This is a genomic window from Spiroplasma endosymbiont of Melieria omissa (assembly GCF_964031175.1).
Lineage (GTDB): Bacteria > Bacillota_I > Bacilli_A > Mycoplasmatales > VBWQ01 > Spiroplasma_E > Spiroplasma_E ixodetis_A.
In genome coordinates, this window is sequence record NZ_OZ035012.1 from 173,015 (window position 1) to 230,685 (window position 57,671).

Consider the following 57,671-nt stretch of genomic DNA (forward strand, 5'->3'; position numbering starts at 1 on the left):
CATCTTTAAAATCAAGTGATGCTTGTGATTGATAAATTTTTAAATTATTTGAAGGTAAAGTTAAGGCAATACGTTGTACTTTTATATTTAAAGTATTATTAATTTTATTAATAATTTGCCTTAATAACTTACCTGTAGCAATTGAATTAATAATTACACCATTTTCAGAAAACTGTTCAGTATCAACAGTTTCTTTATATAAAACCTGAATTTGATTATTAACATAATTATTAACCATAACTTTTAAACTAAAGTCTTCAATTTGACATACAACATATAATTCTTGAAAATTCATATTGTTCACCTCCAAACATTTTTATGAATCAATATAAGTAATAACTCTTAACTTTGCACTTCGTGCTCTTGGATTTTTATTTATTTCATCAGGCTTTGGTGTAATTGGTTTTTTAATTATTAATTGATATTTTGTTTTTCAATTATTGTGAACTGGTAATTTAGCATATAATTGTGCTTGTGGATCAATTAAAACTTCATTAAAAGTTTGTTTAACAATACGATCTTCTAAAGAATGAAAACTAATAACAACAATTCTACCATTAGAATTTAATAATTTCAAAGATTGTTTTAAAGAAGATTTTAATGTTTCTAACTCGTTATTAACAGCAATTCTTAATGCTCGAAAAGTCTTTTTGGCAGGATGATGATGCTTATTTAATACTCTTACTGGTAATGATTTTTTAATAATCGTAACCAATTGTAAAGTGGTATCAATTGGTTGAAAAGTTCTTGTTTTAATAATATTTTTAGCAATACTACTAGCAAATACTTCTTCACCATAATTTTTAATAATTGTTTTTAATTGCTCATAATTATAATTATTAACAATATCTCACGCATTTAATTTTTGACTTTGATCCATACGCATATCTAACTTAGCATCTTTCATATAACTAAATCCTCTAATATCTTCATCAACTTGTGGTGATGATATACCTAAATCATATAATATACCATCAACTTTAGTAATATTTCTTTTTAAAAGCTCAGATTGAATATTAGCAAAATTACTTTTAATTATTTCATATTTATCTTTAAAATCTTTTAAAATAATTTTACTATTATCAATGGCCATTTGATCTTGATCAAAAGCATATAGTTTGCCAGACGTAAGTTTTGATAGTATAACTTTACTATGACCTGCTCGTCCTAATGTACAATCGACATAAATACCATCAGGTTTAATATTTAAGAAATCAATTGCTTCTGTTAACATTACAGAAATGTGTCTTGCATTGATATTATTCATAATTTTTATATCTCATCTAGAGCTGCTGCCGCTGACTCAAATTTATCCTTGGTATCTTGATTAAAACTATTTCAATTAGTTTCTGATCAAATCTCAATTTTATTGGATAGTCCAATCATAATTACTTTTTGTTTAATATCAACTAGTGTCAATAATGAATGTGGAATATTAATGCGACCTTTGCTATCAATAGTTAATTCTTCTGAATTAGCAAATACTTGTCTTGCTAAAATTCTGGCTTCTTTCTGACCTTCGGATTGTGATAAGATTTTATCTTGTCATTTAATAAATTCAATTTCGTTACGAATAACTAAGCAGCCTTCAAAGCCTTTAGAAACAATAACAATCTCATTGTTATGAAAATAACTTCTAAACTTAGAAGGAATTATCATTCGTTTCTTTTCATCTAATGTTGACAATGATTGTCCTAGTAGCATAATATCACCCACACTTTCCCACTATTACCCATATTATATAACCTTTGGCATATAATTGCAATTGATTAGGTAATGTTTAGTAATCTGTGTAACTTACAAAAATAACTATGTTTAATTAATTCTAGTAAATATAATTAAATGTGGAATGGCAACACTTTTTAGGACTATTAAAAGTAATTTTCATAAATATATCTTTATTTTGAAATTCAATTGGTTTTCAAGAGGTTGTTTTACCACTAAGAACCTGTTTAGGATCTTTTTTGATTAATTTTAATAAAATTTATATTATAATGGTTATTTTATAATAAAAAATAGATTTTTAGTCGATAAGTTTTCAAATGATAAAATCTTTTTAACAAAAAAATGAAAAAGAAAATAAATTATTGGTTAAGTACCTATTTATAAATGATTATTTCTTGTTTTAGTTAAATTCTATTAAAAAGATCCTAAACAGGTTCTAAGAGTTTTAACAGTAGGATTTGTTTTAATAAATCCTAATTTTTGATAAAAATCAATACGTTTATTAATAACATTATTTTCTTTAATATCCTTTAATTCTTGATCACTAAGATTAGAATAAAAATCAAAAATAGCTTTTGTTAAATTTGGATATTTAATTAATCCTTTTTCTAAATTTTGTTTAAATAAAATTGCTTCTTTGATTTCACTAACAGTATATTGGATATTATTTTCAAAATTAATTTTAATAATGTCACTATTTATTTTGGTTAATGAGTAAGGCAAACCACCTAATAAAAATAGACTACAGAAAATAACAAAAATTAAAAAAACTGTTTGTGATGGAGTAAAAGTTAACATTGGTACTACACCAACAGTAACTAAAACAGCAAATAAAGAGCAAAAGCCAAAAAACTTTAGGATAGTTAATACGTAAAAAGTTAAATAAGAAACTTTTATAATAATTCCGCAAATCCCGCCAAATATTAATAAAGCAATAATATTTATGAAAATAAAAGTTAAACTCATAAAAAATAAAGCAGCGTATTGAGTTAAAATAATAACATTTCTTGTATAAGGTTTAGTAAGTAATAATAAGAAAGAACTATCTTCAAATTGAGTACCAAAAATTTTTATAGCATTTAATAAAATAAAAATAAATAAAAATATACTATAAAAAATCATAATATAATATTGTAAATCAATAATAAAATCTTCTATTGATAAATTTAAAAAAAAACAAAACACTAATGCTCAATACCGAAATTACTATTGAAAATAAAAATAAAAATGCCGTAATAAAACTGTAACTAATTTTAATTATAATTAATCTAAATAACTTAAATCAACTTGCCTTTTTAGTTTTAGTTTTTTCTATAGTTTTCGTTGTGGTTTCTAGTAATCTGTCCATTTTTTTCTCCTTTACATATTATCAATTATAATCAATTTTTTTGTTTATAAAATATAATTTAATGAAAGAGAAAAATTATTTTTTATTAAACTGTATAAAAAAAAGAAATATTATTTAAACATTTTAATTATAAGTAATAAAATTTAACAAATTTTGATATAAAAGATAATCTAATAATTATGATTACAATGCTTATTTTTTGATTATTAAATTAAACTTGATTTTTTATAAACTTATTCGTTTACTGAAATATTAAACTTAATATATTCACAACATTTTAATTATAAATATTATACAATATACTAAAACTTTAATAAAAGATATTAAAAGAAATTTTAGGAGGGTACTAGAGTGAAGGGAATATTAAATTATTAGCAATTTTTGGATTAACAGCACCATTAGCAGTAAATGTAGTGGCATGTGGAAATGGTAATAGTTCTGATACCGATGATGAAGTATCGGAAAATGCTGATGTACAAGAATTATTAAAAAAAGCTAAAGAGCAAATTAGTTTAGGACTTGCAAATTTAATTAGTGAATATAAGAATTTAACTTTTGAAGATCAATTTGGTGAATCTGGAAAAGATATTACTAATAATTTAAATAGTTTATCTAAAGATAGTGACACTCTGGTTGATAGTAAAATAAAAGATATATTTTTAACTAGGCTTCAAAAAGATATTACAAATCTTATTATTGAGGATTATTTATTACAACCATCTGATTTAAAACCATTATTTAATAATATAACTACTAGTGAAATTTTAAAAATTGATTTTAATGAAACAATAATGACAAATAAACAATTCAATTGAACTAAGGAAAATGCTGATTTTGGTATTGAAAATTATGATCCAGCAACGTATGACATAACAATGTGATATAAACTTGCTGCAGATTTAAAATTAAAATTATCTTATAAAGATGAAAGTAACAAAAAGACAGAAATTGAAGTATCTAATATTTTTGATTTTAATTACGCTAATACTGGCGCTAATTTAAAGGCTTTAATTGAAGCTTCAACTGGTAATGTAACAAAAGTATTAAAAGATTTTATGATACAAATAGAAAACATCGCTACTGATAGTGAAAGTTTATTACAAAAAGCAAAAGAATTAATTACTAAAAAACTTAATAACAATAAAGTTAATATTACTAAAGTTGATATTAATGCTCAATCAGAAGTTCTTCAAAAAAATGATGTTTATGCTAGTGGTGATCATATGTATGAAGCGCTTACTAAATCTACAATTGATGAAGCAATTGATTCTTTGAAAAATTATTTATCACCAACAGCAACAGCTTTTTCAGATGAGATTACTAAGTGACTTGTTGGAAAACAAGGAGTGCCTGAAGAAAGTAAAAATAAAATTAATGCTTTTGGAAAAATCACTATTAGTGATTGAAGCATTTCAGGATTAAGATTAACGCCAATGACTTTAGATTTTATTAATATTAGCCCTAATCAAACGCAAGGTGAATGAGCAGAGCAAACAGCAACATCATTAGGTAAAATATTTTATACAAAAAGTGCATTTGCTAAAGGGCGTATTGATATCACTACTGATAATAATTTAACAATATATATGAATCCCGGAGATTTTGATAATTTTGTTCAAAATAATAAAACAATAAGTGATATTAGTGACTATATTAGTTCAAAAATAAGTTCTAAAGCTACAACCGAAGATCTTATTAAAGGTAATATTTCAGTTACTTTAAATGGTCTTTGAAAAGGAGCAAAAAATCCAACTTTAAGTGATAGAACCAGTGTGGAAAAAGTAGATGATAATACATTTAAAGTTAAAAGAAATGCGGGTGGTATGCATGGTTATAATTATTTAACTATTCGTTATGCAAACACTAATTTTTTAACTGGAATGATTAAGAATCATAAAAATAATCATATTTTATTTGATAATTGAATTATTAAAAAAGCAGATACTGATGTTTGATAATTTATATTATTTTTCAAAATTTTTTGTTATGATAAAAAGTTTCTAATATAATTTAAATTTTTAATTTTAATAAATTTAAAAATTTGTATAGTATTTTAATTATTATTTTTATATTTTCATTTCTATAAATTTATCTTTACATTTAATTAAAAATAGTGTATTATATTTAAGTTGTTGATTAATTCGCAATTTTCTTTTAAGATATGATTGATAAAAAAATATCAAAAAAGTTGTTAATGATGTCAAAGAAATAAATAATATCATGAAATTATTTGACAACTTTTAATTTTAGAAAAATTAGATGAATTAATACTTTAAAATGTAAGTAAGTATATTATATATAAATAATAAATAAAACTAATCCTTTTTTAAAATAATCCTCTTTTAGAGGTTATTTTTCAGGTTATAATTATCATTTTTTCTAAATTTATTCAAAATTTATTTTTAAGGAGAAATATATGAGTTTTACAGAACTAAATTTAAAACAAGAATTAACTGCTGCTATTGCTAAATGAGGTTATACTACCCCAACACCAATTCAAAAGAAGACAATTCCAGTTTCTTTACAAAAAAAAGATATTATTGGAAAAAGTCATACCGGAACCGGAAAAACTGCTGCCTTTGTCTTACCTATATTACATAATTTAGATATAAAATTATATCGTAATCAAGCCATTATTGTTTGTCCAACTAGAGAATTAGCAATCCAAGTTGCTAAACAAGTAAAAAAATATGCTTATTTTTTAAATGGCGTTAATGTTGCTTTATTATGCGGTGGTGTTAATATTAGAAATCAATTATATGATTTAAGAACTAGTAACATAGTTGTTGGAACACCAGGAAGAATTACTGATCATATTAATCGTGGTAGTTTAAGATTAAATTCAATTAAAACATTAGTTTTAGATGAAGCAGATGAAATGTTAAAAATGGGATTTAAAAAAGATATTGATTTCTTATTTGAAAATTCACCTCAAAATATTCAAACTGTTCTTTTTTCAGCGACAATGTCAAAACCAGTTTTAAAAATTGCTGATGATTATCAAAATAATCCAGTTAGTATTAGTGTTGAAGATGAAAGTCAAAAATTACAACAAGCAAATATTAAACAATATTATTTTGATTGTCGTAATATAACAAAAGAAACTGCATTAGTTGCTTTATATCAAAAATTACAACCACAATTAAGTATTGTTTTTTCAAATACAAAAGCTTTTACTAACAAAATCGCACAATTATTAGAACAAAATAATATTAAATGTGCTGTTATTAACGGTGATAAAAGTCAAAGAGAACGTATGGAAGCAATGAGACAATTTAAAAATGGTAAGGTTAAAGTACTAATTGCTACTGATGTTGTTGCTAGAGGAATTGACATTAATGGTATTGATTATGTTTTTAATTATGATATTCCACGCGAATATGAATACTATACTCATCGTATTGGTAGAACAGCTCGTGCTGGAGCACAAGGCACTGCTATTACTTTAGTAAGTAATAGAGTTCAATATAATGAAATTCAAGAAATTCAATATTATCAAAATCACGAAATTACTTTACTAGATACTACAGGTTGAGATTTACCTAAAAATGTTGTTAAAGTACCGACTAAATTAAATTTTTCATCTCATAACAATAGAAATGATTTTAAACGTAATGTTGATAATAATTCAAAATGAAAAAGAAAACCAAAATATTAAAATTATTCATTTTTATAAAAAAATCACTTAATTATTAAGTGATTTTTTCTTAAATATGGTAATGTTTAGTAATCTGTGTAACTTACAAAAATAACTATGTTTAATTAATTCTAGTAAATATAATTAAATGACTAGAAAGAGTGAGTTACAGATGGCTAAAAAACAAAGTATTAATAATAATGATCCAATATCAAAAGCAGTAGATTTATTACTAGAAAATACTGAAGATTTAATAACAGTATTTAAAGAAGGAGGATTATATAAAGAATTAACAAAAAGATTAGTAGAAAAGATGTTAAATTCTGAAATGCAAAATTATTTAGGGTATGAAAAAAATCAACATAGTAATAGTGAAAATGCTCGTAATGGTATAAGTTCAAAAAAATTAATAACTCAACAAGGTAAAATTGAAATTAATGTACCAAGAGATCGTAATAGTTATTTTACTCCTGTAATAGTTGCAAAAAGACAGAGAAGATTTGATGGCTTTGATCAACAAGTTCTTTCACTATATGCCAAAGGAATGACTTTATCAGATATTAGAATGCAGTTGCAAGAGTTATATCATGGTGCAGATATTAGTGAAAGTGTTATTAGTCAAATTACTGATGATGTGATAGATGATGTCAAGGCGTGGCAAAATCGACCATTAGAAAGTATTTATTCTATTGTTTATTTTGATTGTATAGTAGTTAAAGTACGGCAAGATAAACGCATTATTAACAAATCAGTTTATATAGCATTAGGAGTGGATTTAGAAGGCAAAAAAGATGTTTTAGGTTTATGAATTAGTGAAAATGAAGGTTCTAAATTTTGACTAGCTAATTTTACAGAAATGAAAAATCGAGGCTTAAATGATATTTTGATTGCTTGTAGTGATAATTTAACAGGCATGTCAGAAGCAATACAAGCAGTTTATCCTAAAACTGAACATCAATTATGCATAGTTCATCAAATTAGAAATAGTTTAAAATATGTTTCATACAAACATCGAAAAACCTTAGTTGCAGATTTAAAACCAATTTATAGTGCATGTAGTGAAGAACAAGCAATGCAAGCTTTAGAATCATTTGAAAGTAAATGAAATAAACAATATCCGCAAATTACTAAATCTTGATATAAAAATTGAGATAATTTAATGGTTTTTATTAGTTATCCACCAGAAATTAAAAGAGTGATTTATACTACAAATGCTATTGAATCTGTTAATAGTCAATTACGAAAAGTTATCAGAAATAAAAAAGTTTTTCCTAATGATATGGCAGTTTTCAAAATATTTTACTTAGCAATTGAAAATATAACAAAAAAATGAACAATGCCCATTCAAAATTGAAATACAGCAATTGCTCATTTTATGATGAAGCTATTATTAGTGCTTTTAAAGAAAATAAATGTGTTTATGGAACAAGAAAATTAAAAGTAATATTAGAAAACCAAGAAATTTATTTATCAAGACGAAAAATTAAAGAAATTATGAATAAGCATAATTTAATATCAAAATACACTAAATTATCATTCAAAAATCATAATAACAAAGTAAATGATGAAAAAATCACTAATCTTGTGAATAGAAACTTTAATAATAGGCTTAAAAATGAAGTTATTGTCAGTGATTTAACTTATGTTCAAGTTAATGGTAAATGAAACTATATTTGCTTATTAATTGACCTATTTAACCGCGAAATTATTGGACATAGTGTAGGTACTAGAAAAGATGCCTTATTAGTACATCAAGCATTTATGCAATCAAATCGCTGTTTAAAAGATATTCAAATATTTCATAGTGATTGTGGTAATGAATTTAATAATAAAATTATTGATAAACTTTTACTAGCATTCAATATTACTCGCTCTTTAAGCAAAAAAGGTTGTCCTTATGACAATGCTGTTGCTGAAGCAACTTTTAAAACTTTCAAAACTGAATTTATTAATGATAAAAATTTTAGATCATTAATCCAATTAAAATTAGAATTATTTGATTACATCAATTGATACAACAACATAAGAATCCACAGCACTTTAAACTACTTAACTCCAGTTAATTATCAAAAACAAATGTCTACCAAAAAATAGTCCTAAAAAGTGTTGCCATTCCAGTTTTAACCAAAATTGATTATTTGAGTTTTGAAAGTTGTTAGTTTTCAGTTATAAATTTTGATTTGCTCATCAACAAATTTTTTCATGCTTTCATTTGGAACTAGAAATAAAACTTCGTATCCGTTTTTACAGTAATGTCTTACTCCATCAAACTTTTGTCTCATTCGTTGTTTAGTTTTTCTAGTTCTTTCAAATTCAATAATCATGATTTTATTTTCATAGTGAACTAACAAGTCGGGATATCCTTTTTCTCGATAACTTTCTGCTTTTAGTTCTTTTTCTGTTTGATATGAAATTATATCTGTTTGTTGTGATAATCATTTGATGAGTAAATCTTGGTGTTGGTGGTTTCTTTTCATTAGTTGGTTGATTTTTTACTAATCATCATCTTTTTGATATTATTGGATGGATAATTTCTATTCCTATAATTATCATTTTAGCGATTATTATTGGATTTTTATTTTATATTGTTTGTTGAATATTAACTGATTTATTTAAATGAACTATCAAAAAAATCAAAAATAAAAGAATAAATATAGATATTTAAAGGATTTAAATTATGACAGAAAAAGAACTAAAAAATATTATTAATAATTTTGTAAAGTTAAATCCTAAGAGAGATATTTATCCAAAATTAAGTAAATATGATAGTAAAGTTTTTTTTGATGTTCAAAATTTATTTAAAAATAATTTAAAGTTAATAAATCAAGATAATTATAATGATATTTTTAGTAGTAAAGATGGTAGAATGTTATCAGGTAAAAAATGAATATCAATATTAGGTACAAGTAAAAATATTAATGATTATCATACAAATCTTAGACGTGACTTTGAAAAATGTAATCAAAAAAAATTAGATTTCTTTTGGATGAAGAAGATTGAAGCAACTATTTTTTTAATTTACAAATCATAATGCATAAAGAAATTATTAATTTTTCAGATTTTCAATCTAAAAAATTAAAATATGATTTATATATTAAAAATTTAAGAAAATAAAATCATTATTGATGATATTAATTTATATCGTAATAGTTTAATTAAAATAACTGCTGGAGGTTCTAAAATTAGTCAAGATAATAAAAATAAATGAAATATAATGAATAATAACGAAAGAGAAATCATTGGATTAGATTTTTATTTCAAATTAATATTTTTAGTTAATGTTTTTAAACGTTTAAAAAATAAAAATTGGTTTGATTAGATAAGGAGAAAATTATTATGAAAATACTAAGAAAACTATTGTCAGTCGTTATGATTTTAGGATTTACTATAGTAACAGTAGCTAATCTTGTTGCATGTAATGATTATCAAGGTGTTAAATTTAATTATGAAAATATATTATCAACTAAAAATTTACAAACACAAACACAGGATAATAATGGCAATTTATATTATGCAACTTTTGATAATACTGATATTGGTATACCTGGAGAGAAGATTTGAAAATGTAATATCAGTACAAAAAAGAATGAAATTTACTGAGAAGATAAAAATTTTAAAGTTGGTTCTTTTAATATGGCAGTTGACAGTAAGGGAAATATTTATTTAGGTTCAGCAGGTGGGGTACAAATTCTTTATAATAAAAATAAATCAAAAACTATGCCCTTAGTTTCTAATATGACAACTAATATTACTTATTTTAAAAATAATATATATGTAACAACTTTTGATGGATTTTATAAATATAATATTGACACTAAAAATACTGAAAAAATAAATTTACCAAATGATTCAATAGTTAATTCTATATTTATTGATAAAAATGAAAATATTTATCTTGGAGTTTATAATTCTATTAATTATGGTGCATTAATTATAAAAAAAGATGAGTTTGAAGCCAAACCAATCATTGGAGATGATTTTTTTAATGCTAATGGTGTAGGTTTAATTGCAGAAATAGATAATAATATATATTTTTATAGTTTGAATTTACAAAGTAAAAAAGCTAAATTATATTATAGTAATTTATATAATATTAAATTAGAATATTTGTTAGATTTGTCAGTTAATGTTGAAAAAATATTTAATGTAAATAATAAAATTGGTTTGATAATACAAGAAAATAAAAATTGCACAATTCAATTTTTAAATATAACTGACAACATTAGTTTAGAAAAAAAATTTGAAATAAAAAATAATTTTTATAATCAAATAATCCAAAATTTTAAAATTTTATATCTTTATGATAAAACCAAAATTGATTGTTTAAGTTGATAAAACTTAAAAAAGTAATATAATAAAAAACAAAACTTAAAAATAAAAAAAATGCAACAGGCGTATTTACTAGATACCCTATTGCTGACAGGTTATGCATGTAGACGTGAAACCTGCATTTAAATTATATATTTTTTCATAATTTTTTGCAAACGACATTCTAGATGTAACCTAAAATGTCGTTTGGAATGGCAACACTTTTTAGGACTATTTTTTGGTAGACATTTGTTTTTGATAATTAACTGGAGTTAAGTAGTTTAAAGTGCTGTGGATTCTTATGTTGTTGTATCAATTGATGTAATCAAATAATTCTAATTTTAATTGGATTAATGATCTAAAATTTTTATCATTAATAAATTCAGTTTTGAAAGTTTTAAAAGTTGCTTCAGCAACAGCATTGTCATAAGGACAACCTTTTTTGCTTAAAGAGCGAGTAATATTGAATGCTAGTAAAAGTTTATCAATAATTTTATTATTAAATTCATTACCACAATCACTATGAAATATTTGAATATCTTTTAAACAGCGATTTGATTGCATAAATGCTTGATGTACTAATAAGGCATCTTTTCTAGTACCTACACTATGTCCAATAATTTCGCGGTTAAATAGGTCAATTAATAAGCAAATATAGTTTCATTTACCATTAACTTGAACATAAGTTAAATCACTGACAATAACTTCATTTTTAAGCCTATTATTAAAGTTTCTATTCACAAGATTAGTGATTTTTTCATCATTTACTTTGTTATTATGATTTTTGAATGATAATTTAGTGTATTTTGATATTAAATTATGCTTATTCATAATTTCTTTAATTTTTCGTCTTGATAAATAAATTTCTTGGTTTTCTAATATTACTTTTAATTTTCTTGTTCCATAAACACATTTATTTTCTTTAAAAGCACTAATAATAGCTTCATCATAAATATTATTTTGAATTTTATTTTCTTTTTTCTTTAAATTAAAATAATATGTTGATTTAGAAATTTTTAAAAAATGACACATTGTGCGAATTTTATATTTAAACTTATTGTTTGTAATAATTTCTATTTTCTGCCTATTATTAGTGCTGCTTGCTTTAAAATATCATTTTCCATTCGTAATTGTTTTAATTCTTTTCTTAATTTAATTAATTCATTTTCTTCAACAGAACGATTATCTTTAGCTTTAAAACTACCTGAATTAGTAAATTGCTTAATTCAATTATAAGTAGCTGCTCTTGTAACATTATATTCTTTAGCAAGGTAAGATACTGATTTGCCGCTTTGATATAAAGCTACTATTTGTTTTTTAAATTCATCGGTATATGAATTAATATTGGCCATAATTATAGTTCCTTTCTTTCAACTAATTTGTTCACTTGTCTACGTAATTAGTGTCCAATAAAGTGTAACCCATCCACGTTTTTCTTTTTAAAGTTTATGAAAAAAGAAAGGAAGTAAAAAATTATGTTTTTATTTAATTTATTATCAAGTATTGATCCACAAACTCAACAGTTATTAAACAATTTAATGGATGTATTATTACCAATTTTGTATACCATTGCAGGATTTGCTTTAGCATTTTCTATTATTAAGTATTCTTGAAAAATTCATAATGATCCTGAAAATAAAGGTGATTATTTAAGACATATGGTTACAAGTGTTATTGCTTGTGGTGGAGTTTTAATTGCTTCTGGAATAGCTCATATTATTTTTGCAAGAATGTTAGGGATATTATAGTCATGAAATTCATGTTTTTAGATACTTTTGGCATTGGTCATGCCATATGAAAATTACTTTATGATATTTTTGTTCGAGGACCCTTATTTATAGTGAATGGTCTTGGTGATGCAATAACTTATTTGTCAGGACAAAAAATTGTTGATAAAATTTTTGGAACTAATGGTCATTTTTTAAATATGCCTCCACAATTTTTGATTTTTTTAGCAATAGCGATTATGTTAATTGTATTGTTTGCTGGCGGAGTTATATTGCATGCTATGGTTCATCAAAAAATTGGTAGTGCAGTGTCAGAATTAGTTAATCGTATTATAATCATAGTTTTATTATGAGTTTTAGTGCCACTATTTTTTTGAGTAATTAATTTTACTGTTGTATCAATTATTCATATTTTATTACCGAAAATGATTGATGGTAAAAACTTAGCTAATATGGTTGGTTCATTAGGATTTACTGATAATAACAATCATCAATGATGAAACTATGATATAGATTATCCTGATTGAAATCATTACAATTTGTTTTTAGGCGCTTTTGGTACGTGATTTACTATGGCAATATTTTTCCTTTTAGGATTAACTTTAGTTAAAAGAATTTTTGATTTATTTTTGATTTATGTGGTGTCACCAGTAATATTTGCAACAGCATCAAGTAATGTTAAATGACAAAAAGTAAATCTGTGAAAAGAATTTGTTATTGGTAGGTTTATTTCAACAATTGGGATAGTTTTAAGTTTAACTTTTTTTCTCAATTTAGAACCAGTATTTTTTAATGCAGCTAGTGAGATTAGTTCTAGTTGAATGGCAAAATCTGCATTTCAATTGCTTTTTATTTCCGGTGGTGCTATTGCTACATATCAAGCGCAACAAATATTCAGTTATTTTGTGGGACAGACTGTTGGACTTGCTGATGGTATAGCTAACTAAAGTAATGTTTTTTTTATATGTATAATTTAGTTTTTTAAAATAGTTATAAACTGTTTCTTTAGTCATATTTCCAAATTTATCAATTACTTTTTGAACTGTAACATCTTTATTTTCTGCTAAATAATTTTTTAATTCATCTAAATCCTTTATTTTGTGGCTATGTCCTTTTTGATAATTCAAAATTGGTTTTATATGCCCAGTTTCTTTTTTTCTTTTTCTTCATAAAAATAAAGTCTTTCTAGTGATATTGAACACTTTACAAATTTCTTTAATTTTCATATTTTTACTTTCATAAGCTTCTATTACTTTTCTTCGTAAGTCTTCACTGTATGGTTTTGGCATAATTTAATCTTCTTAATCTATTTTAATTATTGCTGAATTGTACTTTTAAATTCAAAAACTGTTTAAATTACATATTATTATTTTACATTATTTATGAGTAAATATTACTTTAGTTAGCTATATAAAAAAAACTTTTCTATATGAACAAAGAGATAAAAATAAACAAGAAGATTTTTTAAAAGAAATAGCTAAAATAATGAATGAAAATTTAGTATATATTGATGAATCTGGAATTGATGATAATGAATTTTATAAATATGGTAAAGTTAGGGCAATTGGTGTTTCAAATTTTAATAGTTCACAATTGAAAGATTTTTTAAAAAAAATAAAAATAAAACCAGCAATTAATCAAATTGAAACACATCCTGGTTTTAATCAAAAAAACACAATAGATTTTTTAAAAGAAATAGCTAAAATAATGAATGAAGATTTAGTATATATTGATGAATCTGGAATTGATGATAATGAATTTTATAAATATGGTTGATCTGAAAAAGGTAAAAGATTATTTGATAATAAACCCGCATATAAAATAAAGAGAATGAGTATAATTGGTTCACTAAATAAAGGTAAATTAAAAGCCTTATGAGCATTTGAAGGACATTGCAATAGTAAAATTTTTGAATCATATGTTAAAAATAAACTAATTCCAGTATTAAAGCGTGGACAAATTATAGTTTTAGATAATGCAACGTTTCATAAATCTAAATTAACACAACAATTAATTGAAAATGCTGGATGCAAACTATTATTTCTTCCGCCATATTCTCCTAATTTAAATCCAATTGAACATTTTTGATTTGCTATAAAACATAATATAAGAAAAATATTACCAAATTATTGACCAAATATTAAAAAAGCGATTGATTTTGTTTTTCAAGATATGAGTAAACATTAATTTAGTTAGCTATAGAAAGATATTACATATATCAATTATGTTATACTATTTTTATAAGTTATTTTGTGGAGACTGTTAAGAGGTGATATTCTTATGATTAAAAATGGCATTAAAATATCAAAATCTCAATCTCGTGGTGATGAAGTTGGGTTACTTTTTTTCTTATTAGTAATCTTCTTTTTCCTAATAGTTAGTTTAACTAGATTTTCAATAATTGGTAAAGTACTTGATGATTTTCTTTTTTCTTTTTTATTTGGATGAATGAAATATGCTGTTTATTTCTTTCTTTTTTTAATGATTATTCCTTTAGCTTTTGGTTATCGCATGCAATTTAAATTGAATTATATTTTTGTTACTTTTTTATTTTTAGTGATTAGTTGTTGGACAACACAAACTTTAACTTTAATAATTTTAGGAAAGAATAATTTATGAACTAGTTATTATAATTTAAACCTATTAAATATTAGTGAAATATACGTTAAAACATGATGAAATACAAATGCTATAAATAATTATCTAGGTTTTTTTGCTTCACCAATTTCTTTTAAAGACTTTAGTGTTGAAACCTTTTTTCCAGCATATGCTACTGGTGGCATTATTAGTAATGTTTTAATAGGTATTTTTAATTATGTTTTTTTTGTTACTAATTTAATTGCAAACTTTATTAGTATTTTTTCTTTAACTTGTTTATTTATTTTTAATAAACCTTTTATTTTCTTTAGCAAAATGAAACAAATTATTAAACAAATTATTATTAATAATAAAAATAAAAAGCAAAAAAATAAAATAAATGCTGATTTAAAACAAAAACATATTAAGTTAAAAAAAGAAAAATTATTAATTGATAAACAAGTTAAAAAATCTTTTAGAAAAGAAAATAGTTTTAATAAGGAATCAAATAAGGAACCACCTATATCACCAGTAAAAAAAGCAGAAATAAAACAAAATGAAATAAAACAAAATGATAATAGTGACATTATCAATAAACCTTCTTCACCTATTGTTTATTTTAATGAAAATAGTTATTTAACTCCTTTTGGTAAAATTGACCCTGAAAAACAAAAAGATGTAATGAGTAATAGCAAAGGTACTCTGGTAGTTAAAAAAAGTTTAGAAGATAGTATTTTAAATCGTGAAATTCTTAATGATAACGAAACTATTATTAATAACGAATCATAAGTAATTAATAATGAATAAAATTAAGAGTTTACTTTAAGATAAAACATTATATTAATGTTAAAATCAAAGTATCTTTTAATTTGTTAATAAATTTAGGTGAACTAATGGCAGAAAAATCTTTACTACAAATGAAAATTAAACTTTTACCTAATATTGCTGGATGCTATTTATTTAAAGATATACATAATAATTTAATTTATGTTGGTAAAACTAATTCATTAAAAAAACGAGTAACTTCATATTTAAATAAAGCCAGTAATTTTAAAACAATGTTATTAGTTAATGATATTCATGATGTTGAATACATTACGACATCTAATGAAAAAGAGGCTTTAATTTTAGAACAAACATTGATTAAAAAACATCATCCTAAATATAATATTTTGTTAGCAGATGATAAAAAATATCCTTATATTCAAATTACTAATAATCGTGATCCACAATATCGTTATGTACGTAGTGCTACTAAAAAAGAGGGACATTATTATGGACCATTTCCCGATGGTACTGGTGCGCGTGAAATTTTAAAGTTATTGGAACGAATTTTTCCATTACGAAAATGTGCTGGTAATCTTGGTAAACCTTGTTTATATTATCATTTACAGCAATGTTCTGGCGCTTGTTTTAAATCAGTACCTATTACTTATTATGAAGATATGATTAGTAAAATTGATCAATTTTTCAAAGGGAATGTTACTGCTGTTAAAAAAATATTAATTAATAATATGAATATTAGTGTTGAAAACTTACAATTTGAAAATGCTAATCGTATTAAAATTTTGTTATCAAAAATAGATTTATTTTTATCACAACAAGTTGTTGAGTTTCAAGATTATGGAAATCGCGATTTTATTAATTTTTTAATTGAAGATGAAATGGTTGTTTTAATTACTTTATTTTATCGTAATGGTAAATTGCAAGCTAAAGATGAACAAATAGTTCAAAATAATTACTTAGAAATTCAAGATTTAATTCGTAATTATTGTCAACAACTATATAGTAAAAATACATTACCAAATGAAATATATTTACCATCAAATATTGATTTAAAACAATTAAAATTATTATTTCCACAAATAAAATTTATTAATCCAATTAAAGGAACAAAAGAACATATTTTAACATTGGCAAAAACCAATGCCATCTATGCATGAAATAATTATTTACAAACTAATCAGTTTAATGCGCCGTTAAATATGATGAAAGTATTATCACAATGATTAAAAATTCCTAATTTAAATCATTTAGAGGTTTTTGATGTTTCTAATCTTCAACAAAGTGCTAGTGTTGGTGGTATGATTGTTTATAAGAATGGTAATCCTAGTTTTAATGATTATCGCAAATTTTTATTAGATCCAAAAATTGTTGATGATTATCATCGTTTTTGTGAAATGATTTATCGTAGATATCATCATTTAGTTATTAATAAATTGCCACTTCCTGATTTAATTATTGTTGATGGTGGAAAACCACAAATTAGTGCTACATTAGAACAACTAACATTATTAAACTTAACAATTCCTATTATTGGATTAGTTAAAAATAAAAAACATCAAACTGATAAAATTATAAATAATAAAATGCAAATTATTAATATTCCTAAGACTGATGCTTGTTTTTTATTTTTGAGTAAATTACAAGATCAAGTTCATAATTATGCAATTAAATATCATAAAGCAAAGCGAAGTCAATCAATGATAAGTAGTGTTTTATCATCAGTGCCAGGAATTGGTTTACAATTACAAAACAAAATATTACAGCAATTTCCAACTTGACAATTATTGCAAAATGCTACAAAAACAGAACTTTCATCATTAGTTAAATCAAAAGTAATTTTAGAAAAACTATGAAAAGAATTACATAGTTTTGAATAATATGTTATTAAGAAATAAATAATAACGTAAATAATATATTTATCTAAGTTACTAATGTAAAAATATCAAAAGTTAGATAAAAAATATCTTAATGTTTTAAGATATTGAAAATTTTAACATATTGCTTTCGTTTGTGAAAGAATTTTGCATTTGTAAATCGATACTACTAATATGTTCTCAACTCTCAATACTATTTTTATCTTTTGGCATATAATAGTCAATAATTTTTTTTCTATTTTCACTAGCATTTTTATTAATTTCTTTTTTTTGAATTGGATTTCAATTTGGAGATGAAGGAATTAATTGTTTTATAAATACTTTATTTTTATAAGTTAATTGATGTTCTTTTTTAATAGTCAAAGTATTTTTTGGTTGTAATAACATACAAGCATGATTTCATGCTGAATTTTCCGAATTATCTTGATAATCAATATCAACTGGTCATTCATTTATTAAATAAGTTACTAATTTTTGTCAATCATTTAATACTCCTATATGTAATAATGAATAATTTTCTTTTCCAAACTTTAGAATATTAATAAAATCTTTTTTTAGAGAATGATTATTAAGTTCTGAATTAATATTTTTAAGTTTTTGATTTAAATTATGTTTATAGTTATCAATTATTTCAATAATTTCTTCTTGATTATTTTTTCAAATTTCATTATCATTTTTTTTATCTTTTTTTTCATTAGTTTTTTTTAGTTGTTCATTTAAAACATTATTAATGTTTAGTATCATTTCTTTAGCATTTATTAAATTTTCTGCTTTTAGTTGATTTAGTTGCTCGATTATTCTTACTATTTTTATATGGTTATTTTTATTGGCCATCATTAAAGCTGTATTACCATTTTGATTTGCATAATTAAGATTAGCGTTATTTTCTATTAAACTATTAACAATTTTTAAAAAACCATTTTTAGCAGCAACAATTAAAGCGGTTTCATTACCATTATTTTCATGATTAATATTAGCGTTATTTTCTATTAGTGTATTAACTATTTCAATATGATTATTTTCAGCAGCTAATAATAAAGCAGTATTACCAAATATATTATCATGATTGATATTAGCATCATTTTCTAGTAAAGTTTTAACGATATTTAAGTGTCCATTTCAGGCGGCTAGTGTTAAAGCACTAAAATTATTTATAGTTAAATAATTAACATCAGCACCATTATTTGTCAGTAAAATATTAATTGTATCTAAATCACCATTTCAAGCACTATTTATTAATTTTTCATTTAAATCGTCATTCATTTTTTTTACTCCTTTAACAATAAAAACCCATTTACTTTGTAAACATTAAAATAAGGAAGCGATAAAATTCTATAATCTTTATAAGATTATTATATTTATTTTTTTTATGATTCAAATATTAACTTTTAAATTAATTAAAAGTTAATAGTTTTTTTATATTTATTTTTATAACTGTTTTATTAATAATTAAAAATTATTAGATAAATATTTATTTTAAATGTATTATATTAAATTTTGTATAGAAACCTTTAACTTTAAATTATAAAATTGATTTAGTTCTTTTTATCGACATTGTCTTTAAATAAATAAATATATGATAAAATGAAAATGAAATAAATTGTAGTAAGGAGTTTTTTTCATGGCAAATAAACCAAAAAGCAGTGTTTATAATGAATCATCAATTCAAATTTTAGAAGGTCTAGAAGCAGTTAGAAAAAGACCTGGAATGTATATTGGTTCTACTGATAATCGTGGTCTTCATCATCTAGTTTGAGAAATTGTTGATAATGGTATTGATGAAGCATTAGCTGGCTTTTGTACTAGTATTGTTGTTACTATTAATGTTGATAAGTCAGTTACTGTTGAAGACAATGGTCGTGGTGTTCCAACTGGTATGCATGCTTCAAAAAAAAGTACTCCCGAAGTTATTTATACGGTTTTACATGCTGGTGGAAAATTTGACACTAATAGTTATAAAACCTCGGGTGGTTTACATGGTGTTGGTGCTTCAGTAGTAAATGCTTTAAGTAATTGAATGATTGTTACTATTCATCGTGATAAAAAAATTCATGAAATTAAATTTAAAAATGGTGGTAAGATTGATCAAAGTTTAAAAATGATTGGTAGCACTTATAAAACAGGAACTAGGGTACAATTTTTACCTGATTTTCATCGTGTTTTTATAGGTTGTGATTGAAATGTTCATTTATTTGAACAACATTTACGTGAAAGTGCTTTTTTAATTAATGATTTAAGTATTCAATTAATTGATAAGAGGACAGGTACTGAAGAAACTTTTCATTATGAAAATGGCTTAGTTGCTTTTATGCAATATTTAAATAAAGATAAAAAAAATTTATCACCAATTGTTAGTTTAAAAGGTAAACAAAATAATATTGACGTTGAAATTGTATTACAATATACGGAAGATTATAGTGAAACGTTAGTAGGGTTTGCCAATAATGTTAAAACTGTTGATGGTGGAAGTCATTTAGTTGGTTTTAAAAGTGGTTTAACGAAAGCTATTAATGAATATGCAAGAAAACAAGAATTATTAAAAGCAAAAGATAAAAATTTAGAAGGTAATGATTTGCGAGAAGGTTTGGTTGCTATTGTTTCGTTGCGTATTCCTGAAAATTTAATTCAATATGAAGGTCAAACAAAAGGTAAATTAGGAACGCCCGAAGCAAGAATTGTTGTTGATAATATTGTTAATGAAAGATTTTCATTTTGACTTCACGAAAATAGTGATGCTGCTAAAAAAATTATTGATAAAGCCATTAAGGCTCGTGATATTCGTAATGCTTTAAGAAAAGAACGTGAATCATTGCGTAATAAAAGTAAAGATACGCAAAAATTTTTAGTAGGTAAATTGGTGCCTGCACAAAGTAAAAATCCTAAAATTAATGAATTATTTTTAGTGGAAGGAGATTCCGCTGGTGGCAGTGCCAAGTCAGGTCGTGATCGTAAGTTCCAAGCGATATTACCATTAAAAGGAAAAGTAATTAATGCCGAAAAAACTAAAGTAATTGATCTTTTTAATAATGAGGAAATTAGTATGATTATTAATGCAATTGGTGCTGGTGTTGGTAACGAATTTAGTATTGAAAATTGTAATTATAATAAAGTCATTATTATGACTGATGCCGATACTGATGGTGCCCATATTCAAATTTTATTACTAACTTTTTTCTATCGTTATATGCGAGATTTAATTACTTCGGGTAATATTTATATTGCATTACCGCCTTTATTTAAAATTTCTTTTAAAGAAGAAGAGCAAGAGAAACATGTATATGTTTGAAATGAGTTAGAATTAAAAGATAAAGTTGAAACAATTAAAGGTAAATATGACCTGCAACGTTATAAAGGTTTAGGAGAAATGAATGCTGAACAATTATGAGAAACAACTATGGACCCAAACGTCCGTCAATTAATTAAAATTACTATTGAGGATGCTCTATCAGCAGAAACAGAAATTCAAATATTAATGGGTGATAAACCAGAAAAAAGACGAAAATGAATTGAAGAAAATATTTCTTTTGAAGCTAGTGATTATTAAGAAAAAAGGAGTTTATAAGTTATGAATAGTAAAGAAGAGATTCAACAAAATAATGAACAAATTTTATCTTATCCTATTGATGATATTGTTGCAGAACGTTTTGGTCGATATGCCAAATATATTATTTTAGAACGAGCATTGCCCGATATCCGTGATGGTTTGAAACCAGTTCAACGTCGAATTTTGCATGCTATGAATGATTTGGGTTTAACCAATGATAAAGGATATAAAAAAGCAGCTCGTGTTGTTGGAGAAGTAATTGGTAAATATCATCCTCATGGTGATACAGCGGTTTATGCTGCTATGTGTAGAATGGCACAAGAGTGAAAGGTAGCATGACCATTAGTACAAATGCATGGTAATAAAGGTTCAATTGATGGTGATAATCCTGCTGCGATGCGATATACAGAAGCACGTTTATCATTAATTTCAGAATTATTATTGAAGGATATTAAGAAAAATACTGTTACTTTAATTAAAAATTTTGATGAATCAGAAACAGAACCAACAGTTTTACCTGCCTATTTTCCAAATTTATTAGTAAATGGTGCTTCTGGAATTGCTGTTGGAATGGCAACTAATATTCCACCTCATAATTTACAAGAAGTAATTAATGCAATTGTCATGAGAATTAATAATCCACAATGTAATTTAAGCGAATTAATGCGTGTTATTAAGGGTCCTGACTTTCCAACCGGAGGAATTATTCAAGGTATTAAAGGTATTAAAGAAGCTTATCGTTCTGGTAAAGGGCGAATTGCAATTCGTGCCAAAACTCATATTAATAATGAAGGTGAAATTCCACAAATAATTATTACCGAAATTCCATTTGAAGTTATTAAACAAGATTTAATTAAAAAAATTGATGATGTTAAAACATTAGCAAAAATTCATGGTATTAAAGAGGTACGTGATGAAACGGATCGTTTTGGTTTACGAATAGTTATTGATTTAGTAGAAGATAGTAAACCGCAAGAAATTTTAAATTATTTATTTAAAAATACCAATTTACAAATTTATTATAACTTTAATTTAGTAGCAATTGCTAACAAAAAACCAGTACAAATGAGTTTAATTAATATGTTAGATTTTTATATTAATCATCAAATTGATGTTGTTACTAAGCGTTCACAATATGACTTAGCACAATTAGAACGAAGATTAGAGATTGTTAATGGTTTAGTTATTGCATTAAGTGAAGTTGATAAAGTAATTAAAATTATTAGAACATCAACTGACCGTATGCAAGCAAAATTAAATTTAATATCAGCTTTTAATTTTACTGATATTCAAGCAGAAGCAATTGTACAATTGCGTTTATATCGTTTAACTGCTACTGATATTCAATCATTAGTTTTAGAAAAAGCAGATATTGAAAGTAAAATTATTGTTTTACAAGAAATTCTTAATAATGAAAATTCACTACGTCAAGTTATTATTACTGAGTTAGAACAAATTAATTCTCATTTTTCTGGATTAAGAAAATCACAAATTCAAGGTGAAATTTCTGAAATTACAATTGATGAAAAAGCAACATTGCGACAAGAAAATGTATTTGTTAGTATTAGTTATGATGGTTGAATTAAGGTAATAAGTAGTAAAGTATTTTTACAAAATCTTGATAATCAAGATTTTGGACGTAAGCCAAATGATGTTATTATTGGTGGAGCAATGTTCAATAATTTTAATAATTTATTATTTTTTACAAATAAAGGTAATTATTTTTTAATACCAATTTTTAAATTAGAAGAAAATAAATGGAAGGATAATGGTATTCATGTTAATACGTTATGTAAACTTGAAGGAAATGAAAAAATTATTAGTGTTGCGCAAGTTAATAGTTTTGAACAGCCAAATGTAAATATAGTAGTCGCTACTAGATATGGTTTAATTAAAAGAATGCCACTTTTAGAGTTAGCAACTACCAGATTTAATAAAACCGCCAAATATGTTAAGTTAAAAGAGAACGATAGTGTTATTAGTGTTAATAGTACTACCGGTCATGATTTTATCGTTATTAGTACTCGCAAGGGTATGACTTTAAAATATTTAGAAACGAAAGTTCCATTATTAACTAAAACTGCAACAGGTGTTAAAGCTTTGAAAATTAATTCTGAAGAAGATGAAGTGGTAGGAATGGCTTGTGGTAATAGTAATGATACTTATGCAATGTTAACATCAGTTGGAACAATTAAACGAATGTTATTCAATACTATTGAACAAACTTCACGAACAACAAAAGGTAATAAAGTAATAAAAGTTCCTAAAAGTAAAAGTATTAGTATTATTAAAACTTTTTTATCACCAGCAACATCTTTTATTAATATATTAACGAAAAAAGAAAAATGATTAGTGATTAAAGCAAGTGACATTAATCTTAGCAGGGTAAATGAAGGAACTGGCAAAGTGGTTGCTAATGATATTATTGCTGGTGGTAGTAATTTAGTGATTGATTTAAAAACTGATGTTATTGATGCTGATATATCATCAATATCAGAAAATTTTGATACAAAAGAAAGCAACAATGGTATTTAAAAAAACTTTTTTATTGAAAATTATGAACTTTTTAAAGAATTAGTTTTTTTTGATTTTCATAATATAAATTTAAATAATAATTTTAGTTAAGAGTGAATAGGATAGGACTTATATCAATGCTATAATTATTATGGTAGTGATTTAAGGAGGAAGTATAGATGACAAATAATATTATTAAATATCAATCTCTAATTAATGGTGAGTTGTATGAAAATGGTAATTGAATATCAGTTATCAACCCCACTACTAATAAAATAGCAGGCCAAGTTCCTGCCTTAACTAAAGTTGAAATTAAAAAAGTATATGAATCTGCAAAATTTGCTCAAAAAAATTGAGAACAAATGCCTATTTTAAAAAGAATTTCTTTTTTAAATTCTTGAAAACAATTAATTATTCGCGATAAATTAATACTTGCTGAATTAATGACCAATGAAATTGCTAAAGGCACAAAAGCGGCTTGCAGTGAAATTGATAGAACAGTTGAATATATTGAATATACTTTACAAGAAGCATTACGTCTTCATCCTGAATCTTATACAGGTGATAGTTGAGGAAGTATGAACAAATTAGCTGTTTTTGAATACGTACCAAAAGGAATTGTTCTTGCTATTTCCCCCTTTAATTATCCGATAAATTTATCAGTCTCTAAAATATTTCCAGCACTTGTGACTGGTAATAGTGTTGTTTTTAAACCTGCAACACAAGGATCATTAGTGGGATTACACTTAGCTAAATTAGCTAAAGAGACTAATATTCCTAATGGTGTTTTTAATGCTATAAGTGGTAAAGGTAGTGAAATTGGTGATAGTTTAGTTGAAAATGAAGCAATTAATGTTATTTCTTTTACTGGTAGTGCTGTTGTTGGTAATCGTATTTCACAGAAATCTTTAAAAACTGATTTAATTTTAGAATTAGGAGGTAAAGATCCAGCAATAGTGCTTAATGATGCTGATCTTGAAGATACAGCAACCAAAATCATTAAAGGTGCATTTAGTTATTCAGGACAACGCTGTACTGCTATTAAAAGAGTGTTAGTACAAAGAACAATTAGTAGCAAATTAATTCCAATTTTAAAAGAAAAAGTTGAAAAATTAACTGTTGGTTTGCCCACAGATGATTGTGATATTACTCCTGTTATTGATCAACCAACAGTTGATAATGCTAAAAAATTAATTAAAGATGCTTTAGATAAAGGAGCCAATTGTTTAATTGGTAATAAATTTAAAGAAAATTTAATGTGACCAACTATTATTACTGACGTAACAACAAAAATGAATTTAGCATGAGAAGAACCTTTTGCACCGTTGTTGCCAATTATTATTTTTGATGAAGTAAAAGAAGCAATTAATATTGCAAATGATTCACAATATGGTTTACAAGCTTCTGTTTTTACTACTAATATTAATAGTGCAATGAGTATTGCTAAATTATTAGAAGTTGGAAGTGTTAATATTAACGATCAGTCACAACGTGGTCCCGATCACTTTTCTTTTGTTGGTGTTAAGGATTCGGGTCTTGGCGTACAAGGTATTCGTCCTTCGTTACTTGCTTTTACTAGACCAAAAGGGATTGTTATTAATTGAAAAACAAAAATTTAAAAGAAAAAATAAAACTTATTTTAATAAAAAAATAAGTTTTATTTTTTTATTAAAATAGTGGTAAGATAAAAATGTAATAAATTTTTGTCCTTGTTAATTAGATTTTTATTTTTTTAACATTCTTATATAAAAAGCATAATAAAAATATTACATATCATTGTAACTTTTATTTTAAAAAGTAAGTTATTAAAATAGTGCCGAGGATAAAGTACTGTTACATGAAATGCAAAAAATATGGAGGTAAGTAAATATGGCAAAACGAAAAATTGTCCTTGTTGGATGTGGAGCTGTTGGTAGTAGTTTTATTTACAGTGCCATTAATCAAGGTTTAGCCCAAGAATATGTATTAATTGATGCTTTTGAAGGTATAGCTGAAGGTAATGCAATTGATTTTGCTGATTGTCAAGCAGCTTTAGATCATCCTTTTATTTCAATTAAGGCTGGAAATTACAGCGATTGTAAAGATGCTGATATTATTGTTATTACTGCCGGAAGACCACAAAAAGATGGTGAAACAAGATTAAATATGGTAGCAGATAATGCCAAAATTATGAAGAGCATTGCTTTAGAAATTAAAAAATCAGGATTTAAAGGTGTTACTATTATTGCATCTAATCCTGTTAATATTATGACAACTGTTTATCAAAAAATTACACAATTTGATTATCATCAAGTATTAGGTTCTGGTACAATTTTAGATACCTTACGTTTACAATATTTAATTGGAGAAAAAATTGCAGTTAATCCAAAGTCAGTTGCTGCTTATGTAATTGGTGAACATGGTGATTCTTCAATGATTCCTTGAAGTTCGGTTTCGGTAGGTAATAAAACTATTTATCAACAAATTACTGAAGGTAGAATTAAAGAAAAAGATTTAGAAGAATTAAGAAAAGAAGTAGCACAAAGAGCTTATAAAATTATTAAATTAAAACGTGCAACTTTTTATGGTATTGGTGCAGCATTGGCATTATTAGTAAGAAATATCCTTGAAGGACAAAATCACGTTTTAGTAGCAGATGCTTATTTACAAGGAGAATATGGACAGCAAGGTTTTTATATTGGTGTACCAACAATACTTTACGAAAAAGGTTGAAAAAGAGTAGTTCAGTTACCATTAACGAAAGAAGAGCAAACGGCATTTGATAAATCTTGTGCAATTATTAAAGAAACTTTAGAAACAGCTTTTGCTGCTATTAAATAAAAGATAGGAGTAGTTTATTAGTGAATACAACTGTAGAAAATATCAATAATGAAGAAACATTAACAAGTATTGAAACTTATATTGCTGTTTATAACTATGCATTAAAGAAAGCAGAAAGTCCGTTATTAAAAACTTTTTTAATGGGTATTGCGGCCGGACTTTTTGTTGGTATTGCTTATATTACGGCTATTTTTGGTAGTAGAGGATTAAGTGATAATGGTATTAAAAATTTAACATTTGGTTTTATTTTTACTTTAGCAATTACTATGATTGTCTTTATGGGCGGTGAACTTTTTACTTCTAATTCCATGATATTTATGCCATTAATAAAAAAACAAGTTAAGTTAACAAGAATGTTAATTAATTTACTAGTAGTATTAATTGGTAATTTTATAGGTTGTTTTATTCTTTCATTATTTACATGATGAGCAGGATTTTTTGATAATCAAGCTTTTTTGGATAATGCTGTTAGTATTTTTAATCATAAATTAGTAATGTCTTGATGAAAAGCCTTTTTTAGTGGGATATTATGTAATTTTTTAGTAGCAGGAAGTGTTTATATTTCTCATGCCACTCGTTCATCTACTGCTAAATTTTTATTAATAGGATTAGTAATTATGGTTTTTGCCTTATCTGGTTTTTCTCACGTTGTAGCAAATGCTTATGTTTGAGGATTAGGTCCTTTGTTTAATATTTATGGAATTCATAGTGGATTTAATGACTTTTTACAATTTGGTTATCAAGTACAACTTCCAACTTTATTTGGTAATTTTATTGGTGGTGGTATTTTATTACCCGGTATGTATTATTTAATCTTTAGAAAAGAATTACCAAAAATAACATTATAAATATATTATTAGTTTAATATAAAAATTAATCCATTACTTTAGTTTTAAGTAATGGATTTATTAATTTTATGAAAATAAATTAATTGTAAATAGAAGTTATAGCTAACTAAAGTAATATTTACTCATAAATAATGTAAAATAATAATATGTAATTTAAACAGTTTTTGAATTTAAAAGTACAATTCGGCAATAATTAAAATAGATTAGGAAGATTAAATTATGCCAAAACCATACAGTGAAGACTTACGAAGAAAAGTAATAGAAGCTTATGAAAGTAAAAATATGAAAATTAAAGAAATTTGTAAAGTGTTCAATATCACTAGAAAGACTTTATTTTTATGAAGAAAAAGAAAAAAAGAAACTGGGCATATAAAACCAATTTTGAATTATCAAAAAGGACATAGCCACAAAATAAAGGATTTAGATGAATTAAAAAATTATTTAGCAGAAAATAAAGATGTTACAGTTCAAAAAGTAATTGATAAATTTGGAAATATGACTAAAGAAACAGTTTATAACTATTTTAAAAAACTAAATTATACATATAAAAAAAACTTTTCTATATGAACAAAGAGATAAAAATAAACAAGAAGATTTTTTAAAAGAAATAGCTAAAATAATGAATGAAGATTTAGTATATATTGATGAATCTGGAATTGATGATAATGAATTTTATAAATATGGTTGATCTGAAAAAGGTAAAAGATTATTTGATAATAAACCCGCATATAAAATAAAGAGAATGAGTATAATTGGTTCACTAAATAAAGGTAAATTAAAAGCCTTATGAGCATTTGAAGGACATTGCAATAGTAAAATTTTTGAATCATATGTTAAAAATAAACTAATTCCAGTATTAAAGCGTGGACAAATTATAGTTTTAGATAATGCAACGTTTCATAAATCTAAATTAACACAACAATTAATTGAAAATGCTGGATGCAAACTATTATTTCTTCCGCCATATTCTCCTAATTTAAATCCAATTGAACATTTTTGATTTGCTATAAAACATAATATAAGAAAAATATTACCAAATTATTGACCAAATATTAAAAAAGCGATTGATTTTGTTTTTGAAGATATGAATAAACATTACTTTAGTTAGCTATATATTGATGAATCTGGAATTGATGATAATGAATTTTATAAATATGGTTGATCTGAAAAAGGTAAAAGATTATTTGATAATAAACCCGCATATAAAATAAAGAGAATGAGTATAATTGGTTCACTAAATAAAGGTAAATTAAAAGCCTTATGAGCATTTGAAGGACATTGCAATAGTAAAATTTTTGAATCATATGTTAAAAATAAACTAATTCCAGTATTAAAGCGTGGACAAATTATAGTTTTAGATAATGCAACGTTTCATAAATCTAAATTAACACAACAATTAATTGAAAATGCTGGATGCAAACTATTATTTCTTCCGCCATATTCTCCTAATTTAAATCCAATTGAACATTTTTGATTTGCTATAAAACATAATATAAGAACCTGTTTAGGATCTTGGATGGGTTACACTTTATTGGACACTAATTACGTAGACAAGTGAACAAATTAGTTGAAAGAAAGGAACTATAATTATGGCCAATATTAATTCATATACCGATGAATTTAAAAAACAAATAGTAGCTTTATATCAAAGCGGCAAATCAGTATCTTACCTTGCTAAAGAATATAATGTTACAAGAGCAGCTACTTATAATTGAATTAAGCAATTTACTAATTCAGGTAGTTTTAAAGCTAAAGATAATCGTTCTGTTGAAGAAAATGAATTAATTAAATTAAGAAAAGAATTAAAACAATTACGAATGGAAAATGATATTTTAAAGCAAGCAGCACTAATAATAGGCAGAAAATAGAAATTATTACAAACAATAAGTTTAAATATAAAATTCGCACAATGTGTCATTTTTTAAAAATTTCTAAATCAACATATTATTTTAATTTAAAGAAAAAAGAAAATAAAATTCAAAATAATATTTATGATGAAGCTATTATTAGTGCTTTTAAAGAAAATAAATGTGTTTATGGAACAAGAAGATTAAAAGTAATATTAGAAAACCAAGAAATTTATTTATCAAGACGAAAAATTAAAGAAATTATGAATAAGCATAATTTAATATCAAAATACACTAAATTATCATTCAAAAATCATAATAACAAAGTAAATGATGAAAAAATCACTAATCTTGTGAATAGAAACTTTAATAATAGGCTTAAAAATGAAGTTATTGTCAGTGATTTAACTTATGTTCAAGTTAATGGTAAATGAAACTATATTTGCTTATTAATTGACCTATTTAACCGCGAAATTATTGGACATAGTGTGTAGGTACTAGAAAAGATGCCTTATTAGTACATCAAGCATTTATGCAATCAAATCGCTGTTTAAAAGATATTCAAATATTTCATAGTGATTGTGGTAATGAATTTAATAATAAAATTATTGATAAACTTTTACTAGCATTCAATATTACTCGCTCTTTAAGCAAAAAAGGTTGTCCTTATGACAATGCTGTTGCTGAAGCAACTTTTAAAACTTTCAAAACTGAATTTATTAATGATAAAAATTTTAGATCATTAATCCAATTAAAATTAGAATTATTTGATTACATCAATTGATACAACAACATAAGAATCCACAGCACTTTAAACTACTTAACTCCAGTTAATTATCAAAAACAAATGTCTACCAAAAAATAGTCCTAAAAAGTGTTGCCATTCCAATATACTAAATCTTCATTCATTATTTTAGCTATTTCTTTTAAAAAATCTTCTTGTTTATTTTTATCTCTTTGTTCATATAGAAAAGTTTTTTTTATATGTATAATTTAGTTTTTTAAAATAGTTATAAACTGTTTCTTTAGTCATATTTCCAAATTTATCAATTACTTTTTGAACTGTAACATCTTTATTTTCTGCTAAATAATTTTTAAATTCATCTAAATCCTTTATTTTGTGGCTATGTCCTTTTTGATAATTCAAAATTGGTTTTATATGCCCAGTTTCTTTTTTTCTTTTTCTTCATAAAAATAAAGTCTTTCTAGTGATATTGAACACTTTACAAATTTCTTTAATTTTCATATTTTTACTTTCATAAGCTTCTATTACTTTTCTTCGTAAGTCTTCACTGTATGGTTTTGGCATAATTTAATCTTCCTAATCTATTTTAATTATTGCTGAATTGTACTTTTAAATTCAAAAACTGTTTAAATTACATATTATTATTTTACATTATTTATGAGTAAATATTACTTTAGTTAGCTATATATAAATATAAAGTTCAATCTCAGGGGAAATATTTTAATCAATTAGTGAATAAAGTTGTTTATCAACACATTAATCAACGTATTCCTGTTATTGTGAGTGATGGTATAAATAATCCTGATAAATGTTTAGAAGCCTTAGAATATGGGGATATGATAGGATTATCTTCTGTTTTTGTAGCCGAACCTGATTTTGTTAGAAAAATAAAAACTATGCAAATTGATAAAATTAATTTACATATTACTGAAAAAGAAATTGAAAAATTAGTTATTCCTAAAGCTGCTTTTAAGGAAATGGTTAAACTTATGGATTATGGTGAAAGTTTACCTAAAGATACTAGGGATGAGTTAAGAAAGTTAGAAAATAATTATTCAACTAAAAATTAATATTTTGTTTAGAAAAAGGTAATAAAAATATGAAACAAAAATGAAAAATTAAAACTATTAATGAGTTAACTATTTTACAATATGAGGTCATTATAAATTCAGTAACGGAACTTCCTTTTAAAAATAAATATTGAGATAATAAGGAAAAGGGAATTTATGTCGATATTTTATCAGGTGAACCATTATTTGCATCATCAGATAAATGTAATTTTGGTCATGGCTGACCAAGTTTTACAAGACCAATCAGTGAAATAGTTATCCTTAAAAAGGAAGATAACACTAACCTAATATTGCAGCGTACTGAAGTACGTTCTAAAAAAACTGATATTCATTTAGGGCATGTTTTTAAGGATGGTCCACAAAAAGAAGGCGGTTTACGCTATTGTATTAATTCAGCAGCTTTACGTTTTATTCCATTATCAGAAATGATTACAGAAGGATATGAAGAATATTTATCTTAGAACCTGTTTAGAATCTTTTTAATAAAACTGAAATAAAGGAAAGAACAACCATTTGTAAACTAGTATTTAGTTTTCTTTCACAATTTTTTCATAATCTTCTGTATTTTTCTAATCAAGCAAAGCTTCGTTCTACAATTCATCTTTTTGGTAATACTACAAAAGTATGTAGTTCATTGCGTTTTATAATTTCAACATTTGCATTTATGATTGTTTTGATTTCAGAAGCAAATTTTTCACCAGTATAACCAGCATCTACTATTATTTTTTGAACTGCAGAAAGATTTTCTTTTTCATTTTCAATCATTATTATAGCGCTATTACGATCTGTTTTTTCTGCTGTGGTTATGTAAATTGCATGTGGTAAACCTTGAGAATCAACAATAATATGACGCTTTATTCCTGAAATCTTTTTACCAGCATCATAACCTTTATTTTCAGTAGTATCTGTATTTTTAACACTTTGCGAATCAATTATACAAAAACTAGTTTGTTCTTTGCGATTATTGTTGATACGAACTTTTTTAACCAATTTTTTTTAAAATTAATTGCCATACACTAGCTTCTTTACCGTTATTTTTACTTCAAATTTGAAAATAATAATATACAGTTTGTCATTTTGGAAAATTTTTTGGTAGCATTCTTCATTGACAACCACTTTTTAATACATATAAAATTGCACAAAATACTTCATATAAATCTAAACTTCTTGGTTTTGTTTTCTTTTTGCTATTTTCTAAAATTGATTTTATGTTCTCAAATTGTTCTTTGGTGACATGACTTGGATAATTTTTATGCATAATATATACCTCTGATTTTAAAATATATAATCATTTTAAATTATTTTCGAAAAGATTCTAAACAGGTTCTAAGAAAAATATTACCAAATTATTGACCAAATATTAAAAAAGCGATTGATTTTGTTTTTCAAGATATGAGTAAACATTACTTTAGTTAGCTATATAATAAAACAGTTAGTATTTTTATACAGTATAAAACTGATGACTTATATTGATATCAAGTGTTTTAAATAATATTATTTAAATAATTACCTAGTTACTGATATTTTTTATTTTTAATATTAGTAACATTTTTTCATATAAGGAAGTTTAAAAATAATTCCTTTATTTAATTGAACTAACTATTTAATTATGCAATAATATTGTATTGTATATAACTCAATTATTATTAAGGAGGCGCACAATGCGTGATGGATTAACTTTAAGATGTGAAGTTTGCAAAGAAGAAAATTATATTGCTGATCGTAATAAAAAAACTAAGCCTGAAAAATTAGAAACAAAAAAACATTGTTCTCGTTGTAATCAACATACACTACATAAAGAAAAGAAATAAGTTTTACTTATTTCTTTTCTTTAATTTGCAGTACAATATACTTAGTTATTAATTAATGATTTATTAAAAGGATTGAATTTAAAATGAAAAATTTAAATAAAAAAGAAATTATTGAAACAATATTAACCAAAAATAAAATAGATGCTATGTTATTTTACTCTCCCGAAAATCGCTTTTGATATAGTGATTTTATTTCAACGTTAGGTTATTTATTGATTAGCAAAAATGATGCAAATTTATTATTAGATGGAAGATATATTACTGAGGGAAAAGAAAATGCCAAAAATGTTAAATGCATTCAATTTAGTAATATTTTTACTTCGTTGAAAGATTTATTAAAATCACAAAAAATTAAAAAAATTGGTTTTGAAGCAGAATATATTACTATTGCTCAATTAGAAAATTGAAAGCAAGAAATTAAAGATATTGAATTTGTTCCAATTTATGTTAGTTCATTAAGAATGATTAAAGATGAAATCGAAATTGCACGAATTGCAAAAGCTTGTGCTATTGGTGATTTGGCTTTTAATGAAGTTTTAAGCTTTATCCGACCTGGTGTTAGTGAAAAAGATGTTGAAGATATAATATTACGTTCATTTGTTAAAAATGGTGCAACAAAAGCATCATTTGATACTATTGTTGCTTCTGGAGAAAGAGGAGCAATGCCTCATGGTAAAGCTAGTAATAAAAAAATTGGCAATAATGAGTTAATTACTTGTGACTTTGGTTGTGTATATGAAGGTTTTTGTTCAGATATGACTAGAACTTTTGCGATTGGTAAAGTTAATCCAAAATTAATTGAAATTCATGAAATAGTTAAGTCAGCACAAATGGCAGGAATTAAGGCTGTAAAACCAGGTATAGCTATTGGTGAAATTGATAAGATTTGTAGAGAATATATTAAAGAAAAGGGTTATGAACAATATTTTACTCATGGTACTGGTCATGGACTTGGTATTGAAATTCATGAATCACCTTGAGTTATTAAAAATGAATCTACTATTTTAGTTCCGGGAATGGTTATTACTGTTGAACCAGGTATTTATATTCCTAATTTAGGTGGTGTTAGAATTGAAGATGATATTTTAGTTACTAAAGATGGTTATCAAATTTTAACAAAATCATCTCGTGAAATTGATATTTGAAAGGAGAAAAAATAAAAATGATTAACGTTAATGATTTTAAACCAGGAATTACTTTTTTACATAATAAAACTGATATTTTAATAGTTATTGAATCAGCACATTCTAAAAGTGGACGTGGACAAGCGCATGTGAAAGTAAAAGCAAAAAATTTAAGAACACAAGCTATTATTAGTATTACTTTTACCGGTGGTGATACAGTTTATCCAGCTATTATTGATAAACGACCAGCAATTTATAGTTATGATGATGGTATGTATTCAGTTTTTATGGATAATGAAGATTATAATGAAATTAGGATTGATCAATCGCGCTTATCATGAGAAAAAAAATTTTTAGTTCCTGGTAATGAAGTATCATTAAGGGTTTATAAAAATTTAGAAATATTAGGTATTGATTTACCTCCTTCGGTAGTATTAGCGGTTGTTGATGCTCCACCAGGAGTAAATGGAAATAGTGTTTCTAATACGACAAAAACAGCTATTTTAGAAACTGGTTTACAATTACAAGTACCAATGTTTATTAATAATGGTGATAAAATTGTAGTAAGTACAGATGAAGGGAAATACAAAACTCGCGCTTAAGAAAGGTGAATATTATGGAAATACTTATTGAAGAAAGTAAAGTTGGAACATTAAAATTATCTTCGTTAGTTATTAAAAAATTTATTTATATGTTATTAATTAATGATAACTATCAATTAACATTAGAAGATGTTGAAGTTCTAATGTTAGAAACAAATGATATTACTGCTATTAATAATAATATTGTTGTGCGAATAAAATTAATTGTTAATCCAAATGAAGATTTAGTAAATTTAAAAAATAAAATTAATAATTTAATTTTAAGACGTACTGAATCAGCTTTAAATTTATTTTTATTAAATATTCATATAATATTTATTGCTCAAACTAAAGAAGTAGAAATCAACAATGCAAGAACAAAAGAAGATAACCCAGCATCATAAAAGAATTGGCATGATGGAAGTATTATATCAATATTTCCTTGAAGGCCAATCACAACAAGCATTTAAACAATTTCTTTTTGAAGAAGAAGGTAAGAGTTTAATTACTGAACAATGTGAGATATTAAATAAAATAATTGATTATGAATATGATTTAATAGATTTAATTAATAAAAATTTAAAACAAGGATGAGATTTTGAAAATTTAAAACCAATTGAACAAGCAATTTTAATTTTAGCAGTGTATGAAATTGTCCATACTAAAATAGATAAAAAAATTATTATTAATGAAGCTATTATTATAACTAAAACTTATTGTCCAAATGATGCTTATAAATACATTAATGGTGTTTTAGATAAAATAAATAAGTAATTATAACTAGTATATGATTGAATTTAGTTAATAACTATATTTCTAATATAAATATATTATATTATTTTAAAGATAGTTTTTATTTTATAATCCAATATTTTTGTTCAATATAACTATTTCTTTAAAATTAATAGTTAAAAAATAAAAAAATAAAGTATAATATACTTTAATAAACTTAATATAAGTTTTTACCCATTGTTTTTTTAAAACAAATGGGTTCTTTTGTTTTTAAAAAGGAGAAGTATATATGCCATTAACTAAAGAAGAATCTTTTTTACTATTAGATAAAGAAATTAATGAATTAGATGAAAAAATATCTTATATTGATAAAAAAAATACAGAATTAAAATTAAATATTTCATTAATCGAAGAGGAGGAATTTTTTACATTAGATGAAGAAATCAATGAATTAACTGGACAAATATTTGATGAAGAAGATAAAAATATAAAATTAATAGGAGAAATTAAAGTATTAGAAAAAAATATTAAAGTTCTAAAAAAACAAAAAAACAAAAAAATTGAAAACTAACTTTTTTAAATGTTTTTACTTTTGGTATTTTTAAATATTATAAAAACAAAAATATTGATAAGCAAATTAAAGAAATAAAAATTAATAGAGAATGTTTGAAACAAAGGATAAATAATAATAAAAATATTATTAAATTGTTAAAAATTAAAAAATTAAAAATTATTAAAAAAACTAATATTCTTTTAAAAAAATTATTTTTTGTTAATAATCGATTAATTAAAATTAATAAAGAATTTTTTCAACAGGTTCTTAGAACCTGTTTAGAATCTTTTCGAAAATAATGTAAAATGATTATATATTTTAAAATCAGAGGTATATATTATGCATAAAAATTATCCAAGTCATGTCACCAAAGAACAATTTGAGAACATAAAATCAATTTTAGAAAATAGCAAAAAGAAAACAAAACCAAGAAGTTTAGATTTATATGAAGTATTTTGTGCAATTTTATATGTATTAAAAAGTGGTTGTCAATGAAGAATGCTACCAAAAAATTTTCCAAAATGACAAACTGTATATTATTATTTTCAAATTTGAAGTAAAAATAACGGTAAAGAAGCTAGTGTATGGCAATTAATTTTAAAAAAAATTGGTTAAAAAAGTTCGTATCAACAATAATCGCAAAGAACAAACTAGTTTTTGTATAATTGATTCGCAAAGTGTTAAAAATACAGATACTACTGAAAATAAAGGTTATGATGCTGGTAAAAAGATTTCAGGAATAAAGCGTCATATTATTGTTGATTCTCAAGGTTTACCACATGCAATTTACATAACCACAGCAGAAAAAACAGATCGTAATAGCGCTATAATAATGATTGAAAATGAAAATGAAAATCTTTCTGCAGTTCAAAAAATAATAGTAGATGCTGGTTATACTGGTGAAAAATTTGCTTCTGAAATCAAAACAATCATAAATGCAAATGTTGAAATTATAAAACGCAATGAACTACATACTTTTGTAGTATTACCAAAAAGATGAATTGTAGAACGAAGCTTTGCTTGATTAGAAAAATACAGAAGATTATGAAAAAATTGTGAAAGAAAACTAAATACTAGTTTACAAATGGTTGTTCTTTCCTTTATTTCAGTTTTATTAAAAAGATTCTAAACAGGTTCTTAGATAATTTAAAAAATCAAATAGCAAAAATAGTAGATCCTATTAATAATGATTCTTCATTAGAACAAAATTCTTCTGGATATAATAGTGATGATGATGGTCATATTGAAGTACTTTCTGAATCCGAGCAAGAAGATGATATATTGTTAACTAAAGATAGTAATTTTAATGAAGAAGATGCTAAAATATTTGGAAGTTGTTGTTTTAGTCAAAATTTAATAAATAATTTTGCGAAAAGTTTTTCTACAGTACCTCCTATTTTACAACAAAGTATTTTAACTAGTTAAAATACTTTTTTTAAAACATATTAGTGAAAAAAATAAAAATAATAATTAAAAATAAAAAAGTAAGTATAATTTAATTTATAAACTAAATATAGTTTTTAACCTATTGCTTTATTTATAAGTAAATGGGTTTTTTTAATTTTAAAAGGAGAAAAAAATGTTAATCGAAAAAATTAATATATTAAAAAAAGCAAAAGAAGACTTGGATAAAGAAATATTTTTTATTGAGAAAAAAAGTGAAGAAATAGTTGAGCAAATTGAATCTTTAGAAAATAAAATTAAACGTTTAAAAAAACTAAAAAAATCAAAAAAAATACAACTATTTTCAAATATTAATAAACAAATTAAAGAAACAGAATTAAATATAAAAACTTTAATAGAAGAAATTGATGAAAATGAAAAAAATGCACAACCATTTAAAAATTCAAAATTAAATATTTTTGAAAATATTATTAATTTACAAGTCAGTTTGATTAATAAAATTACAAATGAAAAAAATGAAGAAATTTTTGATAAATTAAATTTTATTTCAGAAAATGAAATATCAAAGCAATTTGATGAAAAGAATCCTTTTTCTAGTAAAAAAGAATTAATTTCAAGAGTTAATAGTCAATATAGTGATCTTGGTTTTGAAAAAGATATTGAAAAAAATCAATCTTGTTTTAGTTTGCCAAATGAAGATAAAGCAGAAGAAAAATTAAGTTCTTCTTTGAGATCAATAAATTCTTTATGAAAAAAAAGATTTTAATTAAGAATGGATTTAAAAAGTTATTTTAAATAATAACTTTTTAAATTTATATATTAAATATAATTAATTATCAATGATATTATTGGCAATTAAATATAATAAATAAGTAACATTATGTACTTATTTATTTCAATGTTATAATTATTTTAAGATTAAATTTAAAAATATATAATTAGATTGGAAGTAAAAAATGATTCCCGAATATCGATTATTTAACCATCTTTTGCTTTTAAAAAGTAATTATTTTTTTAAGCGCGAAATTAAAAAAAAATTAGGTCATTTAAAAGCAAAAGATTATCGTAATACTTATAACTTAATATTTAATAGTAATCAAAATTTAATGTTTATGAAAATAATAAGTGTTTATTTATATTTCAATAAAATTTCTTATAAAGAATATTTAAGATTAGTTGCAAATTTTATATTAACTATTTCTGCTTTAATTCCTACTTTTAAGCGTCAAGAAAAACAGTTAGATGATTATCAAAATGCCAAGGAACTTTTATTATTACTTGGATGTAAAGATCAAATAAAAGTTTGGTTTGATGATACTTCAAAAGTAGTAGTACCTGATTTTTTGATAAATAATTCTAATTTGAAAAAAGAAAGTTTGCTAATAATTAAAAGATTGGTAAATATTAGTGGTAATATTTTTATTAATTTAACTAAGAATGAAACAAACATAAAAAATAATTATGAGTTTGGAAGTTTATTAATGTTATTTTATTTATTGGATTTAGAAACTAGAAAAACATTGCTGACAAAAGATAGTACTGATTTAAATTTAAAAGCTTTTTTTTCATATGAAACTTTATTTACTAATAAGTTGATAATTTTAGATGAATTGGTTAAATGCGCTATGCGTTTAGAACAAACTAATTTTAATTTTTATATTAGAATAATGAATTATTCTTTGTTAGGAAATTATCAATAAATTAAGGAGAAAAAATATGAATAATTATGATGTAAAAGTTGATAATATTAAAAGTAAATTTTTAAATATTAATAAAGATATTATTATTGCTTTACCTTCTATTTATGATCAAAATATTGCTTATGAAGTTTATTTAGTTTTTATAATGGGAGCTTACCGATGTTGTCAATAATATTCAAATTTGTCTTAAAATTATAAAGTTAGACGAGAATAATTTTGACTTCAATATGCAATTGTACGTTAATCTTAACACTTGAAAAATATTAGTCAACAATAATACTTACTTTTATAACTCAAAAATTCTTATTAAAGTAAACTTTAATAAGTTTTATTTTATTTTTGGTTTTTTTAAAATCTTTAATTTTAATTTATAATAATTGGATGGCAGTATTTATTTGATAGCATTTAAAATTAACCATTTTTGTATACATATCAATGTTATAGGTTCTATCACCAATCATATGTTTTAAAATTTGTTTAATATTAGTTTCAGTAAAGCAACCAATATTTTCAACTAGTGCTTGGTTTAATACACCATCTTTTGCATTAATAAAATAACCAACTTTTAATTTTTTATATTGCAAAGTTAATGATTGTAAAAAATCAATTAATTCATAATATTGACCTTTGGCAAATAAATTTATTGCATTTTCATAGTGTAATTTATCAATTTTATTTTTTCTTCTTCCAGCCATTATTCCAAGAAATAAAACATGAAAAGCATGAAATTTATCTAAAATAAATTTAGCATTTAAAATTGTAGCAGTTTTTCTAATTCATTTTGCACTATCTCCACAAACTATTAAATTTGCTTGGTCAAAGTTTTCAAAATATAAATTACCATATGTTTGAATTAATTTAGCTGTTTTTTCTGCACCAATTTCTGTTTTTGATACTCTTATTTTACATACAGCTCTTTTATTAATTAATTTTCCATTTTCTTTTTACCAGTACAAAATACTAGTAATCTCATAGAACATTTTTTACAATTTTTAGTATTATGTTTTTCATTAAACTTAAATTTTCTATGTCCATCATCAATATTTATATATAAAGTGGATGGGTTACACTTTATTGGACACTAATTACGTAGACAAGTGAACAAATTAGTTGAAAGAAAGGAACTATAATTATGGCCAATATTAATTCATATACCGATGAATTTAAAAAACAAATAGTAGCTTTATATCAAAGCGGCAAATCAGTATCTTACCTTGCTAAAGAATATAATGTTACAAGAGCAGCTACTTATAATTGAATTAAGCAATTTACTAATTCAGGTAGTTTTAAAGCTAAAGATAATCGTTCTGTTGAAGAAAATGAATTAATTAAATTAAGAAAAGAATTAAAACAATTACGAATGGAAAATGATATTTTAAAGCAAGCAGCACTAATAATAGGCAGAAAATAGAAATTATTACAAACAATAAGTTTAAATATAAAATTCGCACAATGTGTCATTTTTTAAAAATTTCTAAATCAACATATTATTTTAATTTAAAGAAAAAAGAAAATAAAATTCAAAATAATATTTATGATGAAGCTATTATTAGTGCTTTTAAAGAAAATAAATGTGTTTATGGAACAAGAAGATTAAAAGTAATATTAGAAAACCAAGAAATTTATTTATCAAGACGAAAAATTAAAGAAATTATGAATAAGCATAATTTAATATCAAAATACACTAAATTATCATTCAAAAATCATAATAACAAAGTAAATGATGAAAAAATCACTAATCTTGTGAATAGAAACTTTAATAATAGGCTTAAAAATGAAGTTATTGTCAGTGATTTAACTTATGTTCAAGTTAATGGTAAATGAAACTATATTTGCTTATTAATTGACCTATTTAACCGCGAAATTATTGGACATAGTGTAGGTACTAGAAAAGATGCCTTATTAGTACATCAAGCATTTATGCAATCAAATCGCTGTTTAAAAGATATTCAAATATTTCATAGTGATTGTGGTAATGAATTTAATAATAAAATTATTGATAAACTTTTACTAGCATTCAATATTACTCGCTCTTTAAGCAAAAAAGGTTGTCCTTATGACAATGCTGTTGCTGAAGCAACTTTTAAAACTTTCAAAACTGAATTTATTAATGATAAAAATTTTAGATCATTAATCCAATTAAAATTAGAATTATTTGATTACATCAATTGATACAACAACATAAGAATCCACAGCACTTTAAACTACTTAACTCCAGTTAATTATCAAAAACAAATGTCTACCAAAAAATAGTCCTAAAAAGTGTTGCCATTCCAACAACATAAGAATCCACAGCACTTTAAACTACTTAACTCCAGTTAATTATCAAAAACAAATGTCTACCAAAAAATAGTCCTAAAAAGTGTTGCCATTCCAAATTTCTTTAATTTTCATATTTTTACTTTCATAAGCTTCTATTACTTTTCTTCGTAAGTCTTCACTGTATGGTTTTGGCATAATTTAATCTTCCTAATCTATTTTAATTATTGCTGAATTGTACTTTTAAATTCAAAAACTGTTTAAATTACATATTATTATTTTACATTATTTATGAGTAAATATTACTTTAGTTAGCTATATATAGTGTTTACAATAAAAACACCTCCAATTTATCTAAAGAAATACAAATTAAAAAAAGAAAGTTATTTAAATAAAGAAATAAATTATAAGCAAAAATAATATATAAAATTCTAGTAATACTATAAAAATAATAAAAAAATATTAGATAATAAAAAAAGAGTCTGAGACTCTTTTTTTATTATATTAACGTTTTGAAAATTGTGGTGCTTTTCTGGCTGCTTTTAAACCATATTTTTTACGTTCTTTTTTACGTGCATCACGAGTTAATAATCCAAATTGTCTTAATAATGTTCGATAATCTTCTGACACCTTAACTAAAACATTAGATAAAGCTAAACGTGCTGCACCAGCTTGACCAGTTCTTCCGCCGCCTTCAACTTTGATATTAATATCAAAGTTTTCTAACGTATTAGTTACTTTTAAAGGCAATAACATATCTTGAACTAAGATTTCTTGTTCTAAATATTTTAAAGGCTCAAAACCATTAATTAATATTTTTGATTGACCAGTATTTTTTAAATGAACACGGGCAGTTGACGTTTTACGTCCGCCTGAACTTGAATAAGTTACGGGTTTATTAGATGTTGTCATAAAAGTCTACTCCTCTTGACCTAATATTAAAACTTCAGGGTTTTGGGCTTGATGTTGATGTTGATCATGGTTATAAACATGAAGATGTGTAAATTGCTTACGACCTAAGGTAGTATTTGGTAGCATACCCTTAATCGCTATTTCTACTAATTCAGAAGCATCTTTACAAATCATACTTTGTGCATTACGTACACGTAATCCACCAGGATATTGTGAATGGTTATAGTACTTCTTATCTTGTAATTTATTACCTGTTAATTTAATTTTGTTTGCATTAATAATGATGATATAATCTCCACAATCTAAATGTGGTGTAAATGAAGGTTTATTTTTACCACGCAATATCATTGCAACTTTAGTTGCAAGACGTCCTAAAATTAAACCACTGGCATCAATAACATATCATTTTTTTTCAATGTTACTGAAATTCATTGTTGTTTGACGCATTTTTTTCTCCTTACAGTGTAATTTTTACCGGGACTACATTGCTTAAAGCATTAATAATTATATAGAAACTTATTTAAAAAAACAAGTATTATCAAAGATTTAATAATTATTTTTACACAAAATTATAGATTACAAAATAAAATAACTAACTTTTATAAAAATATTTATTTTTTAAAAATATAATATTATTTTCTAAAAATAATTACCATTAAACATTTTTTATTATAGACTTACTGCATAACTAGTTAACTTTTCATTTTTTTGTTATTATTAAAATAAAATTTGAATAGTTAAGGATAAATTTTATGACATATTTTGAATTAAAAGATAAACCGGATCAATATTTTCGTAAAATAGTTGGTATTAATAAACTAGTTTTTAATGAAATTTTAAATATTTTATTAGATCATCAAAATCTAAAAAATACCACTGGTGGAAGGCCATATAAAATGTCAATAGAAGATAGACTAGTAATGACTTTAAGATATTTATATGAAAATCGTACATATCATAGTATTGGTGCTGAGTATGATATGGTTGATACTACTGCTTTACGAAATATTCGTTCAATTGAAGACATTTTAATAAATAATAATAAGTTTAATAATTTAACAAATAAAAATATTTTTTTAAAAAGAAGAATTCAAAAATAAAATTTTGATAATTGATGTAACAGAAGTAGAAACAGAACGACCAAAATATAATCAAAAAAATTGATTTTCTGGCAAAAAATGAATGCATACTGTTAAGTTTCAAACCATAATTAATGCACATACTAATGAAATTTTAAATATTTTTCCTGATACTGGTAAAAATCATGATTTTAAAACTTTTAAAAATTCAAAGTTAGAATTTTTGTCAGAAACTGTAATTCTTGCAGATAAAGGTTATCAAGGTTTACAAAAAATTCATAGTAATACATTTTTACCCATTAAAACTAGTAAAAATAATCCTAAAACAAGTAAAATTAAAATTTTTAATAAGATTATTAATAAAACTCGCAGAAAAATTGAACATGTTTTTGCATTTTTAAAATGTTTTAAAATTATTGGTTATAAATTTAGAAAAGGTAGAAAACGAATATTTTTAAGATTTAATTTAATTGCAGGATTTTATAATTTATCATTAAAACTTAAAAACGTTATGCAGTAAGTCTTAAATATTTGTATTTCATTTTGTTATATGTTATTTTTTTGTATAATAGTTTGTAAAGTATAAAATAATTATCAAAGAAGGTTATTATGAAAAAGAATGTATATATATTAAAAAATTTAGATGACACTAATACTCTTGCCAAAATAATTGCTAAAATTGCTAAACCAAATTTAATTTTATTATTAAATGGTCCGCTTGGTAGTGGTAAAACGCAAATTACTAAATTAATTGGTAATTTACTTGGAGTTAAAAATATTATTAATTCACCAACTTTTATTATTTGAAATAAGTATCAAACTAAATATGAATGAAATTTAATTCATATGGATGCTTATCGTTTAATTAATCCTCATTTAGAAGAATATTATGAAATAATGATGAATAATTTTATGATAGTTGAATGATCAGAAAGATTAAAAATTAATTTTAATAATTATTCATATATTGCTATAGATTTTAAAATTATTGATATTAATAGTAGACAAATAGTTATTAATACTAATCTTCTTACAAAAGAGGAAGAAAAGTATTTATTTGACGCATTAAAAAAAATATAGAATTTTATACTTGTATATGAAAGTAATTAAGCATAATACTATTAATAGTACTTTGACTAATTAAACCAAGTTTTTGATATTGTTTTAATACTTCTAAAGTATAATTATTATCATTAACAGGATAATAATTATTTAAACCTCAAAGTAAACCAGCAAATAATACTAATGAACCAATAGCAATTGGACTAAAAGCATAATACACAACAGTTATTTTACGATTATGATATCCGATTAAAGAAGCAAATAATCATCCTGTGACAAAAGCAATCATTCAATATAATAATGTCACTACTTGTTGATCAGTTATAAATCAAAATATTAACATTAATAAAATAGTTGTAAAGAAACGACTCATGATTGGAGTTTTAAATAATTTATAATTTCAAATGAAAGGTAACATTGCTCCTAATGAAATTACAGGAAAAACTCAAAATCCTGACATTATATTAATATTATCAACAACACTTTGTAAAATACCGGTTAGAATCATTGCACCAATTCAAATGAAAATTGCTTTTCATCATCCATAAAATCCTTCAACAAATCTTCCAACACGATAAAACATTCAAAGTGAAAATATTAAATTAATAGGAGCTGAAGGATTTATATCATTACCAGCAAATGGATAAATTAATCACCTTCAATATTGATAAGCACCAAATATTAAGTTATGATAATTGGCACCAAAAAGCAAATGTTGTTGTTTATAATCTAATGCTAATCAATCATCTTGACTAAGATTTATAATTACTAGAAAAACAACAAGTGTAATAATAGGAATTATAAAAAGAAATCAGGTAACTGCCAAATTAGCATTAGTACATTTTTTTAATGTTTCGCTTAAGTAACGACGGTTTTGAAAATTAACTTTTTTTCAATTATCACTTAAAGTTTCAGTACTATTATCTTCATTAGTCTCTTCATTATTTTCAGTTTCAGTTTCAAGTTGGGGTAAGTCTACCTTAATAAATTTAGTAATACTAGGATAAAATTTAGATAATTCTTGAACAATTTTATCACTAGTAGCAATAATAACATCAACTGCTGGTGACATTCGATTTTCGTTTTGGTTATCATCATTTAAGATAACCATTAAATAAAGAATATCTTTAACACCTTCATCTGCTAATTGTTTATGTAAAATTTCATAAACTTCATCTTTGTTTTTTAAATGGTGAGGATTAAAATTATTTTCTTTAATAATTTTAATGATATGATAAGTATTACTATCTTTATTAGTTAGATATACTTCACCTTTAACATTTAGTTTTAATTTTTTAGGAACATTAAATGGTCGATAATCTTGATGACTAATAAAATAATCAACTAATTGTAAACCTAAAATATCTAGAATATTATCATCCATTATTTAACACTTTCCTTTCGTAATAATTGTAATTTATTTTCAAAAAAATCAGGTAAATTACATTCAAAAGTCATAACTTTTTTAGTTGTGGGATGAGTAAAAGTAATGACTTTAGCATGTAAGTATTGTCCAATATTAGCATTTTCCAATTTAAACTTGCTGTATAAAGGGTCATTTACAATTGGATGTTCAATTCACTCAAAATGAACACGAATTTGGTGTGTTCGACCAGTTTCTAATTGACATTGAACTAAAGTATAGTCTTTAAATCGCTCAATAACTGTAAAATGAGTAGTTGCTTTCTTACTATTTTGTTCATTGACCATCATTTTTAGACGATTATTATTGCTTCTAGCAATAGGCGCTTTAATGGTTCCTGATCTACCTTTAATTGTACCATGAACTAATGCAATATAAATTCGTTTAATTTCATGTTTTTGTAATTGTTCTGCTAAAATATGATGACTAATTTTATTTTTAGCTACTAATAATAATCCTGTCGTTTGTTTGTCAATACGATGAACAATGCCTGGACGTAAATTATTTTCTTCAATATTTTCAATTTTAGATTGGAATAATAATCCGTTAACTAAAGTATTATCTCAATTACCTGCTCCTGGGTGGACAACCAAATTACTAGGTTTGTTAATAACAAGAATTTCATTATCCTCATAAACTATTTCAAAATCAATTGCAGTTGCTTTTAAAGTGTTCTCTTTGTCATTATTAATAATAATATTTATTTCATCATTATTTTTTAATAATAAGTTAGCTGATGAAATAGTTTTATTATTAACTATTACTTGCCCATTAGTGATTAAATTTTGGATAAAATTTCGTGAATAATGATGTTCTGTTAATACCATTGCTAAATATTTGTCGATGCGGATATTTTTGTTTTCATGATATTTTAGTTTTATCATCTTTTGATTTTCTGTCATTGATGATTGTTGTAAATGTTCCATTGTTGACTTCATTATTGTGTTCTCCAAACTTTTCTTGATAGGCATTAATTATGGTTCCAATAATTATTTGTAGAATAATAATTGTGATACCAATGGTAATGAATATATCCGCAGTATTAAAAATAGTATATGGTGGGAATAGTTGTCATAATAAAAAGTCAATAACACCACCTTTGTGTAAAAATCTATCTGTTAAATTACCAATTGTTCCTGCAATAACAAAACTGAGACCTAGTGCTCTGTTAATAGATTTAGTAAATAATAGTCAGGTGCTACTAGCAATTGCTACTAGAAAAGCAAAAGTTATTAGAAAGATTCTTTGATTTTGAAAAAAACTAAAAGCAGAACCATAATTAATAATAAATTTTAAATTAATAAATCCGGGTATGAATTTATATTCTTCACCAGCTTTTATTCCATTTTGTACTGCTAATTTTATCATTTGATCAGTGACAATTAGAATAATAATTGCGCAAAAACAAATTATTTTAGTTAATCATTTTCAATCACGTGTTTTTAAATGATTTTTAATTGCTAATCAAGAAAATTCCATAATTACTTCTTTCTAAACTAATATTAGTTATTTACATTATTAAGGATAACACTTCAAAACAACGATTACAAACATCTTCTTTTGTTTCATTAACAATTAATCAACAGCGAGGACATTTAGTACCATCTTTTGTTTTAACATTAATAGTTCAATCATTAACGTTGCTATTATTATAATTAATATTAACTTCACTAACAATTAATAATTGTGCTAATTCTTTTTCATCAATTGTTGATAAGATATTATGATTATCTTTAAAAATAATAGTTACTATTGTTTCTAGGGCTGTTTTAACAATTTTGTCTTTTTTAGTTTGTTCAATAACTTTATTAACTTCATTTTTAAAGTTAATAAAATATTCTCATTTTTCTATTAGTTTTGTTGGTTTGTTTAAATTTCATGGTTGTGGAAATTTTTTTAAATGAATAGAATCACTGCTTGTGTTTAAATCTTTTTTAGTTAAACTTTGGAATGCTTCTTCAGTAGTGTGTGGTAAAATAGGGGCTAATAAACCAATTAAAGTTTTTACTATTAAAAACATTGTTATTTGTACTTGTTTTCTTCTAATGTCATTTTTGCTATTAACATATAAAATATCTTTAGTAAAATCACAATAAAAAGCAGACAAATCATTAGTAACAAAATTTAAAATTAAATGATAGATAGTATTAAATTGGTAAGTTTGATAATTTTCATTAATTTTAGTCACTAATCCGTTTAATTTATTTAAAATATATTGATCAACTTCTGATAAACTATTAATAATTTCTTCTTCTGTTTTATTTTCAATAGTTTTGATATCTAAATCAAATAAATTACCTAGTAAGAACCGAAAAATATTTCTGATTTTACGATAGTTTTCACTAACTTGTTTTAAAATTTCAGTACCAATTCTTGTATCATCAGTAAAATCAACACTGGCTACTCATAATCGTAAAATATCAGCACCATTAGTATCACAAATTGATTTAACACTAATAACATTACCAATTGATTTTGACATTTTATTGCCTTTAGCATCAGTTACAAAACCATGTGCTAACAAGTTTTTATAGGGACTACTATTATTAGTAATAGTTCCTGTTGTTAAACTTGAATTAAATCAACCACGAAATTGATCATTACCTTCCAAATATAAATCTGCTGGTCAAGGTAAATTATTATTTTTAATAACTGCTAAGTGGGAAACACCACTATCATATCAAACATCCATGATATCTTGTTCTTTATAAAAAATACCATTTGGGCTATCTTTATGTTGATATTTAGGTGGTAATAAATCTTTTGCTTCTTTTTCAAATCAAATATTTGAACCATGTTTAGAAAATAAATCAGCCACATGATTAATAAGGTTTATATCCATGATTGGTTCTTTTTTTTCAGTGTAAAAAATTGGAATTGGTAATCCTCAAGCACGTTGACGAGAAATGCATCAATCATAGCGATTATTTGTCATTAATAACATTCTTTTTTTTGCTCATTCAGGAACAAAATTTACTTTATTAATATTTTTAGTAAGTAATGGTTTGATTTTTTCAATAGCGATAAATCATTGTAAAGTAGCACGATAAATAACGGGTTTTTTAGTTCGTCAATCATGTGGATATTGATGTTTAAATCATTTCATACCAATTAATGTACCATTATTTTTTAAGCGTTCAAGAATAATTTTATTAGTATCATCATAAAACTTATTGACTAATTGTTCATCATTGATTTCTGCTGTAAATTGACCTTGATCATTAATTGGACAAAGAATTTTGATATTATGTTTTAATCCTAAATCAAAATCTTCTTCACCAAATGCTGGAGCAGTATGAACAATTCCAGTTCCATCATTTATAGTAACATGAGAACCATGAACAATTGGGGTTTTTCTTTGATATAATGGATGTAATGCTGTTAATCCAATTAAATCTTTACCAGAAATTGTTTTAACAATTATAAAATCGGTGATGTTGTTTGCTTTAGTAAAAGAATCAATCAATGGTTGTGCAATAATATATTGTTGTTCATTAGTCTTAATAATACTATATGTAAATTCTTCATTTACTGCTAACATTTGATTGCTAGGAATGGTTCATGGTGTTGTTGTTCAAATTACTAGTGAGGTAGGTAAGTTAAATATTTTTTTTTCATCATTTAGTAAAAAGGCAACATAAATAGCAGCACTAGTTTTTGTTAAATATTCAACTTCAGCTTCAGCTAAGGCACTTTCACTTGATGGTGATCAATATACAGGATATAAATTACGATATACTAGTTTTTTTTCTACCATTTTAGCAAAAACTTTAATTTGTTCAGATTCATATTTTTTATCATAAGTAACATAATGATCTTCAAAATCTGTTAATAATCCTAATGTTTTAAATTGATTAATTTGATTAGCAACTTGCAGTTCTGCATATTTTTGACATTGTTTTCTAAAATCTGATACTGCTATTGTTTTACGATTAATTCCTGAATTAGTAACTGCTGTTTCAATAGGTAAACCATGCGTATCTCAACCTGCAATATAGGGTGCATAATAATTGCTACTATTATAATAGCGAACAATAATATCTTTTAAAATTTTATTTAATGCATGTCCTAAATGTAGATCACCGTTAGCATATGGAGGTCCATCATGAAGGATAAAAGTTTTCGTAGATTTTTTATTTATGTTAATTAGTTGTTGATATATTTTTTGGTCTTGTCAATATTTTTGTAGTTGTGGTTCTTTTATAGTTAAATTAGCACGCATTTCAAAGTTAGTTTGAGGCATTAATAATGTATCTTTATAGTTTTTATTCATGTATATTATTCTCCTTTAAAATAACAAGTTTTATTTGTACTAATTATTCTTTTTTATTCTTAAATCATTATACTAGTAATTACTTGAAATTTGTATAATATTTACTTTATTTTAATAATAAGATTTTATAAAACTTAAAAGTTAAAAATATTACTTTTAGTGAGTATTATTTTATAATAAAGTATAAACTTATTAAAGTTTATAAAAAATATTTTTTTAATAATGTTAAAAAAGAGGTTAATGAATAATGTTAAAAATTTTTATTTCATATCATCACTTAAGAGAACAAAAAGCAAAGGATGAATTATCAGAATTAATTTTGCAATGTTATGGAGAATATTTTGAAGTGAAAGACGTATCTGTAAAACTAGGTGATATTGATCCGCAATCGCCTCCTAAAAAGATATTTAAAACTATTAGAGAAGAATATGTAAAAGATTCAGATATTACTATAGTTATTTTAGGAAAACATACAAAATGTAGAAAACATATTGATTGAGAAATTGCAGCTTCATTATCAATATATGGTAGCCTCCATCGAAGGGGAAAAAATGGTTTATTAATATTTTTAACTGATGATTTTATTAAAAAAGCAAAAAAAATTGTGATTTTAATGATAATGATTACAAAACTTTAATTAATGAACAAAATTCTACTCCAAGAATTTATAAAAATGTAATAAATAACTATGCAATTGTTGAAAGTTTTTCAAATGTAGTTTCAAATCCTTTAAAGTTAAAAAAATTACTTGATAAATGTCAAAATAAAGTTAAAACCGAAAAATTGAAAAAAAAATTTGATTTCTTCAAAGAAATAAATTTGTTTGAAGAAAATATAGAAGATTGTCCAAAAAAATTTAAAAATAAACTAAATTGTTGTTTTTTTTCACAAAAACAAAAATCAAAAAAAATATTTTTTGAAGAAGTTAAAACTGAAGTTAATAATAAGGAACATTATTCTGAAGATCTTTTTAGTTATGAAAATATTTTTAAAGATTTTCATTTTTTTTATTAAAAATTAAAGAATAGACTTACTGCATAACTAGTTAACTTTTCATTTTTTTGTTATTATTAAAATAAAATTTGAATAGTTAAGGATAAATTTTATGACATATTTTGAATTAAAAGATAAACCGGATCAATATTTTCGTAAAATAGTTGGTATTAATAAACTAGTTTTTAATGAAATTTTAAATATTTTATTAGATCATCAAAATCTAAAAAATACCACTGGTGGAAGGCCATATAAAATGTCAATAGAAGATAGACTAGTAATGACTTTAAGATATTTATATGAAAATCGTACATATCATAGTATTGGTGCTGAGTATGATATGGTTGATACTACTGCTTTACGAAATATTCGTTCAATTGAAGACATTTTAATAAATAATAATAAGTTTAATAATTTAACAAATAAAAATATTTTTTTAAAAAGAAGAATTCAAAAATAAAATTTTGATAATTGATGTAACAGAAGTAGAAACAGAACGACCAAAATATAATCAAAAAGATTGATTTTCTGGCAAAAAATGAATGCATACTGTTAAGTTTCAAACCATAATTAATGCACATACTAATGAAATTTTAAATATTTTTCCTGATACTGGTAAAAATCATGATTTTAAAACTTTTAAAAATTCAAAGTTAGAATTTTTGTCAGAAACTGTAATTCTTGCAGATAAAGGTTATCAAGGTTTACAAAAAATTCATAGTAATACATTTTTACCCATTAAAACTAGTAAAAATAATCCTAAAACAAGTAAAATTAAAATTTTTAATAAGATTATTAATAAAACTCGCAGAAAAATTGAACATGTTTTTGCATTTTTAAAAGTTTTAAAATTATTGGTTATAAATTTAGAAAAGGTAGAAAACGAATATTTTTAAGATTTAATTTAATTGCAGGATTTTATAATTTATCATTAAAACTTAAAAACGTTATGCAGTAAGTCTAATATAGTTTTTTATCAATTATTCAAGAAATTTTATGTAACTCAGAATGTTGTTTTAAATAATATTTTTAATTACAAAAAATAAATAATTAAATACTAATTAAGCATATAGTTGTATATTAATAGTTAATTATAAATATCAAAAATATATAAAATTAAAACCTTTTTAATTTTTTTTAGTAAATAAAACTAAAAAAACTTTATTTTAGTAGTATAATAAAAATACTTACTTAGTTAAGGGTAAGTAAATATTCATTGCGGTTGGCACCTAACAGTGAATAGGAGTTACCATTATTGGTAACTCTTTTATTTTAAATAATTATTATATACCTCAAAATTTAATAATATTTAAATTATTTATATAATATGAAAATAAAAAAATATTGTAAAAATTTCTAAAATTTGGTAAAAAATAAGTGTAAAACTAAATATAGTTTTTTAACCCATTGCTTTGTTTGTAAGTAAATGGGTTTTATTTTACTAAGAACCTGTTTAGGATCTTTTTTGATTAATTTTTAATAAAATTTATATTATAATGGTTATTTTATAATAAAAAATAGATTTTTAGTCGATAAGTTTTCAAATGATAAAATCTTTTTAACAAAAAAATGAAAAAGAAAATAAATTATTGGTTAAGTACCTATTTATAAATGATTATTTCTTGTTTTAGTTAAATTCTATTAAAAAGATCCTAAACAGGTTCTAAGAAGGTGTATAAAATGCGTGATAATGATAAAAGAAAATCGACAACATTTCAGCGAATAATGGAAAATAATCCAGAAAATATTTTTGCTCAAAGTGATGCTCGTATAAAAGAAAGACATGGTGGCTTTACAATAAATCTTTCTAAGAACCTGTTTAGAATCTTTTCGAAAATAATGTAAAATGATTATATATTTTAAAATCAGAGGTATATATTATGCATAAAAATTATCCAAGTCATGTCACCAAAGAACAATTTGAGAACATAAAAACAATTTTAGAAAATAGCAAAAAGAAAACAAAACCAAGAAGTTTAGATTTATATGAAGTATTTTGTGCAATTTTATATGTATTAAAAAGTGGTTGTCAATGAAGAATGCTACCAAAAAATTTTCCAAAATGACAAACTGTATATTATTATTTTCAAATTTGAAGTAAAAATAACGGTAAAGAAGCTAGTTTATGGCAATTAATTTTAAAAAAAATTGGTTAAAAAAGTTCGTATCAACAATAATCGCAAAGAACAAACTAGTTTTTGTATAATTGATTCGCAAAGTGTTAAAAATACAGATACTACTGAAAATAAAGGTTATGATGCTGGTAAAAAGATTTCAGGAATAAAGCGTCATATTATTGTTGATTCTCAAGGTTTACCACATGCAATTTACATAACCACAGCAGAAAAAACAGATCGTAATAGCGCTATAATAATGATTGAAAATGAAAAAGAAAATCTTTCTGCAGTTCAAAAAATAATAGTAGATGCTGGTTATACTGGTGAAAAATTTGCTTCTGAAATCAAAACAATCATAAATGCAAATGTTGAAATTATAAAACGCAATGAACTACATACTTTTGTAGTATTACCAAAAAGATGAATTGTAGAACGAAGCTTTGCTTGATTAGAAAAATACAGAAGATTATGAAAAAATTGTGAAAAAAAACTAAATACTAGTTTACAAATGGTTGTTCTTTCCTTTATTTCAGTTTTATTAAAAAGATTCTAAACAGGTTCTAAGATTGAAAATAAAATAAAAAATGATAGTCCAAATCCAACTTTTGATGGTGAGGAAGGTTTGGAAGAGTCTGATGATGATTCATTAAATGATGATAGTGATGAAGAATTTTTTGATGTTTTCGAAGAACTTAATAGTGAAGATTCATTACATAATATTGATGGTGATTCAAGTATTAGTAAAAAATATATGTATAATTGTGTCACAATTTTAGGTAATAAGGCAATACTTAATAAACAAAATAAATAAAAATTAATTAATTAAAAAGTTAAGATTTGAAAAAGAGGAAAGAAAAATTAGAATAGATTCTTTGATTGAAAACAATAATGCTACTATTGAAAAAATAAGAAATGAACTTGAAAATGCTCACAAAAATTTAGAAAAAATAAATAAGGATATATCTAGTACTAGTATGTCTGAAGAAATGCGTATTAATAAAGTTAGAGAATATGTTGAAATTAAATATAAAATAAAAGAAAACAAAAAACAATTAAAAAAATTAATTAAAGATAATGAAAAAAATTTAGAATATAGAATTATATAGCTAACTAAAGTAATGTTTACTCATAAATAATGTAAAATAATAATATGTAATTTAAACAGTTTTTGAATTTAAAAGTACAATTCAGCAATAATTAAAATAGATTAGGAAGATTAAATTATGCCAAAACCATACAGTGAAGACTTACGAAGAAAAGTAATAGAAGCTTATGAAAGTAAAAATATGAAAATTAAAGAAATTTGTAAAGTGTTCAATATCACTAGAAAGACTTTATTTTTATGAAGAAAAAGAAAAAAAGAAACTGGGCATATAAAACCAATTTTGAATTATCAAAAAGGACATAGCCACAAAATAAAGTATTTAGATGAATTAAAAAATTATTTAGCAGAAAATAAAGATGTTACAGTTCAAAAAGTAATTGATAAATTTGGAAATATGACTAAAGAAACAGTTTATAACTATTTTAAAAAACTAAATTATACATATAAAAAAAACTTTTCTATATGAACAAAGAGATAAAAATAAACAAGAAGATTTTTTAAAAGAAATAGCTAAAATAATGAATGAAGATTTAGTATATATTGATGAATCTGGAATTGATGATAATGAATTTTATAAATATGGTTGATCTGAAAAAGGTAAAAGATTATTTGATAATAAACCCGCATATAAAATAAAGAGAATGAGTATAATTGGTTCACTAAATAAAGGTAAATTAAAAGCCTTATGAGCATTTGAAGGACATTGCAATAGTAAAATTTTTGAATCATATGTTAAAAATAAACTAATTCCAGTATTAAAGCGTGGACAAATTATAGTTTTAGATAATGCAACGTTTCATAAATCTAAATTAACACAACAATTAATTGAAAATGCTGGATGCAAACTATTATTTCTTCCGCCATATTCTCCTAATTTAAATCCAATTGAACATTTTTGATTTGCTATAAAACATAATATAAGAAAAATATTACCAAATTATTGACCAAATATTAAAAAAGCGATTGATTTTGTTTTTCAAGATATGAGTAAACATTACTTTAGTTAGCTATAAATGATAATTATATAAAGGCATTAAAAGATAATATAACCAAACTTGAAACTGAAATTGAAAAAGATTTAAATGAATCAAAAATTATTAACACAAAAGGAGTTAAAGAATTAATTGCTAATTCTGCTTCTTTCAATAAAACTTCTGACTTTAAAAAAATTAAAAATGAAGAATTTATGCCAAGAATGAAATGTGATTCTATATTAGTTAAAAAATTCAGAGAAGAAGCACAAAATAAAAAATGGTTATTAACAACTTTAGTTCATAATGATGGATCAATCACTGAAGAAGTAATATATTTTGAAAGTGGTCATGATGATCAACTTCAAGTTTGAACGCAAATAAAAAAATATAATGATGTTAATGAATATAAAAATGATCATTTATTATTTGAAAAAATTTCAGATAATAAACATAATGTAACTTTTTCTAAAAAACCAATTAAAGAATTTCTTTTAGATTTAGAAACAAAAAAAAGTAAAATTTTAAAATCAGAATGAATATTGTGTATTTCCCTTACTTTATTAAGTATTAGAACCTGTTTAGGATCTTTTTTGATTAATTTTTAATAAAATTTATATTATAATGGTTATTTTATAATAAAAAATAGATTTTTAGTCGATAAGTTTTCAAATGATAAAATCTTTTTAACAAAAAAATGAAAAAGAAAATAAATTATTGGTTAAGTACCTATTTATAAATGATTATTTCTTGTTTTAGTTAAATTCTATTAAAAAGATCCTAAACAGGTTCTTACACTTTTAGCGATACCTGTTGCTGTACCAGCATTAGTTCCTATTATATCAACAATATTATGAGAAAAAACTTTATTATCAATAATTGGAATTGGTCTTGCTTGAATTGTTAATAAAGGAATATGAACTCTTGCATCAGAAAAAACCAAAAAAGTTGAATTATGAATGAAAAAAAAGTTTTTTTTCATGAATGGGTAAAATAAAAATTTTTAATATTAATAAAAAAATTGCTAAAACAAAAGAAGAAGTAGACATTAAAAATAATGTTAGAAAGTTAATAGAAAATTTAAAAAGTGACAAAATAGATATTGAATTATCATCAAAGTTTTCAATTTTAAAAGATTTATTAAATGATAGAAAAGATAAAACAATAGGCAAAGTGATGAATATTGATTATGAGGTAATAACTAAAACTAAAAAAGATGTTACAATTCCACTTGCTACAAATTCATCTAGTTCTCTTGATATAAGTTCAGTTAACGCTCTTGACAATCAACCTAGAACAAGTACTAGAGAAATGAGCCATTTAGGCCCTTCTACAAGTTAAGGTTAATTTTATAGTTATTTTTTAAAAAAGTGACTTTTATTAAATTTTTCTATGTATATTTTTTATAAAAATATATAATTTTATTGAGTATTTAAGGTAGAAAAAATATTCAAAAAAGAGGAAGGAGCTATAAAATTGTTATGAAAAAAAATAATCAAAATTTTACTAAAGAAGAAATAGCTGCATATGATAAAAACGTTGATAGAAAAAACAAAGCAATTAATAATTTAGCTAGAAAACAAAATGTTTGTCATGTTCTTGAACTTGATCAAAATAAATCAAAAATAAATAGTGAATCTTCTGCAAGTGAAAGCAAAAGTTCTAGCAGTAAAAACAGTAATCAATTATAAAGTTATAAACTTTTTAATTAAAATAAACTTCATAATGAAGTTTATTTTAATTTTTGTTGCCAATTTTCAATCAACATCATATACTTTATAAAATGTAAAAGTTTTAGAAATTTAATATAATAAATATTTATAAATTAAATATAGTTATTAACTCATTGCTTTGCTTAAAAATAAAACTAAAAGAGTTACATCATGAATAAAGAAAAAATTCTCTTTGTTAACTAATGAAATGTTTAAAAATAAAGTAGAACCAGAAACAAAAAATAAAATAAATAAACTAATAGAAAATTTAAAAAATGAAAAATTAGATATTAAATTATCAACGCAGTTTTCTATTTTAAAAGATGAATTAAATAATAGAAAAAATAAAATAAATAAATAAGATAGATGAGTTAATAAGTAGTGAAACAATACTAAAAATTAAAAATAATATAACATCAGTTAATACAGGTTTTGGTAAAGATGAGATTAATTCTTGGAATGGCAACACTTTTTAGGACTATTTTTTGGT

68 protein-coding genes and 1 pseudogene (2 of these 69 running past the window's edge) are annotated in these 57,671 nt (G+C 23.7%); 50 read left to right on the top strand and 19 right to left on the bottom strand.

The window, feature by feature from the left end; all coding sequences use genetic code 4:
- The 4 genes from ACQH26_RS01165 to ACQH26_RS01180 all read right to left on the bottom strand — a co-directional run.
- Positions 1-295: the 5' end (the start) of a hypothetical protein gene (locus ACQH26_RS01165; protein ID WP_425382588.1), read on the bottom strand. Its footprint begins 986 nt before the window's first position; the window shows 295 of its 1,281 coding nt (coding positions 1-295); the start codon lies at positions 293-295; its stop codon lies off the left edge, out of view.
- 21 nt (positions 296-316) lie between these two features.
- Positions 317-1,267, bottom strand: a complete 951-nt coding sequence (gene rsmH / locus ACQH26_RS01170; protein WP_425382589.1) for a 16S rRNA (cytosine(1402)-N(4))-methyltransferase RsmH — start codon at positions 1,265-1,267, stop codon at positions 317-319.
- 5 nt (positions 1,268-1,272) lie between these two features.
- Positions 1,273-1,704: a division/cell wall cluster transcriptional repressor MraZ gene (mraZ, locus tag ACQH26_RS01175; protein ID WP_425383057.1), complete on the bottom strand. Its 432-nt coding sequence runs from the start codon at positions 1,702-1,704 to the stop codon at positions 1,273-1,275.
- A gap of 435 nt (positions 1,705-2,139) precedes the next feature.
- Positions 2,140-2,523 carry a hypothetical protein gene (locus ACQH26_RS01180; protein WP_425382590.1) on the bottom strand — a complete coding sequence of 128 codons (384 nt, stop codon included), beginning with the start codon at positions 2,521-2,523 and terminating at the stop codon, positions 2,140-2,142.
- 963 nt (positions 2,524-3,486) lie between these two features.
- Between ACQH26_RS01180 and ACQH26_RS01185 the strand changes: the two genes are divergently transcribed.
- The 4 genes from ACQH26_RS01185 to ACQH26_RS01200 all read left to right on the top strand — a co-directional run bounded on the left by ACQH26_RS01185 (position 3,487) and on the right by ACQH26_RS01200 (position 8,804).
- The gene (locus tag ACQH26_RS01185) at positions 3,487-5,031 is read left to right on the top strand and encodes a hypothetical protein (RefSeq protein ID WP_425382591.1); all 1,545 of its coding nucleotides are present in this window, start codon (positions 3,487-3,489) and stop codon (positions 5,029-5,031) included.
- Positions 5,032-5,489: 458 nt separating this feature from the next.
- Positions 5,490-6,731: a DEAD/DEAH box helicase gene (locus tag ACQH26_RS01190; protein ID WP_425382592.1), complete on the top strand. Its 1,242-nt coding sequence runs from the start codon at positions 5,490-5,492 to the stop codon at positions 6,729-6,731.
- 151 nt (positions 6,732-6,882) lie between these two features.
- On the top strand, positions 6,883-8,148 hold the full coding sequence (locus ACQH26_RS01195; protein ID WP_425383058.1) for an IS256 family transposase: 1,266 nt from the start codon (positions 6,883-6,885) through the stop codon (positions 8,146-8,148).
- Positions 8,061-8,804 carry an IS3 family transposase gene (locus tag ACQH26_RS01200; RefSeq protein WP_425382593.1) on the top strand — a complete coding sequence of 248 codons (744 nt, stop codon included), beginning with the start codon at positions 8,061-8,063 and terminating at the stop codon, positions 8,802-8,804. The genes ACQH26_RS01195 and ACQH26_RS01200 overlap by 88 nt, the downstream gene beginning before the upstream one ends.
- Positions 8,805-8,830: 26 nt before the next feature.
- Here ACQH26_RS01200 and ACQH26_RS01205 read toward each other — a convergent pair whose 3' ends face one another.
- Complete coding sequence (locus tag ACQH26_RS01205) at positions 8,831-9,187, bottom strand: hypothetical protein (RefSeq protein ID WP_425382594.1); 357 nt, start codon at positions 9,185-9,187, stop codon at positions 8,831-8,833.
- 200 nt (positions 9,188-9,387) lie between these two features.
- Between ACQH26_RS01205 and ACQH26_RS01210 the strand changes: the two genes are divergently transcribed.
- Both ACQH26_RS01210 and ACQH26_RS01215 read left to right on the top strand, forming a co-directional pair.
- A complete protein-coding gene (locus tag ACQH26_RS01210) occupies positions 9,388-9,741 on the top strand; it encodes a hypothetical protein (protein ID WP_425382595.1) in 354 nt (117 codons plus the stop codon).
- Positions 9,742-10,046: 305 nt separating this feature from the next.
- Positions 10,047-11,045 (top strand): hypothetical protein, encoded by a 999-nt coding sequence (locus ACQH26_RS01215; RefSeq protein ID WP_425382596.1) that lies wholly within the window; start codon positions 10,047-10,049, stop codon positions 11,043-11,045.
- Between the two features lie 204 nt (positions 11,046-11,249).
- On the opposite strand, the gene ACQH26_RS01220 is transcribed toward ACQH26_RS01215, so the two are convergent.
- Positions 11,250-12,370 (bottom strand): IS3 family transposase gene (locus tag ACQH26_RS01220; protein WP_425382597.1). Its coding sequence is split into 2 segments (ribosomal slippage): positions 11,250-12,127 and positions 12,127-12,370, totalling 1,122 coding nucleotides; the frame shifts between segments, so codons are not numbered across the junction.
- Positions 12,371-12,493: 123 nt separating this feature from the next.
- Between ACQH26_RS01220 and ACQH26_RS01225 the strand changes: the two genes are divergently transcribed.
- Entirely contained in the window at positions 12,494-12,766 is a 273-nt protein-coding gene (locus tag ACQH26_RS01225; RefSeq protein ID WP_425382598.1) for a hypothetical protein, read from the top strand.
- A gap of 752 nt (positions 12,767-13,518) precedes the next feature.
- Here ACQH26_RS01225 and ACQH26_RS01230 read toward each other — a convergent pair.
- Positions 13,519-14,034, bottom strand: coding sequence for a helix-turn-helix domain-containing protein (locus tag ACQH26_RS01230; protein WP_425382599.1), 516 nt, complete (start codon positions 14,032-14,034; stop codon positions 13,519-13,521).
- Positions 14,035-14,230: 196 nt separating this feature from the next.
- On the opposite strand from ACQH26_RS01230, the gene ACQH26_RS01235 reads away from it, so the two are divergent.
- The 3 genes from ACQH26_RS01235 to uvrC all read left to right on the top strand — a co-directional run bounded on the left by ACQH26_RS01235 (position 14,231) and on the right by uvrC (position 17,985).
- Complete coding sequence (locus tag ACQH26_RS01235) at positions 14,231-14,932, top strand: IS630 family transposase (RefSeq protein WP_425382600.1); 702 nt, start codon at positions 14,231-14,233, stop codon at positions 14,930-14,932.
- 93 nt (positions 14,933-15,025) lie between these two features.
- The gene (locus tag ACQH26_RS01240) at positions 15,026-16,111 is read left to right on the top strand and encodes a hypothetical protein (protein ID WP_425382601.1); all 1,086 of its coding nucleotides are present in this window, start codon (positions 15,026-15,028) and stop codon (positions 16,109-16,111) included.
- A gap of 80 nt (positions 16,112-16,191) precedes the next feature.
- The gene (uvrC, locus tag ACQH26_RS01245; RefSeq protein WP_425382602.1) at positions 16,192-17,985 is read left to right on the top strand and encodes an excinuclease ABC subunit UvrC; all 1,794 of its coding nucleotides are present in this window, start codon (positions 16,192-16,194) and stop codon (positions 17,983-17,985) included.
- A 96-nt stretch (positions 17,986-18,081) separates the two neighbouring features.
- Here the strand turns inward: uvrC and ACQH26_RS01250 are convergent, their stop codons facing one another.
- Positions 18,082-19,245, bottom strand: coding sequence for an ankyrin repeat domain-containing protein (locus tag ACQH26_RS01250; protein ID WP_425382603.1), 1,164 nt, complete (start codon positions 19,243-19,245; stop codon positions 18,082-18,084).
- Positions 19,246-19,603: 358 nt separating this feature from the next.
- Here ACQH26_RS01250 and parE point away from each other — a divergent pair, with 358 nt between their 5' ends.
- The 9 genes and pseudogenes from parE (at position 19,604) to ACQH26_RS01295 (ending at position 30,420) form a co-directional block, all read left to right on the top strand.
- Positions 19,604-21,526 (top strand): DNA topoisomerase IV subunit B, encoded by a 1,923-nt coding sequence (gene parE / locus ACQH26_RS01255; RefSeq protein WP_425382604.1) that lies wholly within the window; start codon positions 19,604-19,606, stop codon positions 21,524-21,526.
- Positions 21,527-21,547: 21 nt separating this feature from the next.
- Positions 21,548-24,061 (top strand): DNA topoisomerase IV subunit A, encoded by a 2,514-nt coding sequence (gene parC, locus ACQH26_RS01260; RefSeq protein ID WP_425382605.1) that lies wholly within the window; start codon positions 21,548-21,550, stop codon positions 24,059-24,061.
- A gap of 158 nt (positions 24,062-24,219) precedes the next feature.
- The gene (locus tag ACQH26_RS01265) at positions 24,220-25,659 is read left to right on the top strand and encodes an NADP-dependent glyceraldehyde-3-phosphate dehydrogenase (protein WP_425382606.1); all 1,440 of its coding nucleotides are present in this window, start codon (positions 24,220-24,222) and stop codon (positions 25,657-25,659) included.
- 250 nt (positions 25,660-25,909) lie between these two features.
- Positions 25,910-26,860, top strand: a complete 951-nt coding sequence (locus tag ACQH26_RS01270) for an L-lactate dehydrogenase (RefSeq protein ID WP_425382607.1) — start codon at positions 25,910-25,912, stop codon at positions 26,858-26,860.
- Positions 26,861-26,880: 20 nt separating this feature from the next.
- Entirely contained in the window at positions 26,881-27,708 is an 828-nt protein-coding gene (locus ACQH26_RS01275; RefSeq protein ID WP_425382608.1) for a formate/nitrite transporter family protein, read from the top strand.
- Positions 27,709-27,927: 219 nt separating this feature from the next.
- Positions 27,928-28,287, top strand: a complete 360-nt coding sequence (locus ACQH26_RS01280) for a helix-turn-helix domain-containing protein (protein ID WP_425381863.1) — start codon at positions 27,928-27,930, stop codon at positions 28,285-28,287.
- Positions 28,288-28,327: 40 nt separating this feature from the next.
- Positions 28,328-28,816, top strand: a complete 489-nt coding sequence (locus tag ACQH26_RS01285) for an IS630 family transposase (protein WP_425382609.1) — start codon at positions 28,328-28,330, stop codon at positions 28,814-28,816.
- Positions 28,817-28,822: 6 nt separating this feature from the next.
- Positions 28,823-29,275 (top strand): IS630 family transposase, encoded by a 453-nt coding sequence (locus ACQH26_RS01290; RefSeq protein WP_425383059.1) that lies wholly within the window; start codon positions 28,823-28,825, stop codon positions 29,273-29,275.
- 22 nt (positions 29,276-29,297) lie between these two features.
- Positions 29,298-30,420 (top strand): annotated as a pseudogene (locus tag ACQH26_RS01295) (IS3 family transposase).
- 84 nt (positions 30,421-30,504) lie between these two features.
- Here the strand turns inward: ACQH26_RS01295 and ACQH26_RS01300 are convergent.
- Positions 30,505-30,864 (bottom strand): helix-turn-helix domain-containing protein, encoded by a 360-nt coding sequence (locus ACQH26_RS01300; protein ID WP_425382610.1) that lies wholly within the window; start codon positions 30,862-30,864, stop codon positions 30,505-30,507.
- Positions 30,865-31,031: 167 nt separating this feature from the next.
- On the opposite strand from ACQH26_RS01300, the gene ACQH26_RS01305 reads away from it, so the two are divergent.
- Both ACQH26_RS01305 and msrB read left to right on the top strand, forming a co-directional pair.
- Complete coding sequence (locus ACQH26_RS01305) at positions 31,032-31,370, top strand: hypothetical protein (protein WP_425382611.1); 339 nt, start codon at positions 31,032-31,034, stop codon at positions 31,368-31,370.
- Between the two features lie 29 nt (positions 31,371-31,399).
- Positions 31,400-31,831: a peptide-methionine (R)-S-oxide reductase MsrB gene (gene msrB, locus ACQH26_RS01310; RefSeq protein ID WP_425382612.1), complete on the top strand. Its 432-nt coding sequence runs from the start codon at positions 31,400-31,402 to the stop codon at positions 31,829-31,831.
- 7 nt (positions 31,832-31,838) lie between these two features.
- Here the strand turns inward: msrB and ACQH26_RS01315 are convergent.
- Positions 31,839-32,628 (bottom strand): IS5 family transposase gene (locus tag ACQH26_RS01315; protein ID WP_425382012.1). Its coding sequence is split into 2 segments (ribosomal slippage): positions 31,839-32,366 and positions 32,368-32,628, totalling 789 coding nucleotides; the frame shifts between segments, so codons are not numbered across the junction.
- A gap of 403 nt (positions 32,629-33,031) precedes the next feature.
- On the opposite strand from ACQH26_RS01315, the gene rpmG reads away from it, so the two are divergent.
- From rpmG to ACQH26_RS01370, 11 genes are all read left to right on the top strand, one after another.
- Positions 33,032-33,181, top strand: a complete 150-nt coding sequence (gene rpmG, locus ACQH26_RS01320) for a 50S ribosomal protein L33 (protein WP_174481164.1) — start codon at positions 33,032-33,034, stop codon at positions 33,179-33,181.
- 83 nt (positions 33,182-33,264) lie between these two features.
- Complete coding sequence (locus ACQH26_RS01325) at positions 33,265-34,341, top strand: M24 family metallopeptidase (RefSeq protein ID WP_425382613.1); 1,077 nt, start codon at positions 33,265-33,267, stop codon at positions 34,339-34,341.
- A 2-nt stretch (positions 34,342-34,343) separates the two neighbouring features.
- On the top strand, positions 34,344-34,907 hold the full coding sequence (gene efp, locus ACQH26_RS01330; RefSeq protein ID WP_425382614.1) for an elongation factor P: 564 nt from the start codon (positions 34,344-34,346) through the stop codon (positions 34,905-34,907).
- Positions 34,908-34,921: 14 nt separating this feature from the next.
- Entirely contained in the window at positions 34,922-35,290 is a 369-nt protein-coding gene (locus tag ACQH26_RS01335) for a hypothetical protein (RefSeq protein ID WP_252320429.1), read from the top strand.
- Positions 35,256-35,660 (top strand): transcription antitermination factor NusB, encoded by a 405-nt coding sequence (nusB, locus tag ACQH26_RS01340; protein WP_425382615.1) that lies wholly within the window; start codon positions 35,256-35,258, stop codon positions 35,658-35,660. Before ACQH26_RS01335 ends, nusB begins: the two co-directional genes overlap by 35 nt.
- Before the next feature lie 247 nt (positions 35,661-35,907).
- Positions 35,908-36,189 (top strand): hypothetical protein, encoded by a 282-nt coding sequence (locus tag ACQH26_RS01345; RefSeq protein WP_425382616.1) that lies wholly within the window; start codon positions 35,908-35,910, stop codon positions 36,187-36,189.
- A gap of 321 nt (positions 36,190-36,510) precedes the next feature.
- Positions 36,511-37,300, top strand: a protein-coding gene (locus ACQH26_RS01350; protein ID WP_425382617.1) for an IS5 family transposase whose coding sequence is annotated in 2 segments (ribosomal slippage) — positions 36,511-36,771 and positions 36,773-37,300 — 789 coding nt in all. Because the reading frame shifts where the segments join, the coding sequence is not laid out codon by codon here.
- A gap of 152 nt (positions 37,301-37,452) precedes the next feature.
- On the top strand, positions 37,453-37,596 hold the full coding sequence (locus tag ACQH26_RS01355) for a hypothetical protein (RefSeq protein ID WP_425382618.1): 144 nt from the start codon (positions 37,453-37,455) through the stop codon (positions 37,594-37,596).
- Between the two features lie 154 nt (positions 37,597-37,750).
- Complete coding sequence (locus ACQH26_RS01360) at positions 37,751-38,341, top strand: hypothetical protein (protein WP_425382619.1); 591 nt, start codon at positions 37,751-37,753, stop codon at positions 38,339-38,341.
- Between the two features lie 346 nt (positions 38,342-38,687).
- Positions 38,688-39,275: a hypothetical protein gene (locus ACQH26_RS01365; protein ID WP_425382620.1), complete on the top strand. Its 588-nt coding sequence runs from the start codon at positions 38,688-38,690 to the stop codon at positions 39,273-39,275.
- Between the two features lie 16 nt (positions 39,276-39,291).
- Positions 39,292-39,447 (top strand): hypothetical protein, encoded by a 156-nt coding sequence (locus tag ACQH26_RS01370; RefSeq protein ID WP_425382621.1) that lies wholly within the window; start codon positions 39,292-39,294, stop codon positions 39,445-39,447.
- 196 nt (positions 39,448-39,643) lie between these two features.
- Here ACQH26_RS01370 and ACQH26_RS01375 read toward each other — a convergent pair whose 3' ends face one another.
- The gene (locus tag ACQH26_RS01375; protein WP_425382622.1) at positions 39,644-39,970 is read right to left on the bottom strand and encodes a hypothetical protein; all 327 of its coding nucleotides are present in this window, start codon (positions 39,968-39,970) and stop codon (positions 39,644-39,646) included.
- Positions 39,971-40,407: 437 nt separating this feature from the next.
- Here ACQH26_RS01375 and ACQH26_RS01380 point away from each other — a divergent pair.
- Positions 40,408-41,528, top strand: a protein-coding gene (locus ACQH26_RS01380; RefSeq protein WP_425381867.1) for an IS3 family transposase whose coding sequence is annotated in 2 segments (ribosomal slippage) — positions 40,408-40,678 and positions 40,678-41,528 — 1,122 coding nt in all. Because the reading frame shifts where the segments join, the coding sequence is not laid out codon by codon here.
- Positions 41,529-42,038: 510 nt separating this feature from the next.
- Here the strand turns inward: ACQH26_RS01380 and rpsI are convergent.
- Together rpsI and rplM are read right to left on the bottom strand one after the other, a co-directional pair.
- Positions 42,039-42,446, bottom strand: a complete 408-nt coding sequence (gene rpsI / locus ACQH26_RS01385) for a 30S ribosomal protein S9 (RefSeq protein ID WP_425382623.1) — start codon at positions 42,444-42,446, stop codon at positions 42,039-42,041.
- Positions 42,447-42,452: 6 nt separating this feature from the next.
- Positions 42,453-42,893, bottom strand: a complete 441-nt coding sequence (gene rplM, locus ACQH26_RS01390; protein WP_425382624.1) for a 50S ribosomal protein L13 — start codon at positions 42,891-42,893, stop codon at positions 42,453-42,455.
- 305 nt (positions 42,894-43,198) lie between these two features.
- Here rplM and ACQH26_RS01395 point away from each other — a divergent pair, with 305 nt between their 5' ends.
- The 3 genes from ACQH26_RS01395 (at position 43,199) to tsaE (ending at position 44,605) form a co-directional block, all read left to right on the top strand.
- On the top strand, positions 43,199-43,546 hold the full coding sequence (locus ACQH26_RS01395) for a transposase family protein (protein WP_425381897.1): 348 nt from the start codon (positions 43,199-43,201) through the stop codon (positions 43,544-43,546).
- Between the two features lie 4 nt (positions 43,547-43,550).
- The gene (locus tag ACQH26_RS01400; RefSeq protein WP_425382625.1) at positions 43,551-44,045 is read left to right on the top strand and encodes a transposase family protein; all 495 of its coding nucleotides are present in this window, start codon (positions 43,551-43,553) and stop codon (positions 44,043-44,045) included.
- An 89-nt stretch (positions 44,046-44,134) separates the two neighbouring features.
- The gene (gene tsaE, locus ACQH26_RS01405; protein ID WP_425382626.1) at positions 44,135-44,605 is read left to right on the top strand and encodes a tRNA (adenosine(37)-N6)-threonylcarbamoyltransferase complex ATPase subunit type 1 TsaE; all 471 of its coding nucleotides are present in this window, start codon (positions 44,135-44,137) and stop codon (positions 44,603-44,605) included.
- Positions 44,606-44,609: 4 nt separating this feature from the next.
- On the opposite strand, the gene ACQH26_RS01410 is transcribed toward tsaE, so the two are convergent.
- The 4 genes from ACQH26_RS01410 to ileS are packed head-to-tail and all read right to left on the bottom strand — an operon-like array spanning position 44,610 to position 50,283.
- Complete coding sequence (locus ACQH26_RS01410) at positions 44,610-45,971, bottom strand: hypothetical protein (RefSeq protein ID WP_425382627.1); 1,362 nt, start codon at positions 45,969-45,971, stop codon at positions 44,610-44,612.
- Complete coding sequence (locus ACQH26_RS01415) at positions 45,971-46,894, bottom strand: RluA family pseudouridine synthase (RefSeq protein ID WP_425383060.1); 924 nt, start codon at positions 46,892-46,894, stop codon at positions 45,971-45,973. Before ACQH26_RS01415 ends, ACQH26_RS01410 begins: the two co-directional genes overlap by 1 nt.
- The gene (gene lspA / locus ACQH26_RS01420; protein WP_425382628.1) at positions 46,782-47,489 is read right to left on the bottom strand and encodes a signal peptidase II; all 708 of its coding nucleotides are present in this window, start codon (positions 47,487-47,489) and stop codon (positions 46,782-46,784) included. The genes ACQH26_RS01415 and lspA overlap by 113 nt, the downstream gene beginning before the upstream one ends.
- Positions 47,490-47,520: 31 nt before the next feature.
- A complete protein-coding gene (gene ileS, locus ACQH26_RS01425; protein WP_425382629.1) occupies positions 47,521-50,283 on the bottom strand; it encodes an isoleucine--tRNA ligase in 2,763 nt (920 codons plus the stop codon).
- Between the two features lie 247 nt (positions 50,284-50,530).
- On the opposite strand from ileS, the gene ACQH26_RS01430 reads away from it, so the two are divergent.
- From ACQH26_RS01430 to ACQH26_RS01480, 11 genes are all read left to right on the top strand, one after another.
- On the top strand, positions 50,531-50,920 hold the full coding sequence (locus ACQH26_RS01430; RefSeq protein ID WP_425382630.1) for a TIR domain-containing protein: 390 nt from the start codon (positions 50,531-50,533) through the stop codon (positions 50,918-50,920).
- Positions 50,921-51,066: 146 nt separating this feature from the next.
- The gene (locus ACQH26_RS01435) at positions 51,067-51,297 is read left to right on the top strand and encodes a hypothetical protein (protein ID WP_425382631.1); all 231 of its coding nucleotides are present in this window, start codon (positions 51,067-51,069) and stop codon (positions 51,295-51,297) included.
- A 91-nt stretch (positions 51,298-51,388) separates the two neighbouring features.
- Positions 51,389-51,736 carry a transposase family protein gene (locus tag ACQH26_RS01440; RefSeq protein ID WP_425381897.1) on the top strand — a complete coding sequence of 116 codons (348 nt, stop codon included), beginning with the start codon at positions 51,389-51,391 and terminating at the stop codon, positions 51,734-51,736.
- A gap of 4 nt (positions 51,737-51,740) precedes the next feature.
- A complete protein-coding gene (locus ACQH26_RS01445; protein ID WP_425382632.1) occupies positions 51,741-52,172 on the top strand; it encodes a transposase family protein in 432 nt (143 codons plus the stop codon).
- A 784-nt stretch (positions 52,173-52,956) separates the two neighbouring features.
- Positions 52,957-53,121, top strand: coding sequence for a hypothetical protein (locus ACQH26_RS01450; RefSeq protein ID WP_425382633.1), 165 nt, complete (start codon positions 52,957-52,959; stop codon positions 53,119-53,121).
- 35 nt (positions 53,122-53,156) lie between these two features.
- Positions 53,157-53,946 (top strand): IS5 family transposase gene (locus ACQH26_RS01455; RefSeq protein ID WP_425382634.1). Its coding sequence is split into 2 segments (ribosomal slippage): positions 53,157-53,417 and positions 53,419-53,946, totalling 789 coding nucleotides; the frame shifts between segments, so codons are not numbered across the junction.
- 69 nt (positions 53,947-54,015) lie between these two features.
- The gene (locus ACQH26_RS01460; protein ID WP_425382635.1) at positions 54,016-54,204 is read left to right on the top strand and encodes a hypothetical protein; all 189 of its coding nucleotides are present in this window, start codon (positions 54,016-54,018) and stop codon (positions 54,202-54,204) included.
- A gap of 61 nt (positions 54,205-54,265) precedes the next feature.
- Positions 54,266-54,499: a hypothetical protein gene (locus ACQH26_RS01465; RefSeq protein WP_425382636.1), complete on the top strand. Its 234-nt coding sequence runs from the start codon at positions 54,266-54,268 to the stop codon at positions 54,497-54,499.
- A gap of 117 nt (positions 54,500-54,616) precedes the next feature.
- On the top strand, positions 54,617-54,976 hold the full coding sequence (locus ACQH26_RS01470; protein WP_425382637.1) for a helix-turn-helix domain-containing protein: 360 nt from the start codon (positions 54,617-54,619) through the stop codon (positions 54,974-54,976).
- 40 nt (positions 54,977-55,016) lie between these two features.
- Positions 55,017-55,505, top strand: coding sequence for an IS630 family transposase (locus ACQH26_RS01475; protein WP_425381862.1), 489 nt, complete (start codon positions 55,017-55,019; stop codon positions 55,503-55,505).
- A 179-nt stretch (positions 55,506-55,684) separates the two neighbouring features.
- Complete coding sequence (locus ACQH26_RS01480; RefSeq protein ID WP_425382638.1) at positions 55,685-56,077, top strand: hypothetical protein; 393 nt, start codon at positions 55,685-55,687, stop codon at positions 56,075-56,077.
- Between the two features lie 161 nt (positions 56,078-56,238).
- Here the strand turns inward: ACQH26_RS01480 and ACQH26_RS01485 are convergent, their stop codons facing one another.
- On the bottom strand, positions 56,239-56,412 hold the full coding sequence (locus tag ACQH26_RS01485; protein WP_425382639.1) for a hypothetical protein: 174 nt from the start codon (positions 56,410-56,412) through the stop codon (positions 56,239-56,241).
- A 41-nt stretch (positions 56,413-56,453) separates the two neighbouring features.
- Here ACQH26_RS01485 and ACQH26_RS01490 point away from each other — a divergent pair, with 41 nt between their 5' ends.
- The 3 genes from ACQH26_RS01490 to ACQH26_RS01500 all read left to right on the top strand — a co-directional run bounded on the left by ACQH26_RS01490 (position 56,454) and on the right by ACQH26_RS01500 (position 57,542).
- The gene (locus ACQH26_RS01490) at positions 56,454-56,810 is read left to right on the top strand and encodes a hypothetical protein (protein ID WP_425382640.1); all 357 of its coding nucleotides are present in this window, start codon (positions 56,454-56,456) and stop codon (positions 56,808-56,810) included.
- 140 nt (positions 56,811-56,950) lie between these two features.
- Complete coding sequence (locus ACQH26_RS01495; RefSeq protein WP_425382641.1) at positions 56,951-57,160, top strand: hypothetical protein; 210 nt, start codon at positions 56,951-56,953, stop codon at positions 57,158-57,160.
- A 214-nt stretch (positions 57,161-57,374) separates the two neighbouring features.
- Positions 57,375-57,542: a hypothetical protein gene (locus ACQH26_RS01500; protein WP_425382642.1), complete on the top strand. Its 168-nt coding sequence runs from the start codon at positions 57,375-57,377 to the stop codon at positions 57,540-57,542.
- A gap of 117 nt (positions 57,543-57,659) precedes the next feature.
- Here the strand turns inward: ACQH26_RS01500 and ACQH26_RS01505 are convergent, their stop codons facing one another.
- Positions 57,660-57,671 carry the end of an IS3 family transposase gene (locus tag ACQH26_RS01505; RefSeq protein ID WP_425382643.1) on the bottom strand. The gene runs 501 nt beyond the window's last position, so the window shows 12 of its 513 coding nt (coding positions 502-513); its start codon lies off the right edge, out of view; the stop codon is at positions 57,660-57,662.